Raw genomic sequence first — 55,437 nt, 5'->3', positions numbered from 1 at the left:
TTCCGCCATGCCCGGCATCAATCGCAATCACCTTGCCGGATAGTGGCAGGGTCCAATACGTCCAAGTCCGCGATGCAGGCACTTCCTGCGTTAACAGCAGCACTGTGAGCAGCACCGCGGCAACGCCCATTACGATCCGCACCGCGCCCCGGTACGTAATCCACACGACAAACCGCTTCCGAACTCCGCGCATGCAAAAAGCCACCCCTATCTCCATCCGATGATTCGTGCAGGAGTCTGTCCTGCGTTCATTATCATCCTATGGGACGAGGCGGCCACTTATGCGGATATCCTGTTATGAATTAGACCGGTTGGCTCGACATGCCTTCAATCAGAATTTTCGCGACTTCCGGACGCGAGAATTCAGGCGGCGGGCATACGCCATCGCGAAGCAAAGCGCGAACCTTCGTGCCGGAAAGCGTCAAATGATCAGCTTTGTCATGCGGGCAGGTTTTGCTGGAAGCCATGTTGCCGCATTTGGTACAGAAGAAGCTGTGCTCGAAGAACAGCGGCGTAATGCCCAGTTCATCGATTGGGAACGAACGAAGCAGGTCTTGCGCTTCATACGTACCGTAGTAGTCGCCTACGCCAGCATGGTCGCGGCCGACGATGAAATGCGTGCAGCCATAGTTTTTGCGGACCATCGCGTGGAAAATCGCCTCGCGCGGGCCTGCGTAACGCATAGCCGCCGGAAACACGCCAAGGAACGTACGATCTGCCGGGTAGTAATTCTCCAGCAGCGCGATATAGCTCTTCATCCGAACATTCGCAGGTACGTCGTCGGATTTCGTTTCGCCGACAAGCGGATTCAGGAAGAGCGCATCTACGATTTCCATCGCGCATTTTTGAATATATTCGTGCGCTCGGTGAACCGGATTACGGGTTTGAAAACCAACGATCGTTTTCCAGCCCTTCTCCGCGAAAATCCGACGCGTTTCGGAAGGATCAAAGTAGAATTCGTTGAACTTCTCAGGCTCGGGGCGGTTCAACACCGTGATGGTTCCGCCTACATACGTAGATGGACGGCTGAAAAGCTTAGCTACGCCAGGATGTTCCATGTCGTCCGTTTTAAATACATTAACCGCTTCATGCTTCTGATCCACGCTGTAGATACTCTCAATGTCGATTACGGCGTAGACAATGCCATCTTCGCCGATGAGCGCTGCACGTTGTCCAGCAGCCAACTCGGAAGCTTTCGCTTCTTCTACGGCCAGCGTGATCGGGATGCTCCATACCGTACCGTCAGCAAGGCGCATGCGTTCAACAACGGAACGATAGTCAGCCTCGTTCAAGAAGCCGGTCAGCGGCGAGAACGCACCTACACCGATCAAGTCCAAATCCGAAATCGTCCAGTTGTTTACGATGATGGATGACAGTTTTGCCGCTTCGGCAAGAAGCGCGTCACGCTCTGCTCCAGTCGCGACACGATTAATCAGTACGCCGCCATGCGGCTTGATGCTGCTCATTGTATGCAAGTGCCTCCTAAGGTTTTTACGATTGATTCTACTGTAAGCCTCTGTAGTGCGTGGATGACGCTTCGTAGTCCTAGATATCGGTTATTTATGCAAGCCGCATTCCGTCTTCTCTTGACCGGACCAACGTCCAGCGCGAGGATCCTCGCCAGGCATTACCTGGCGCGTGCAATATTCGCACCCGATGCTTGGATAGTGGTTATCATGCAGCGGATTGTAGTATACATTGTTCTCGCGGATGTAGTTCCAGACATCTTCGGAAGACCAGTCGGCGATCGGGTTGAATTTAACCAATCCGAACTTCGTATCGTATTCGATCTTCTTCGCGTTCGCGCGTGTAGGTGCTTGATCGCGGCGAATACCGGTAATCCAAGCTTCGTACTTGGATAAGATTTGCGTCAGCGGCTGCACTTTACGGATGTTGCAGCATTCGTTGGCATTGGTTTTCCAAAGCTCATCGCCATATTGAGCAGCCTGCTCTTCTGGCGTAATCGCAGGTTTCACTTCAACGAATTCCAAACCGTAGATCTCAGCCATCTTATCGCGTGTTTCGTATGTTTCTTTAAAGTGAAAGTCCGTATCCAAGTAGAAGATATCGGTCTTCGGGCTGATTTTTTGCAGCATATCGACAATCACGACATCTTCTGCGCCAAAACTGCATGCGAATGTAATATTCGGGAATGTTTCAACGGCGAATTTCAAAATATCCTGCGGTGTTGCGGTTTCCAGATCAACCGCCTTTTGCGCGATAAGCGCTTCTTTTTCAAAAAGGTTCATGGGTTAGTCCCTCCGTTTACGAAATCCAAGTAAATTAATCTACATTAAATTATACGTCCAACAGGCATAATGTTCAATGACTGAAATACGGCAAAATCATAAAAAAATGCCCTCCCTGCGTAACAGAGAAGGCATTTGCTGTGTAAATTAACGTTTCGAGAATTGTGGCGCGCGACGAGCGGCTTTCAAGCCGTACTTCTTACGCTCTTTCATACGTGGGTCACGCGTCAGGAAGCCAGCGCGTTTCAAAGATGGACGGAATTCTGGATCTGCTTTAAGCAGCGCACGGGAGATACCGTGACGAATCGCACCCGCTTGGCCGGAGATACCGCCGCCATGTGCAATAACCAGAACATCGTATTTGCTTGTCGTTTCAGTCAAAGCAAGTGGTTGTTTAACGATCAGCTTGAGTGTTTCAAGACCGAAGTACTCATTCAGATCACGTTTGTTAATAATGATTCGTCCTTCACCCGGCACGAGACGTACACGTGCTACAGAGTGTTTACGACGACCGGTTCCATAGTATTGAACTTGTGCCATGAAACTGTCCTCCCTCTATTTACCCGCGAAGTTCGTAAACTTCTGGATTTTGTGCTTGATGTGGATGTTCTGCGCCGGCGTACACTTTCAATTTCATCTTCATTTTGTCGCCCAGACGATTCTTAGGCAGCATGCCGTAGATCGCTTGCTCCAAAACTTGTTCTGGTTTGTTCTTGATCATGTCTTGTGCAGGAGTCACTTTCAGACCGCCTGAGTACATGGAGTGACGGTAGTACATTTTGTTTTGAAGCTTTTTACCCGTCAGGTGAATTTTCTCTGCGTTGATGATTACGACGAAATCGCCAGTATCAACGTGCGGAGTAAATTGCGGTTTATGTTTGCCGCGGATGATGCTTGCAGCTTCGCTCGCAAGACGGCCAAGCGTTTTGCCTTCTGCGTCAATGACGTACCATTTGCGTTCGACTTCATTTGGCTTAGCCATGTAGGTAATGCGCATGGATGATCCTCCTTCTTCATTAAAACAATCGATCTCATTTATAACATTTCGTACCGTAGTATCGGTTAGTTGCGTTCGTTAGCACTGCTGTAGGTGGCCATTCTTAGTCGGGGCTGTGGGAGAGCCACTAAGAAAGCACAAGTTATATTCTACTACATAGGCCTAGCATGTGCAAGCTATTTATTGTGACGACAAGAATTAAAAAAGCTGGTGAAACCCTTTTATTCCTCATACTCCACTTCCCATAACATTAACCCATGAGCCATTGCCGTAGGACCTGCTGCCGACCTCTCCCGAGCCTCGAGAATTCGCTTGAAATCCGCGGCAGTCAGTTTACCTTCGCCTACCCAGAGCAGCGTGCCTACTATGATCCTCACCATATTATACAGAAACCCATTACCGGTAATAAAAATATCCAGCTTGCCATCGCTTGCCTCAATTCGCGCGTCTAGAATGGTTCGCACATGCGTCGTTTTCGTAGATCGTTTTGAAGCAAAGGATGAAAAGTCATGCGTTCCCCTTACATGGGCAATCGCTTCCTTCATCTCCTCCAATAGCAGCGGCATGGGATAGTGCAATCGATATTTGCGTTCAAACACGTCCCCGAATTTGCTCGTATCGATTCCGTACCGGTAGGTTTTGCGTTTGGCACTGTATGACGAATGAAATTGCGAGGGCATCTCATCCGCCTGTAGAACGACAATGTCGTCCGGCAGTCTGGAATTCAGCGCTAACGCCCAACGATCCACAGGGATGGGAGAGGAGGTGTAGAAATTAAAGTACTGCCGCCTGGCGTGGACGCCAGCATCCGTACGGCCCGATGCCGTAATGTCTGCCTTCTCGCCCGTCAGAACGCCTATCGCATGCTCCAGCACATCCTGAACGGTATTCCCGATCGGCTGTGTTTGAAAGCCGTGATACGTCGTCCCATCGTAGCTGATCGCCATCCGAATATTCCGCACAGTCTGCCCCCTCCCATAAGGATGACTCGGGCAACAAAAAAAGGTGGCCGCAAGGTCCACCCTTCGTTTGCTACGCGCGATCTACCAGTTCCAAGTAAACCATAGGCGCCGCGTCACCGCGACGAGGACCCAGCTTCAAGATACGCGTATAGCCGCCCGGACGCTCCGAATAACGGGTAGCGAGCTCGGAGAACAGTTTTTGAATTGCATCCTGCTCACCTGCTGCAATGGACTCGCGGCGAACAAAAGCTGCCACTTGACGACGTGCATGCAGATCGCCACGCTTCGCAAGCGTGATCAGCTTCTCGGCGATAGGACGAAGCTCTTTTGCTTTCGCCTCTGTCGTTTGAATGCGCTCATACAGGAACAAGTCTGTGACGAGATCGCGGAACAGTGCTTTCCGGGAGCTAGCGTCACGGCTCAATTTAGAATATGCCATCGAAATTCCCCTCCTTAAAACAGTCTAACGACCTTAGTCTGTGCTGCGCTCTATTCTTCCATGCGAAGGCCAAGACCAAGTTCCTCGAGCTTCTCTTGAACTTCTTCCAAAGACTTGCGTCCGAGGTTCCGGACTTTCATCATGTCTTCTTCCGTTTTCGTGATCAGCTCTTGGACGGTATTGATTCCTGCACGTTTCAGACAGTTATAAGAACGTACCGAGAGGTCGAGCTCTTCGATCGTCATCTCGAGTACTTTCTCTTTCTTGTCTTCTTCTTTTTCAACCATGATCTCGGCATCTTTCGCTTCATCGGTCAGACCAACGAACAGATCCAGATGCTCAGTCAAAATTTTGGCGCCGAGGCTGACTGCCTCTTCCGGACGAATGCTTCCGTCGGTCCAAACTTCAAGTGTGAGTTTATCGTAGTTCGTCACTTGACCAACACGAGTGTTCTCAACCGTGTAGTTAACACGGGTAATCGGCGTGTAGATCGAGTCGACGGGGATCACGCCGATTGGCTGATCTTCCCGTTTGTTACGATCTGCTTGCACATAACCGCGTCCGCGGTTTGCAAATACCCGCATGTGGAGCCGTGCACCGGAGGCCAGCGTCGCGATATGAAGATCTGGGCTTAAAATCTCGACATCGCTGTCTGCGCGAATATCGCCAGCCGTAACGTTGCCATCACCTTCCGCATCAATCTCCAATACCTTCTCTTCGTCGGAATGGATTTTCAGCGAAAGGCCCTTGAGGTTCAGGATGATTTCAGTTACGTCTTCCATCACACCTGGAACCGTAGAGAACTCGTGAAGAACACCGTCGATTTGAACGGAAGTTACAGCTGCGCCAGGAAGCGAAGACAGCAGGATTCTCCGAAGAGAATTCCCCAATGTCGCACCATACCCGCGTTCAAGCGGTTCGACGACGAAACGTCCGTACGTGCCATCCTCGTTCAATTCTACGGATTCGATTTTCGGCTTTTCGATCTCAATCACTAATAGTACCCTCCCTCAAAACGTCGCTCCGTTACCATTATCGCGTTTGCAGTCAAACCCTGTAGTATGGCAAACCTTCACAACCATTATTCACAAGTTGCGTTCATTTGATACCACAAATATTGACTATACGCGACGACGTTTTGGCGGGCGGCATCCGTTGTGCGGAACCGGTGTTACGTCCTTAATGAGGTTAACTTCAAGACCAGCTGCTTGCAGGGAGCGGATCGCCGCTTCACGGCCTGCGCCTGGACCCTTAACCATCACTTCAACAGTTTTCATGCCGTGTTCCATAGCCGCTTTCGCTGCGGATTCAGCAGCCATTTGAGCTGCGTAAGGCGTGCTCTTACGGGAACCTTTAAAACCAAGGTTACCGGAGCTTGCCCAGGAAATCGCATTGCCGTGCGGATCAGTAATCGTAACAATCGTATTATTGAATGTCGAGCGAATATGCGCTACGCCGCTATCAATATTTTTACGGTCACGACGTTTCGTACGAACCACTTTTTTTGGTTTAGCCATTTCGGTTATCCTCCCTTCTTATTTCTTCTTGTTCGCTACAGTCCGACGAGGACCTTTACGCGTACGAGCATTTGTTTTCGTCCGTTGACCACGAACCGGAAGACCACGACGGTGACGAACACCGCGATAGCAGCCGATCTCGATCAGACGTTTGATGTTAAGGGAAATTTCGCGGCGAAGGTCGCCTTCCACTTTAACCGTTTTGTCGATAGTTTCACGCAGTTGGCTGACTTCGTCTTCCGTCAGATCACGAACACGGGTACTTTCGCTAATACCTGTTGTGCTCAAGATTTTATTAGCAGTTGTTCTGCCAATACCGAAGATGTACGTCAGAGCGATGACAACGCGTTTATCACGCGGTAAGTCTACACCAGCAATACGAGCCATGTACTGATATCCCTCCTTTATCCTTGTTTTTGTTTATGTTTCGGATTTTCGCAAATAACCATAACATTGCCTTTGCGGCGAATGACTTTACATTTTTCGCAAATCGGCTTGACCGAAGGTCTAACCTTCATTGTGATTACCTCCCGATTTCTTTCGTCGGCAGGCCGCCAGCGGCCTACTTCCGATAGGTAATGCGTCCTCTAGACAAATCATATGGCGATAACTGAATGACCACTTTATCTCCCGTCAGAATACGGATGAAATGCATTCTGAGCTTTCCCGAAACGTGGGCGAGAATCTGATGTCCGTTCTCCAGTTCCACCTTGAACATGGCGTTAGGTAGTGGTTCGATGACCGTACCTTCGACTTCAATGACGTCTTCTTTGGCCATAGTCATTCTCCTTTCCCTTGCACAGCCTTCTGAATGGCATAACGCAATTTGGCGTTTGTTACACGGCCGGTTTCCTGTACGCTGTCAATCACCTCGTGACTGACGACCGGCTGCATCAGTAGATGCAGTACGTTCTTCTTCTTCGATTGATCGAAGCGACGTTTGTCACCGTCGGCTACTAGTACAAAGCGTTCGTCCAACACCTGAACGATTACGGCATATGAGCCTTCGTCTTTGCCTCGCAGCACTTTTACGACACGGCCAATCTCCGGCTTATACTCCAAGCTTTCTCAACCTGCCTGCTCCCTGGATTGGGTTAGAATTTCACAACCGTCTGCCGTAACAGCAACCGTATGCTCGAAATGGGCGCACAACGATTGGTCTTCGGTGACGACTGTCCAATTGTCCGCCAGTGTACGCACGTACCTCTCTCCGATATTGACCATCGGTTCGATGGCCAGCACCATTCCTGGTTTCAAACGAGGTCCGCGGTCAGGCAATCCGTAGTTCGGAATTTGCGGTTCTTCATGGAGATCCGTTCCGATCCCATGGCCGCAGTAATCGCGAACGACAGAAAAGCCGGCAGTTTCGATCACTTGTTGGATCGCGTACGAGATCGTAAACAAACGAACGTCCGGTTTCACGAGTGCGAGTCCTGCATAAAGCGATTGTTCTGTAATGTCGAGCAGCCGCTGTGCCTCTTCGCTAATATCGCCAACGCCGTAGGTCCACGCCGAATCGCCGTGATACCCTTTGTACTGCGCGCCGATATCAATGCTGATGATGTCTCCATCGTTCAGCTTGCGTGAGCCCGGAATACCGTGTACCAGCTCATTGTTCACAGAAGCGCAAATGCTGGCAGGAAACTGATTGTACCCTTTAAAAGAAGGTAATGCGTCCTGGCTGCGAATGTACGTTTCAGCGATTTCGTCCAATTCCTTGGTCGTCACGCCCGGGCGAATCACCGTTTTCAGCAAACGATGCGTATCCGCTACAATTCGTCCAGCTTCTCTCATATATTGCAATTCCGCTTCGGACTTGCATACGATCATTCCGCAGTTCCCCGCAAGCAGTTTACGATGTCCGCCGTAACTTCGTCGATTTCTTTCTCGCCGTCTACTTCCCGCAGTACAGCTTTGCTTGCGTAATAATCAAGCAATGGAGCCGTTTTGGAGATGTATTCGTCGAGACGCGTGCCTACTTTCGCTTCCGTATCGTCTGACCGCTGATACAGCTCGCCGCCGCATTTATCACAAACGCCTTCTTGCTTCGGCGGGTTGAACATGACATGGTATGTGGAGCCGCACGATTTGCAAATGCGGCGACCGGTCAGACGCGCAAGCAGCAGGCCACGGTCAACTTTCAAGTTCACGACATGATCGATACTGCGTCCCATTTCAGCCAACATTCCGTCCAGTGCCTCTGCTTGCTGCAGCGTACGCGGGAAACCATCAAGCAAGAAGCCGCCGTTACAATCCTCAAGCTGCAGGCGCTCGCGAACAATCCCGTTCGTGATTTCATCCGGAACCAAGAGACCTTGATCCACAAACTCTTTAGCCTTTTGTCCAAGCGGAGTGCCTTGCTTCATTGCCAAACGGAAAGCGTCGCCTGTCGAGATGTGGGGTACTTTGAAAGTATCCACGATCCGTTCGGCCTGCGTGCCTTTGCCGGCTCCTGGAGGGCCCATGAATAAGATGTTCATTAGCGTGTTCCTCGCTTTAAACATAATAGGCTCGGCCGGGTTCCGTCACCTCGCTTGATGCGCGGAATCCCGCATGCGAACCTATTGTTATTTATTAATAAACCCTTTGTAGTGGCGTTTGATCAGCTGCGTCTCGATTTGCTTCATCGTATCCAGCGCAACGCCGATAACGATGAGCAGCGATGTACCGCCCAGCTTCACGTCTCGAGGCAGATCAGCAAGCGTTCCGAAGAACACCGGCAAGATTGAGATGAGTGAGAGGAAGATCGCCCCGCTCAATGTAATCCGCGACATGACGCGAGTAATGTAAGAAGAAGTCGGTTTGCCTGGGCGCACGCCCGGGATGTACCCGCCGTTTTTCTTCATTTGATCGGCCATCTGCACCGGATTGATTTGCACGAACGTGTAGAAGAACGTAAACGCGATAATCAAGATGACGTACAACACCATGCCTAGAGGCTTGTCGTAGTACAAATGGTTTTGAACCCATTTAGCCCACTCGTGGTCCGCCCAGAAATTCGCGATTGTAATCGGGAACATCAGAAGCGATACCGCGAAAATGACCGGGATAACGCCTGCTCCGTTTACTTTCAGCGGAATATGAGTCGATTGACCGCCGTACATTTTCCGACCAACTACGCGTTTCGCGTATTGGACCGGAATTTTGCGAATCCCTTGCTGGACGAAGATGACGCCCACGATGATCGCTGCTACCGCGATGACGATTGCCACCACTTTCACGATCGCAAGGAAAAGCGCATCGCCCGCATCCACGAACTCTTGCGAGTAGATGGAACGAACATGTGCCGGAAGCCTTGCCACGATACCGGCGAAGATCAAGACCGAGATCCCGTTACCGATGCCTCTCTCCGTAATTTGCTCACCGAGCCACATTAGGAAGGCAGTTCCCGCAGTCAAGATTATCGCAATCATAATATAATCCGTAACTGTTGCATCAGGAATCATATTGTACGAATAGTTGCGGTTAAACCCGATCGCGGTACCAAAACCTTGGACAAGTCCAAGAATAATTGTACCGTAACGAGTAATCTGCGCAAGTTTACGTTTTCCATTCTCGCCTTCCTTCGCCCATTCGGCGAATTTAGGGATAACGTCCATCGACAAAAGCTGTACGATGATGGATGCGGTGATGTAAGGCATGATCCCGATCGCGAAGATCGAGAACTGGAACAACGCCCCACCCGAAAACGTATTTAGCAAACCGAACAATTCAGATCCGGCTTGGTCCGTCTGCGTAAAGACATCCTTATTTACTCCCGGAACCGGGATAAAGGAGCCGATACGGTAAACCAACAAGATGAACAACGTGAACAGGATCCGCTTGCGAAGATCTTCCACTTTCCAAATGTTAGACACGGCCTTGAACAATTAGATCACCTCGGTTTTACCGCCGGCAGCCTGGATTTTCTCTACCGCAGATTGAGAGAACTTGCTTGCTTTTACCGTAAGTTGAACTGTGATATCGCCATTACCCAGCACTTTAATGCCGCTTTGCGGGTTTTTAACGATACCTTGCTCAAGCAGCAATTCAGGCGTTACTTCTGTACCTGCTGCAAAGCCGTTCAACTCATCGATGTTCACAATCGCATACTCTTTACGGAACGGATTATTGAAGCCGCGTTTAGGCAAGCGACGGTACAATGGGTTCTGACCGCCCTCGAATCCAGGGCGAACACCGCCGCCGGAACGAGCATTTTGACCTTTATGACCGCGACCCGAAGTCTTGCCGTTGCCGCTACCGATACCACGGCCAACGCGGAATCCCTCTTTACGAGAGCCCGGAGCTGGTTTGAGATCATGCAATTTCATCGTCGTTGCACCTCCTTAAAGTTTTGCATTGCTTTCTGCGAGAGCTTGCTTAGGTAAGCAAAACTCTTCAGGAAGCATTGATAAAGCTAGCCTTGATTGGCGTTCTATGCTTGTACTTCTTCAACTTTTACCAAGTGGCTGACACTATTGACCATGCCGCGGATAGCCGGGCTGTCGCTGTGGACAACCGATTGACGAATTTTGCGAAGACCAAGCGTTGCAACAGTCGCACGCTGCTTCTCGTTGCGACCGATCAGGCTGCGAACGAGGGTGATTTGCAATTTTGCCATCGTATTCTCCTCCTTAGCCCAAAAGCTCTTTCACGGTTTTTCCACGAAGTTTAGCAACGTCCTCGGCACGTTTCAGACGGGAGAGTCCTTCAAGTGTCGCGTTAACCATGTTCATGGAGTTGGAAGAACCAAGCGATTTGGTCAGAATGTCGCCTACACCAGCGAGTTCGAGAACGGCACGAACCGGGCCGCCTGCGATAACACCAGTACCTTCGGAAGCTGGTTTCAACAGAACGCGGCCAGCGCCGAAATGACCAAGTACTTGATGTGGAATTGTCGTTTTTACGAGTGGAATGTGGATCAGGTTTTTCTTAGCGTCTTCAATACCTTTGCGGATCGCATCAGGTACTTCGCCAGCTTTACCGATCCCTGCGCCAACGTATCCTTTGCCGTCGCCTACAACTACCAGCGCGCTAAAGCTAAAACGGCGTCCGCCTTTTACTACTTTCGCTACGCGGTTGATTTGAACTACCTTCTCGGTAAGTTCCAACGCATTTGGATCAATACGCAAGTCGATTTACCTCCTTCATAAGTATTATCGATTAGAATTCAAGACCTGCTTCGCGCGCTGCATCAGCCAGCGCTTGAATTCTGCCATGGTACAAGTAGCCTCCGCGATCGAATACGATCGATTCGACGCCTTTTGCTTTCGCGCGGGATGCGATCAATTCACCGATTTTGCGAGCTGCCTCGATGTTGCCGCCATTGCTCACTTGTTCTGCGATTTCTTTGTCAAGCGTAGAAGCTTGAGCTACAGTAACGCCTTGAACATCATCAATCAATTGAGCATAGATGTGTTTGGAGGAACGGAATACAGACAGACGCGGACGCAGCGTAGTTCCGTTCACTTTCTTACGAACACGCAGGTGACGTTTGAGACGTGCTTTGTTTTTATCGCCTTTTGTAATCATTCGTTGTACACTCCTTTCTACTTTCTTATGATCCCTATTCGTTCAAGCAGCCTTAAACGCCTGCTTATTTCTTCTTACCAGCTTTACCTTCTTTACGAAGGATACGCTCGCCTTCATACTTAATACCTTTGCCTTTATACGGCTCAGGCTCGCGTACGGAGCGGATCTTCGCAGCAGTTTCACCAACGAGTTCTTTGTCGATGCCTTTTACGATGATTTTCGTATTCGTAGGAACTTCGAATTCGATGCCGCCAGCAGGCGTGATTTCAACTGGATGCGAGTATCCTACGTTAAGTACGATTTTCTCGCCAGTCTTATTTGCACGGTAACCAACGCCTACAAGCTCAAGGTTTTTCACAAAACCTTCAGTTACACCACTAACCATGTTAGCGATGACGCTGCGAGTTGTACCGTGAAGAGAACGATGCAGTTTATTGTCAGAAGGACGCTCGATTGTGATGACGCTGTCCGCTACTACCACTTTCATATCCTTGTGGAGCTCGCGGCTCAGAGTACCTTTAGGTCCTTTAACTGTGATGAAGCTGTTGTCCAAGTCGATGTTTACGCCACCGGGCACTTGGATCGGTTTACGGCCAATACGAGACATTGTTACACCTCCAATCGTTGTGACGGTTAATTACCAGACGTAGCAGACTACTTCGCCGCCGGATTTCTGTTGGCGAGCTTCTTTGTCAGTCATAATGCCTTGCGATGTGGAAATGATAGCCATTCCCAAGCCACCAAGTACGCGGGGCACTTCAGTGCTTTTCGTGTAAACGCGCAGACCCGGTTTGCTGATGCGTTTCAGCCCCGTAATAACACGCTCTTGGTTCGGGCCGTATTTCAAGAAAATACGGATAATCCCTTGTTTGTTGTCTTCGATATACTCAGCATCACGAATGAAGCCCTCGCGTTTCAAAATTTCAGCGATTTGCTTCTTTACTTTCGAAGCAGGCATTTCTACCGTCTCGTGACGCACAACGTTTGCGTTGCGAATGCGTGTAAGCATATCTGCGATCGGATCAGACATAACCATTGTGTAAACCTCCTTCCCGAACTAGGCTGATTACCAGCTTGCTTTTTTAACGCCAGGAATCTGGCCTTTGTATGCTAATTCACGGAAACAAATCCGGCAAATTTTAAACTTTTGCAAAACGGAATGCGGACGGCCGCAACGTTCGCAGCGTGTATAAGCCTGCACTTTGAATTTAGGAGCACGTTGCTGCTTAACCTTCATCGAAGTTTTTGCCACTTGGTATTACACCTCCTGTGGATTACTTCGTAAACGGCATGCCCAATTGGGTCAGCAGTTCACGAGCTTCTTCGTCCGATTTTGCCGTCGTGACGATGACGACGTCCATACCGCGCACTTTATCTACCTTATCATACTCGATCTCCGGGAAGATCAGCTGCTCTTTCAAGCCGAGAGTGTAGTTACCGCGACCGTCGAACGCTTTGTTCGATACGCCGCGGAAGTCGCGTACGCGCGGGAGAGTGACATTGAACAGTTTATCAAGGAAGTAGTACATACGCTCGCCGCGCAGTGTTACTTTAACCCCGATAGGCATATTCTCGCGAAGTTTGAAACCAGCGATCGATTTTTTGGAGCGAGTTACAACCGGTTTTTGACCCGAGATCAGACGCATGTCTTCAACAGCCGTATCGAGCACTTTGGAGTTGGACACTGCTTCGCCGACACCCATGTTGATGACGACTTTCTCGATCTTAGGCACTTGCATAACCGTTGTATAGTTAAACTTCTGCATCAAAGCAGGTGTAATTTCATTCAGAAAACGATCTTTCATTCTTGCTGCCATGTAACGTGGACCTCCTTTCCGTATCGGTCAATTAATCGATTACCTCGCCGGATTTTTTAGCGATCCGGACTTTTTTACCGTTATCAAGCACTTTGTAGCCGATACGAGTTACTTTACCGCTCTTCGGATCGATGTGCATAACGTTGGATACGTGAATTGCCGCTTCTTGCTCGATGATGCCGCCTTGCGGATTAGCTTGCGAAGGACGGGTATGTTTTTTCACCATATTTACACCTTCGATTAGAACGCGGTTTTGACGTGGATACGCAGCGATGACGCGGCCTTTTTTGCCTTTGTCTTTGCCGGTGATGACCATTACCGTGTCGTCTTTCTTCACGTGCAATTTATTGTTGTGGGATTCCAACACTTTTTTCAACCGTGGCATGAGTTACACCTCCTGCGTGCTTGCGCGGAATGCGCAAAGTTCTTATTAGATAACTTCCGGAGCAAGCGATACGATTTTCATGAAGTCGCGATCGCGAAGTTCGCGAGCAACTGGTCCGAAGATACGTGTGCCGCGCGGGCTTTTGTCTTCTTTAACGATAACAGCCGCATTCTCGTCAAACGCGATGTAAGAACCGTCTTTACGGCGAACCGCACGTTTCGTACGAACGATGACCGCTTTGACTACATCACCCTTTTTGACAACGCCACCGGGTGTTGCTTGTTTGACGGAGCAGACGATCAGATCGCCGATATGGCCTACGCGACGTCCAGTACCGCCCAAAACGCGGATACACATCAATTCTTTAGCGCCGGAGTTGTCCGCGACATGCAAACGTGTAAATGGTTGAATCATTTCAACGTCCTCCTTTCGGGAAAATGCTTAACGGGAAGCATTCTTACAAAATAACAGCAGCTTCAACGATTTCGACCAGGCGGAACCGTTTGTCTTTCGATAACGGGCGAGTTTCCATGACTTTGACGACATCGCCGATCTTAGCTTGGTTGTTCTCGTCATGAGCCTTAAATTTCTTTGTGTATTTAATCCGTTTGTGGTACAGATCGTGTTTTTTGTACGTTTCAATCGCTACAACGATTGTTTTGTCCATTTTATCACTCACGACTTTACCAACTTGAACTTTGCGGGCATTACGTTCGCTCATGTTCATCCTCCTTCCACACATTCGTTATTCGACACGGACGATCACAGACTAGCTGCTGATTCCGAGTTCTCTTTCACGAAGAACGGTTTTGGCACGAGCTATATCCTTGCGAACATCGCGGATACGAGTTGGGTTTTCCAGTTGGCCGGTAGCCAATTGAAAACGAAGGTTGAATAGCTCTTCTTTGAAGCCAGCGACTTTTTGTTCGAGTTCAACAGAGGTAAGGTTGCGGAATTCATTAGCTTTCATTTGCTTCACCACCCACTTCTTCGCGTTTCACGAACTTCGTTTTAACTGGCAATTTATGTGCCGCAAGACGCATTGCTTCACGTGCGATCTCTTCAGATACGCCAGCAAGCTCGAACATTATTTTGCCCGGTTTTACGACTGCAACCCACTTCTCAACGTTACCTTTACCGCTACCCATCCGAACTTCGAGTGGTTTTTGAGTAATAGGTTTTGCCGGGAAGATCTTGATCCATACTTTACCGCCACGTTTGATATAACGAGTCATCGCGATACGCGCTGCCTCGATCTGACGGTTAGTGACCCATGCAGGCTCGAGCGCTTGAAGACCGAATTCGCCGAAGGCTACATCCGTGCCGCCTTTAGCGCGACCTTTCATATGACCACGTTGTTGTTTACGGTGTTTTACACGTTTTGGGACCAACATGATTAGTTGCCTCCTTCCTGTGGAGCTTTCTTCTTAGTCGGAAGGATTTCGCCGCGATAGATCCATACTTTTACGCCGATACGGCCGTAAGTCGTATGAGCTTCCGCAGTTCCATAGTCAATATCTGCACGCAGCGTATGAAGAGGAACCGTACCTTCACTGTAGCCTTCCTGACGAGCAATCTCAGCGCCGCCCAAACGACCGCTAACGGCAGTTTTGATACCTTTCGCGCCAGAACGGATTGTACGTTGAATGGATTGTTTCATCGCGCGGCGGAACGAGATCCGACGCTCGAGTTGTTGAGCGATGCTTTCTGCTACGAGCACGGCATCAAGGTCCGGATGTTTGATCTCGGAGATGTTGATGTGTACTTTTTTGCCTTTGGCGATCTTGGAAAGTTCGGAACGCAGGTTTTCAACCTCAGAACCGCCTTTGCCGATAACCATACCAGGCTTAGCTGTATGAATAGTAACATTGACGCGGTTAGCTGCGCGTTCGATTTCGAACTTGGAAACAGCCGCATCTTTCAATTTGTTTTTGAGGTGCTCACGGATTTTAACATCTTCCATAAGCAAGTCGCCGAAGTCTTTGCCAGCGTACCATTTGGATTCCCAATCACGGATAACGCCGATACGAAGACCGACCGGGTTTACTTTTTGTCCCACACGTTGTCCCTCCTTATTTTTCGGATACCACCAATGTGATGTGGCTGGTTCTTTTATTAATCCGGCTAGCACGACCCATTGCGCGCGGACGGAAACGTTTCATTGTCGGACCTTGGTTAACGAACACTTGCGAAATCACAAGCTTGTTAACGTCCATTTGGAAGTTGTGCTCTGCATTTGCGATAGCAGAGTTCAGCAGCTTCTCAACGATTGGAGAAGCGGATTTTGGCGTGTGACGCAGAATCGCGATCGCTTCGCCAACTTGCTTTCCACGAATCAAATCCGCAACCAATTGCGCTTTGCGGGGAGCAATGCGTACGTGGTTAGCGAGTGCTTTTGCTTCTGGCATGGATGAACCTCCTCTCGAACTTTATCGTTAGCTATTCCAACGATTAACGACGACCCGTTTTCTTGTCATCATTACCGTGACCTTTGTACGAACGCGTTGGCGCGAACTCACCGAGTTTGTGTCCAACCATATCTTCCGTTACATAAACCGGTACATGCTTGCGACCGTCATAGACAGCGAAAGTGTGTCCGATGAATTGCGGGAAAATAGTCGAACGGCGAGACCATGTCTTAACGACCGTCTTCTTCTCAGCTGCATTAAGTACTTCAACTTTTTTCAGCAGGTAACCGTCGATAAACGGTCCTTTTTTCAAACTGCGACCCATGGATGATCCTCCCTTCACGCTAGCGTTACGCGACGCTGCGCGTCACGCAGTTGACGCCAAGGCGCCTATTATTTCGTGCGGCTGCGCACGATGTACTGGCTCGATGCTTTTTTCTTTTTGCGTGTTTTGAAGCCCAAAGTCGGTTTGCCCCATGGAGACATTGGGGATTTACGTCCGATTGGAGCACGGCCTTCACCACCACCGTGTGGGTGATCGTTAGGGTTCATGACGACGCCGCGGACTTCAGGGCGTTTACCCATCCAACGGGAACGGCCGGCTTTACCGATTTTCACGAGTTCGTGATCTTCGTTACCGACGGAACCGATTGTTGCACGGCAAGTTTTCAGGATACGACGAACTTCGCCGGACGTCAAGCGAATCGTAACGTATTGCTCTTCTTTACCAAGAAGTTGAGCATCCGTACCAGCTGCGCGAACCAATTGGCCGCCTTTACCTGGTTTCAGCTCGATGTTGTGGATAACTGTACCAACCGGGATGTTCTCAAGCGGCAAAGCATTGCCGATCTTGATGTCAGATGCCGGGCCGGATACGATCTTGTCCCCAACTTTAAGACCTTTAGGAGCGATGATGTAGGCTTTCTCGCCATCCACATAGTGGATAAGTGCGATGTTGGACGTACGGTTCGGATCGTATTCGATCGTCGCTACGTTACCTACGATACCGTCTTTATTACGTTTAAAGTCGATAATCCGGTATTTACGCTTATGGCCGCCACCATGATGACGAACCGTAATTTTACCTTGATTGTTACGACCGGCTTTTTTGAAAAGCGGCGCAAGAAGCGATTTCTCCGGCGTGCTTGCCGTGATCTCTTCAAAAGTCGAGACCGACATCGCACGACGTGCTGGAGAAGTCGGTTTATACTTCTTAATTGGCACTTCGATTCCCTCCTTACCGATATCTTGTTAATCATGTCAGCCTAAGGGCCGTATGTTAACTAAACTGTTTCGAAAAATTCTAGCTCGTTGCTGTCAGCGCTCAGTTGAACGATCGCTTTCTTCCACTCGGACGTGTATCCGCTGTGTTTTCCGTAACGCTTCGGTTTCGCCGGCATGCGCAGCGTGTTCACGCTCGTTACTTTCACTTTGAAGATGTTTTGGATCGCAAGTTTGATCTCAGTTTTGTTCGCACGAAGATCAACCTCGAATACATAACGTTTGTTCGCCATGAATTCGCTCGTTTGTTCCGTAATAATCGGGCGCTTGATAATATCACGAGGATTTTTCATTACGCAAGCACCTCCTGTACTTTTTCAACCGCTTCTTTAGTGATAATCAGCTGGTCGTATTTCATTACGTCGAGAACATTGATGCCATCGGCTGCAACGAACTTTACGTTAGGAAGGTTACGAGCAGAGAGTGCTACGTTATCTTCGTAGTTCGCTGTAACGATCAGTGCTTTACGAGCCACTTTCAGGTTATTCAGGATTGCAGCGAATTCTTTCGTCTTCGGTTGCGCGAACGCCAGTTGATCAAGAACGATAATATCGTTGTCGATTACCTTGGAAGACAGTGCAGATTTGATTGCCAAGCGACGAACTTTTTTAGGAAGTTTGAAGCTGTAGCTTCGTGGAGTTGGTCCGAAGACAGTACCGCCGCCTACCCATTGCGGGGCGCGAATGGAACCTTGACGCGCGCGTCCTGTACCTTTTTGTTTCCAAGGCTTACGACCGCCGCCACGTACTTCGGAGCGTCCTTTAGTTTTATGCGTGCCTCTGCGTTCAGAAGCTTGCTGAAGCAAAACTGCGCTATGCAGGACATGAACGTTCGGTTCAATTCCGAATACTGCTTCGGACAATTCAACCTCACCCACTTGCGAGCCGTTCACGCTAAAAAGTGCTACTTTCGGCATTTCATGTTCCTCCTTTCTTCAATGATTATTTCTTCACCGTGGATTTAACTTTTACAAAGCTGTTTTTAGGACCCGGAATGGAGCCTTTAACCAGCAATACGTTACGTTCTACGTCAACGCGTACGATCTCAAGGTTTTGAATCGTAACCGTTTCGCTGCCCATGTGACCTGGAAGGTGTTTACCTTTAGGTACGCGGTTCGCTTGGATGGAACCCATCGAACCTGGTCCGCGGTGGTAACGCGAGCCATGCGCCATTGGGCCGCGGCTTTGGTTCCAACGTTGAATCGTACCCGTGAAACCTTTACCTTTGGAAGTAGCAGTTACGTCAACGAATTCGCCAGCAGCGAACAGGTCAGCCTTGATCTCTTGGCCAACTTCATATTCCCCGTTATTTACGCCGCGGAATTCACGAATGTAGCGCTTAGGAGCCGTTTCGGCTTTTTTCGCGTGGCCGATTTCCGGCTTGTTTGCTCTGCTTTCTTTCTTATCAGAGAAACCTACTTGAATGGATACATAACCGTCGTTCTCTTGGTCTTTCTTCTGCAAGACAACACATGGACCCGCTTCGATAACCGTTACTGGAACGACGTTACCTTCGGCAGTGAACACTTGCGTCATACCTAGTTTTTTACCTAAGATACCTTTCATGTTGACACCTCATTCCCTTTCCAAGTTGAAATTATTACAGTTTGATTTCGATATCTACACCGGATGGCAGGTCAAGACGCATCAATGCATCAACCGTTTGCGGCGTTGGATTAACAATGTCGATCAAGCGCTTGTGCGTGCGCATTTCGAATTGTTCCCTAGAATCCTTGTACTTGTGTACCGCACGCAGAATGGTGATGATTTGCTTCTCAGTTGGAAGCGGAATCGGCCCAGACACGCCTGCACCGGAACGTTTCGCAGTTTCAACAATTTTCTCTGCGGATTGATCCAGAATTCTATGATCGTATGCTTTCAAGCGAATACGAATCTTTTGCTTAGCCATATAAGTCCCTCCTTCTATCGCCCAATTTAGTATCGGACATACTCCGCAAGAAAACCCGACACGCCCCTCATGGCAAAGGAGCCGTGTGTGTCGGCAACCTCTTACATCATCGCAACGTCACAGACCAACTTCACTATTATATCTAAATGGATAGGCGAATGCAACAAAAACCTTATGCTTTCAACGTTTTTCTTGTTTGGCATGTTCTTCTAATGCATTCAGCATTAACGCATGATCCAATTCTTTATCTTTGTTTCCAAAATTCCAATGCCCAAATCACTTCATCTATTATTAATGAAGAAACGCTTTCACTGCAAACCTCAAATATTAGAAAAAGCCCACACCGAAGTGTGGGCTCCTCATTCTGCAGCCTAAGCCGCAGTTTTAATTATTTTTGGATGGATGCTACCGCACCGGCACCAACTGTACGGCCGCCTTCGCGGATAGCGAAGCGAGTACCGTCTTCAAGTGCGATTGGAGCGATCAGTTCAACCGTAACCGTGATGTTATCGCCAGGCATAACCATCTCAGTGCCTTCTGGCAGGGAGATGATACCCGTAACGTCAGTTGTACGGAAGTAGAACTGTGGACGGTAACCCGTGAAAAAAGGTTTGTGACGTCCGCCCTCTTCTTTAGTCAGAACGTAGATTTGAGCCGTGAAGTTCGTGTGTGGTTTAACGGAACCTGGCTTTGCCAGAACTTGACCACGCTCGATATCTTTACGATCAACACCACGAAGCAATGCGCCGATGTTGTCACCAGCTTGCGCGGAATCAAGCAATTTACGGAACATCTCAACGCCTGTTACTACGCATTTGCGAGTTTCTTCAGCAATACCGATGATTTCGACTTCGTCGGATACTTTAACTACGCCACGCTCAACGCGTCCTGTAGCAACCGTACCACGGCCCGTGATTGTGAATACGTCCTCGACTGGCATAAGGAACGGCTTGTCAGTATCACGTTGTGGAGTTGGGATATAAGTATCAACTTGTTCGAACAGTTCAACGATTTTGTCAGCCCATGCACCATCAGGGTTTTGCAGCGCTTCACGAGCTGCACCGCGGATGATTGGAGTGTCGTCGCCTGGGAATTCATATTCGCTAAGAAGGTCGCGAACTTCCATCTCAACGAGTTCAAGCAACTCTTCGTCTTCAACCATGTCGCATTTGTTCAGGAATACGACGATGTAAGGTACGCCTACTTGACGGGAAAGCAGGATGTGTTCGCGCGTTTGCGGCATTGGACCGTCAGCTGCGGATACAACCAGGATAGCGCCGTCCATTTGTGCAGCGCCAGTGATCATGTTTTTAACATAGTCGGCATGGCCTGGGCAGTCAACGTGTGCGTAGTGACGGTTAGGCGTCTCGTACTCAACGTGTGCTGTGGAGATTGTGATACCGCGCTCGCGCTCTTCTGGCGCTTTGTCGATTTGGTCGAATGCTACAGCAGCACCACCGTATCTTTTGGAAAGAACAGTCGTGATTGCAGCAGTCAGCGTTGTTTTACCATGGTCGACGTGACCGATAGTACCGATGTTAACGTGCGGTTTATTACGTTCAAATTTAGCTTTAGCCATTGAACTCTTCCTCCTTAATATTGAGAAGATTATGTGATCGGCCGAATGGGAGCCGTTAGGTCTTCCATCATCCGGCCAACATGCAACTTATATCAAACAAGTTGTCTAAAGGACTGTTATTGAGCAGCGCCTTTGGATTTGGAGATGATCTCTTCCGAGATCGAACGAGGGACTTCTTCATAGTGCGAGAGCTCCATGGAGAATACGCCGCGTCCTTGCGTACCGGAACGAAGAGTCGTGGAGTAACCGAACATCTCAGCCAGAGGCACCTTAGCACGGACGATCAAAGCACCATGCTTCGTGTCCGAACCTTCGATACGACCGCGACGGGAGCTCAGCATACCCATCACATCGCCCATGTATTCTTCAGGAACGCTTACTTCTACTTTCATGATTGGCTCAAGCAAGATCGGATTACATTTATCCTTCGCTGCTTTAAGCGCCATCGATCCAGCAATTTTAAACGCCATCTCCGAGGAGTCGACATCATGGTAGGAACCGTCGACTACGACTGCTTTGATGTCGACGACCGGGAAGCCGGCAATGACACCATTTTTCATCGATTCTTCGATACCTGCTTGAATTGGAGCAATGAACTCACGCGGGATGGAACCACCCACGGTTTTGTTTTCAAATACAAAGCCCGCACCTGGTTCTTGCGGGGAGAATTCAACCCAGCAATGACCGAACTGACCACGACCGCCGGATTGGCGAACGAATTTGCCTTCGACCTTCGCAGCCGTTTTGAACGTCTCGCGGTAAGCAACTTGCGGCTTACCAACGTTCGTCTCGACTTTGAATTCACGAAGCATACGGTCAACTAGGATCTCAAGGTGAAGCTCGCCCATACCAGCGATAATCGTTTGGCCGGTCTCTTCGTCCGTGTGAGCACGGAACGTAGGATCTTCCTCGGACAGCTTTTGAAGAGCGATACCCATTTTGTCTTGGTCAGCTTTTGTCTTAGGCTCAACCGCAAGCTGGATAACCGGCTCAGGGAAGTTCATCGACTCAAGGATAACTGGGTTCTTCTCATCGCAAAGCGTATCGCCAGTAGTTGTATCTTTCAAACCTACTGCAGCCGCGATATCACCGGAGTAAACTTCGCTGATTTCTTGACGGCTGTTCGCATGCATTTGAAGGATACGACCAATACGTTCGCGTTTGCCTTTCGTTGCATTCACAACGTACGAACCGGAGCTAAGAACGCCGGAATATACGCGGAAGAACGTCAGCTTACCAACGTACGGGTCAGTCATGATTTTGAACGCCAATGCTGCGAAAGGCTGGTCGTCGGCAGATTTGCGGACCGTCTCTGTTCCATCTTCAAGGTGACCCTTGATATCCGGAACGTCGATTGGCGACGGCAAGTAGTCGACAACAGCGTCAAGCATCATTTGAACGCCTTTATTGCGGTACGAGGAACCAACGATTACCGGGAAGATCTTAACTTCGCAAACGCCTTTGCGAAGTGCCGATTTTAACTCAGCAACTGTGATTTCTTCGCCTTCGAGATATTTCATTGTGAGCTCTTCGTCAAGCTCAGCAACTTTCTCGATAAGTTCCAAGCGAACTTCTTCAACTTGATCCTTGTATTCTGCAGGGATTTCAATTTTCTCCGGATCTTTACCAAGATCGTCTTTGTATTTGTAAGCAACTCGCTCAATCAAGTCAATTACGCCTACGAAGTCGTTCTCTGCACCGATCGGCAATTGAATTGCCACTGCATTTGCGTTCAGACGCAAGCGCATGTCTCTAACAACGTTAAGGAAGTCTGCGCCGATAATGTCCATCTTATTGACGTATGCGATCCGCGGTACGCCGTAACGGTCAGCTTGACGCCATACCGTCTCGGATTGCGGTTCAACGCCCTCTTTCGCACTGAAAACACCAACGGCCCCGTCCAATACGCGCAGGGAACGTTCAACTTCTACCGTGAAGTCAACGTGCCCCGGGGTGTCGATAATATTGATGCGGTGTCCATCCCATTGAGCAGTCGTTGCAGCGGACGTAATCGTGATTCCGCGCTCCTGTTCCTGCTCCATCCAGTCCATCGTCGCTGCACCTTCGTGCACCTCGCCGATTTTGTGGGTACGGCCTGTGTAGAACAGAATCCGCTCCGTTGTGGTTGTTTTACCTGCGTCAATATGCGCCATGATCCCGATATTACGCGTATTTTTCAAGGAGAACTCTCTTGCCATAATTCAGTCTCCTTTCGATTATGCGAATCCTACCAACGATAGTGAGCGAATGCTTTATTCGCTTCAGCCATTTTGTGTGTATCTTCGCGTTTTTTCACGGATGAACCAGTGTTATTGGAAGCATCAATGATTTCAGCTGCCAAACGTTCTTCCATCGTTTTCTCGCCGCGGTTACGTGAATAGTTCACGAGCCAACGGAGACCAAGCGCCGTACGGCGTTCCGGTTTAACTTCGATCGGCACTTGATAGTTCGAACCGCCTACACGGCGTGCTTTAACTTCAAGTACTGGCATGATGTTCTTAATTGCTACTTCAAAAACTTCCATCGGGTCTTTGCCTGTACGTTCGTTGATGAGTTTGAAGGCATCATACAAAATCGTAGCGGCTACACCGCGCTTGCCGTCAACCATGATACGGTTGATCAAGCGAGTAACCAGCTTGCTGCTGTACATCGGATCTGGCAAAACATCGCGTTTTGTCACTGGACCTTTGCGTGGCATGTGGAAGTCCCCCTTTCTTCTAGTTTTACATTTTAGGATGAGGATAACCGTTCCCGGCTATGCCTGCATTATTTTTTAACTTTAGGACGTTTCGTTCCGTATTTGGAACGAGCTTGTTTACGGTTGTTTACGCCTGCAGTATCAAGCGCACCGCGAACGATGTGGTAACGAACACCCGGAAGATCTTTTACCCGGCCGCCGCGAACCAATACGACGCTATGCTCTTGAAGGTTATGACCGATACCGCCGATGTAAGCAGTTACCTCAACGCGGTTCGTCAAACGTACACGCGCATATTTCCGCAAAGCGGAGTTCGGTTTTTTCGGAGTCATCGTACCTACACGTGTGCAAACCCCGCGTTTTTGTGGCGAGCTGATGTTTGTTTCTTCACGTTTCAGTGCGTTGAAACCTCTTTGCAATGCTGGCGATTTCGATTTAACGACTTTCGCCTCACGGCCTTTACGGACCAGTTGGTTAATTGTTGGCATGTTGTGCATCCCCCTTCCTCACTTAGTAAAGCTTTCAAGACATATCGGCTTATTAAGCCCACAGATCCAGGCGGTTCATAAAGAAACAAACGAAAGTTTCTACCTTCCCTTCCGGTTCGGTAAAAACGACATGTTCTTATTCGATTTCCGGTACAACCGCTGCCATCGCCGCTCCAACTTCAATCCCGCAGGTTTCTCCGAGGCTCTTCATTGTTTCAGACCAGGTGATCGGTATTCCTGACAATTCGCAAAGCCGAACAATATTGTCCTTCAGCCGCGGATCTGCATCTTGCGCAACATAGACGAGACTAGCTTTGCGTTGCTCCACCATCTTCGTCGTCTGTTTACTACCTATAACGAATCGCATAATAACCTACCTTCCAAGTCAATCAAAACTGACAAGTGCAGAGGTTGTGCGATTAGGCACACTACGACATATTAGCACTTCCACTCGCATAATGTCAAGCTTCCACGCTTGTTTGAACCTTGAAAATATAGTAAACCGTCCGTCGGTTGCTCATTACAGAGCGGAGAGCGAATAGGTTTCTCCTTAAAAGGGGACCTGTTCGCTCTGCTCCCTCATGCAATGGTTTTATCGATTAAGATTCAATCGTAACCGTCTCGGCTTCGATCGATTGCTCTTCGGTCAACTCATCGTCCATGCCGGCGACATGTACGCTTCTATAGCGCTGCATGCCAGTGCCCGCAGGGATCAGCTTACCGATGATAACATTCTCTTTCAGACCGAGCAGCTGATCGACCTTGCCTTTGATCGCAGCATCCGTCAAGACGCGCGTCGTCTCTTGGAACGATGCAGCGGACAGGAAGGAATCCGTCTCGAGCGATGCTTTTGTAATACCGAGCAAGACCGGTTTGGCAACTGCCGGCTCTTTGCCAGACAGAATTGCTTCGCGGTTTGAAGCTTCGTACTCATGGATGTCGACGAATGCGCCTGGAAGAAGCGCAGTATCGCCGGCTTCGATGATACGAATCTTACGAAGCATCTGCTTCACCATAACCTCGATGTGCTTATCGTTGATTTCTACCCCTTGGTTCCGGTAAACGCGCTGAACTTCCTGCAAAATGTAGTTTTGCACGCCACGGATACCTTTGATACGGAGCATATCCTTCGGATCGATGGAACCATCCGTCAATTCATCGCCGGCTTCGATTTGCTTGCCTTTGACGACGCGGATACGCGAACCGAACGTAACGGCATACGTTTTGGATTCCGCTTCACCTTGCACTTCGATCTCACGGCGGTCCTTCGTCTCGCGAATGTCCTTAATAACGCCATCGATCTCGGAGATGATCGCTTGACCTTTCGGATTACGCGCTTCGAAGAGTTCTTGGATACGCGGCAAACCTTGCGTGATATCGTCTCCGGCTACGCCGCCGGTATGGAATGTACGCATGGTAAGCTGAGTTCCCGGTTCTCCGATCGATTGAGCAGCGATAATGCCGACTGCTTCGCCGATCTCGACGAATTTGCCCGTTGCCAAGTTACGTCCATAACAGATCTTGCACACGCCATGACGGGCGCGGCAGCTCAGTACGGAACGAATTTGGAGACGTTCAACGCCAGCCGCGATGATCTCTTCCGCTTTGTTGGAATCGATCAGCTGGTTGCGCTGAAGAATAACTTCGCCGGTTTGCGGATGGCGAACCGTTTCGAACGAGTAACGTCCTTCAATACGGTCATACAGGTCCTCGATAACCTCTTTACCGTCTTGAATTTTGCTGACCGAGAACCCTTTATCCGTACCGCAATCGTCTTCGCGAACGATAACGTCCTGCGCAACGTCGACAAGACGACGAGTAAGATAACCGGAGTCAGCTGTACGAAGGGCGGTATCGGCAAGACCTTTACGTGCACCGTGCGTCGAGATAAAGTACTCGAGGACGGTCAGACCTTCGCGGAAGTTCGACTTGATCGGCAACTCGATGATCCGGCCGGATGGGTTGGCCATCAGACCGCGCATGCCGCCGAGCTGCGTGATTTGAGATTTATTACCCCGTGCTTTGGAATCGACCATGAGCATGATGGAGTTGTAGCGATCCATCGATTTCATGAGGATTTCCGTAATTTGATCCTTCGTTTTGCTCCAGATCTCGATGACACGGTCATAGCGTTCTTCGTTCGTAATCAAACCACGACGGTATTGATTCGTAACGACTTTAACTTTATCTTCGGATTCTCTCAGGATTTCCTGTTTTTCCGGCGGCACGATAACGTCGGCAACAGCAACCGTGATACCTGCACGCGTGGAATACGTGAATCCGAGTTGTTTAATATGGTCAAGCATGATAGAGGTACGCGTCGTATGGTATTGACGGAAGCATTCCGCAATAATCAAGCCGAGGTACTCTTTACCTACGCCGCCGATTTGAGGCAGGCCGTTCAAGAATTGAACGAGATCTGCGCCCTTCTCATGAACGAAATATTTATCCGGCGTGCCTTGCAGCAAGTTCACCTTGGTAGGTTCGTTGATATAAGGGAAGTCGGCCGGGTAAATCTCGTTGAAGATCACTTTACCGACGGTTGTGCAGATCAACGACGCTTTCTGCTGCGCTTCCGTGAAGGAAGTTTTCTTCAGTACCTTAACAGGGACAAAGATCCGCGCATGCAGCGATACGATGCCGCGTTGATATGCCGATATCGCTTCGTTGACCGTTGCGAACACAGAACCGTTGCCTTTACCCTCTGCATTGTCCATCGTCAGGTAGAAGCTGCCGAGGACCATATCCTGAGAAGGCGTAACGACAGGCTTGCCGTCTTTCGGGTTCAAAATGTTGCCCGATGCAAGCATCAACAACCTGGCTTCAGCTTGCGCCTCGGCGGAAAGCGGTACGTGAACAGCCATTTGGTCACCGTCGAAGTCAGCGTTGTAAGCCGTACATACGAGCGGGTGAAGCTTGATGGCGCGGCCTTCGACCAAGATCGGTTCAAATGCCTGGATACCGAGTCTGTGAAGCGTAGGGGCACGGTTCAACAGAACCGGATGCTCCTTGATGACTTCTTCGAGCACATCCCATACTTCCGGGCTTACGCGCTCAACTTTACGTTTCGCGCTTTTAATGTTGTGAGCCAGGTTTTTGTTGACCAGCTCTTTCATTACGAACGGTTTAAAGAGCTCAAGCGCCATTTCTTTCGGCAAACCGCATTGGAACATTTTCAGGCTAGGACCGACGACGATAACGGAACGACCGGAATAGTCAACCCGTTTACCGAGCAAGTTCTGACGGAAACGTCCTTGTTTACCTTTCAGCATATGGCTGAGCGATTTAAGCGGACGGTTACCCGGACCCGTTACCGGGCGGCCGCGGCGGCCGTTATCGATCAAAGCATCAACCGCTTCTTGGAGCATCCGTTTCTCGTTCTGCACGATGATATCCGGAGCGCCCAGGTCAAGCAGACGCTTCAAACGATTGTTCCGGTTGATTACGCGACGGTACAAGTCATTCAAGTCGGACGTTGCGAAACGACCGCCATCCAGTTGAACCATCGGACGAAGCTCCGGAGGAATGACAGGCAGTACATCAAGAATCATCCATTCCGGCATATTGCCGGAGTTGCGGAAGGCTTCGATGACTTCAAGGCGCTTGATCGCACGGTTACGGCGTTGACCTTGCGCCGTGCGAAGATCTTCCTTCAATTGCTCGAGCTCGCGCTCCACGTCGATGTCCTGAAGCAGCTTCTTAACCGCTTCGGCACCCATGCCTGCATGGAATCCATACCCGTACTTCTCGCGGTAACTCCGATATTCCTTCTCGGACAGGAGCTGTTTCTTCTCCAGCGGCGTGTCACCTGGATCCGTTACAACATAAGATGCGAAGTAAATGATCTCTTCCAGGGAGCGCGGCGACATGTCCAGCGCGAGACCCATACGGCTCGGAATACCTTTGAAATACCAAATATGCGATACAGGAGCTGCAAGCTCGATGTGCCCCATACGCTCACGGCGCACCTTTGCACGCGTAACCTCGACGCCGCAGCGGTCACAAACGACGCCTTTATAACGAACGCGTTTATATTTGCCGCAATGGCATTCCCAGTCTTTCGTCGGTCCGAAGATCTTCTCGCAGAAGAGACCTTCTTTCTCCGGCTTAAGCGTCCTATAGTTAATCGTTTCCGGTTTCTTTACTTCTCCGCGGGACCACGATCGGATTTTATCCGGAGATGCCAATCCAATCTTCATATACTCGAAGTTGTTCACGTCCAACAAGGAGCAACCCTCCTTCGTCATGGTTCACTTGTCTATTGTTGCCTTAATGCCGTTCAGCCGGTTTGCGCCCGCGAAGGCGCTCCCCGGCTTGATTCGCCCGTGAAGACGAATCGGCATCGTGCTATTCTAAGCCGCGGAAACTGTTACTCCACGCCGACTTCCGTACCTTCAAGATTGAGGTTCAATTTGTCCGAGGCACCGTCGTCCTCGTCGTCCATTTCTTTCATTTCGATCTCTTCTTCGTTCTCGGACAGAATCTTAACGTCCATGCCCAAGCTTTGAAGCTCCTTGATCAAAACCTTGAACGATTCAGGAACGCCCGGTTCTGGCACGTTCTCACCTTTGACGATAGACTCATAGGTTTTGACACGACCGACGACATCATCGGACTTGACGGTCAAAATCTCCTGCAGCGTATAAGCAGCGCCGTAGGCCTCAAGCGCCCAAACCTCCATCTCCCCGAAACGCTGTCCGCCGAATTGAGCTTTACCGCCCAATGGCTGCTGCGTAACAAGCGAGTATGGACCTGTGGAACGAGCATGGATTTTATCGTCAACCATGTGCGCCAGTTTGATCATATACATGACACCGACGGTAACTTCCCGCTCGAACGGCTCGCCGGAGCGTCCATCGTACAAGATCGTTTTACCGTTACGCTGCATGCCCGCCTCTTCCATGGAGTCGAATACGTCGTACTCGCGCGCTCCATCGAATACCGGCGTTGCAGCATGGATGCCAAGACGCTTGCAGGCCATGCCCAAGTGAACCTCGAGCACTTGACCGATGTTCATCCGCGAAGGAACGCCCAGCGGGTTAAGAACAACCTCTACAGGCGTGCCATCCGGCAGGAACGGCATATCTTCCTCAGGAAGGATACGGGCAATAACACCTTTATTACCATGGCGTCCCGCCATCTTATCCCCTTCGGAGATTTTCCGTTTCTGAGCGATGTATGCACGTACCAATTGATTCACGCCAGGAGGCAGCTCATCGCCGTTCTCGCGGGTGAAGACCTTCACGTCCACGACGATACCGTCCGTACCATGCGGAACGCGGAGGCTTGTGTCACGTACTTCACGTGCTTTCTCGCCAAAGATCGCATGCAGCAAACGTTCCTCGGCCGTCAGTTCCGTAACGCCTTTCGGCGTTACCTTGCCGACGAGAATGTCGCCTGCGCTGATTTCGGCACCGACCCGGATAATACCGCGCTCATCCAAGTTACGCAGCGCTTCTTCGCCCACGTTCGGAATGTCCCGCGTGATTTCCTCCGGTCCGAGCTTCGTGTCACGCGCTTCCGATTCGTATTCTTCAATATGAATCGACGTGTACACGTCTTCTTTAACCAGCTTCTCGCTTAGTAGGATAGCATCCTCGTAGTTGTAGCCTTCCCATGTCATGAACGCAACGACGACATTACGGCCGAGGGCCAATTCGCCCATTTCCGTGGAAGGACCGTCAGCAAGGATGTCGCCTTTCTTCACGATATCGCCTTTATGGCAAATCGGACGTTGGTTAATGCACGTACCTTGGTTAGAACGCATAAACTTATGCAGCTTATGTTTGATCAGATCGCCGGTAACCGGTTTGCCGTCTACCATCTCAACGCGGCGCACCCAAATTTCATTGGCCGACACGCGCTCGACGATACCGTCATGTTTGGAGACAATACATACGCCGGAGTCTTTCGCAGACTTATGCTCCATGCCGGTACCGACAAGCGGCGACTTCGGAATAAGCAGCGGAACGGCTTGCCGCTGCATGTTGGATCCCATGAGCGCACGGTTGGAGTCATCGTTCTCGAGGAACGGAATGAGCGCCGTTGCGACGGATACAACTTGTTTCGGCGAAACGTCCATATAGTCTACGCGCTCTGTCGGCATCGTAAGAATATTGTCAGCTTGCTTGTTATATCGAACGATAACCGCGTCTTCCACGAACTTGCCCTCTTGGTCAAGCTTCGCGTTCGCTTGCGCGATAACGTAGTTATCTTCTTCATCTGCAGTCAGGTAGGCAATCTGTTCCGTTACGATCCCGACCTTCGGATCCACCCAACGATATGGCGCCTCGATGAACCCGTACTCGTTAATACGAGCGAACGTGGACAAGGAGTTGATCAAACCGATGTTCGGACCTTCCGGCGTTTCGATTGGACACATACGGCCGTAATGGGAATTATGAACGTCTCGAACCTCGAAGCCCGCGCGTTCACGCGTCAGACCGCCCGGTCCCAGTGCGGATAGACGACGCTTATGCGTAAGTTCCGCAAGCGGATTTGTCTGATCCATAAACTGCGACAATTGCGAGGATCCGAAGAACTCTTTGATCGACGCAATAACGGGACGTATGTTGATGAGCGCCTGAGGCGTAATGGCATTCGCGTCTTGAATGGACATCCGCTCGCGGACAACGCGCTCCATGCGGGACAAGCCGATACGGAACTGGTTCTGCAGCAACTCGCCAACCGAACGCAAACGACGGTTACCCAAGTGGTCGATATCGTCGGTACTTCCGATTCCATGAAGCAAGTCGATGAAGTAATTAATGGAAGCGATGATGTCCGCAGGCGTGATATGCTTAACCGCCTTGTCAATGACACCGTTCGCGATAATCTTAATGACCTTACTATCATCAAGCGGAGAGAATACGCTCAGCGTTTGAAGAGGTATACTATCTGCATCAAGCACGCCGTTCGCAACTTGGTATGTCTTGAAGCCGACATTGTTCTCCAAGTAAGGAATCAACTCATCCAGCAAACGACGATCGACGACTTGGCCGGCCTCAGCCAGGATTTCTCCTGTAGACGGGTCGAACAAGGTCTCAGCCAAACGCTGGTTGAAGAGACGGTTCTTGATATGCAGCTTTTTATTGATCTTGTAACGGCCGACATTCGCCAGATCATAGCGCTTTGGATCAAAGAAACGCGCAACGAGCAAGCTCTTCGCGTTATCCAGCGTCGGCGGTTCGCCCGGACGAAGTCTTTCGTAAATTTCGATAAGCGCTTTTTCAGTGGAATCCGTATTGTCTTTATCGAGCGTGTTCCGAATATACTCGTCATGCCCCAGCAAATCCAAAATTTCGGCATCTGTACCAAAACCGAGCGCACGCAGAAGAACCGTGACCGGAATTTTACGAGTGCGGTCAATACGGACATAAATAATGTCCTTCGCATCGGTTTCAAGCTCCAGCCATGCACCGCGGTTCGGAATCACCGTAGCCGTATAATTTTTCTTGCCGTTTTTGTCCACTTTCGTGCTAAAGTAAACGCTAGGCGAACGAACCAATTGGCTGACGATAACGCGTTCCGCGCCGTTGATGATGAACGTACCTGTCTCGGTCATCAGCGGGAAATCACCCATGAACACTTCTTGCTCTTTCACTTCACCGGTTTCCTTGTTGATAAGCCGAACTTTGACGCGTAGCGGAGCTGCATACGTCACGTCGCGTTCCTTCGACTCATCGACAGAATACTTAGGCTCGCCTAGTGAATAGTCGATGAACTCAAGCATCAAATTACCCGTAAAATCCTGAATCGGCGAGATGTCTTGGAAAAGCTCAAGCAAGTCCTTATCCAAAAACTTCTCGTACGATTTTTGTTGGATTTCAATCAGGTTCGGAACTTCGAGCACCTCGCGGATGCGGGCATAGCTTCTACGCGTGCGACGCCCATACTGAACAAGTTGTCCTGCCAACTTAACCTCACCCCTCATGTCTGCTTCACAGAAAGTGAACAATGACCTTGTATACACAAACATTGCTGTAACCAGAATGTGCAGCAGGCAAATTCTGATTCAAATAAAGAAAAGCCCTTATCGAAAATTCGAAAAAAGAGCGTGCTTCTGTCAGTCAACGTTCTACGCGGCACAACCGGTAAAAGTCTCATATCAAGTAATTTTGACCCAAAATGTAAACATTATACGTCAAATCCGCTTCTTTTATACGTTTAAAATAGCGCTTGACATTTTAGTCGACTAAAGAGAATGCGCCCATTTTAATGCTGACATTTTATAATGATACCACATCGGGGAAGTCGCGTCAATAAATGATTCTGTTTCCCTATTGCTCTTTGCGAGCCCTGAATATGCGGTATCCTTTTTCTTTCGTCACTTCCTCCACGAAGCCATAGACAGCTTCAAGCTTGGCCTCCGCTGACGGCGCCCCTTGCTTCTTCTGAATGACGACCCACATGGATCCTCCCGGCTTCAACAGGTGGAAGCCTTCCTCAAAGATTCGGTGCACGACCTCTTTACCAGCCCGGATTGGCGGATTCGTAATAATCACATCGAATAGCTGTCCTTGGATACTCTCATAAATATCGCTCTGTACGGCAGCCGCATTGCTCACGCCATTCAATATGGCATTCTCATTTGCCAGCGCAACGGCCCGCTCGTTGACATCGATCATTGTCACGTTCCCGGCCGGAGCAAGCTTCGCAGCTGTGATGCCAATGGGACCGTAGCCGCAGCCGACATCCAAAATGCGATCGCGTTCGCCAAGTTCAAGCGCATCAATCAACACGCGGCTTCCAAAATCTATGCCCGTCTTCGAAAAGACGCCTGCATCCGTCGTAAAACGCAGTTTATTCCCGCGAAGCACGGTTTCAAGCTGCTGACGATCATGCCTGGCTCCCGGCGTTTGCGTGTAATAATGGTCCGACATGCTTTCCCTCCTGTTTCCTGCCGGCATGCCCATTCATAAGGAAACCCCTTGAAGCGAACGCTTCAAGGGGTCTGCCTCTGATGAGCGGGTAATTACTTCACTTCTACGGAAGCGCCAGCTTCTTCGAGTTTAGCTTTAACAGCTTCAGCATCCTCTTTGGATACTTTTTCTTTGATTGCTTTAGGAGCGCCGTCAACAAGATCTTTCGCTTCTTTCAGGCCAAGACCTGTGATTTCGCGAACGACTTTGATAACGTTGATTTTGGAAGCACCAGCGTTGTTCAAGATAACGTCGAACTCGGATTGTTCTTCGACTACAGCTGCAGCTGCGCCGCCGCCGAATGCTACAGGCGCTGCAGCAGTTACGCCGAATTCTTCTTCGATTGCTTTAACCAGGTCGTTCAGTTCAAGAACGTTCATGCCTTTGATGGCTTCCAAGATTTGCTCTTTACTCATGAGATAAACCTCCAATAATTTGTTTTAGTTTGGTCGTGCCAATGATCCGGCAAGCCGGAATTAAAAGATTTCCTAAGCTTCTTGCTTCTCTGCAACAGCTTTAACCGCAAGGGCGAAGTTGCGCATAGGTGCTTGGAGCACGCTGAGGAGCATGGAGAGCAAACCTTCGCGGGATGGCAGGTCTGCCAGCGCTTTGATTTGATCCGCATTAAATACTTGACCTTCAACTACGCCGCCTTTAAGTTTCAAAGCGTCGTTCTTCTTAGCGAAGTCAGCCAGAATTTTGGCTGGAGCAACTGCGTCCTCTTTGCTGAATGCGATAGCCGTTGGGCCAGCAAGAACAGCATCCAATTCGCTCAGTTCTGCGTTTGCAGTCGCACGGCGAACGAGCGAGTTTTTCAAGACTTGAAACTCGACGTTAGCTTCGCGCAATTGTTTACGCAGTTCCGTTACTTGCGCAACGTTAAGACCACGGTAATCGGCTACGACCGTGCTGGAGCTCTCGCGAAGTTTCGCCGTGATTTCCGCAACTGCCTGCTCTTTACCTTCAATAATTTTTGCGTTTGCCAAAATGTACACCTCCCGTTATGTTGTCAACATCCCGATTGTTGCAGCGGAATCCTTCCCCGCGATGCATGAGAAAGGCCCCCGCAGACAGAGCGAAGGCCATGATGGTCCGTTACTCGCCCACCGCAAGGATGGGCGCACAAACACGTTTATCATAACACCTCGGTAGGGAATTAAGCCGGTGGCCGGCACCTACTGTCTTCGGTATGCATATTCGATTCTCAAATTCCCGTCTGATCTCTTAGCGGAACGAAGCAGCGTTCAAACGCGCGCCAGGTCCCATCGTGGAGGAAACGGAAATGCCTTTCAGGTAAACCCCTTTAGCCGCAGCAGGCTTTGCGCGGTTCAGAGCATCAATCAGCGTTTTCAAGTTTTCGTTCAGCTTCTCGGAGTCGAACGATACCTTACCGATTGGTGCATGGATTTGACCTGCTCTGTCAAGACGGTATTCAATCTTACCAGCCTTGATTTCTTGCACGGCTTTCGTAACGTCGAACGTTACAGTACCCGCCTTAGGGTTAGGCATAAGGCCTTTACCGCCGAGGATACGGCCGAGCTTACCAACTTCAGCCATCATGTCCGGAGTCGCGACGCAAACGTCGAACTCGAACCAGCCTTGTTGAATTTTAGCGATTACGTCAGCATCGCCGACATAATCCGCGCCAGCGGCTTCTGCTTCTTTGGCTTTGTCGCCCTTAGCAAAAACGAGAACGCGTTTCGTTTTACCAGTACCGTGCGGAAGTACAACGACGCCACGAACGGCTTGGTCTTGTTTCTTAGGATCTACGCCCAGACGCACAGCAACTTCAACCGTTTCGTCGAATTTCGCTGTAGCGGCTTTCTTAACAAGCTCGATCGCTTCGGCAGACTCGTAAGTCGCTTCTACGTCAATCAGCTTTACAGCTTCTTGGTATTTCTTGCCGTGTTTAGCCATTAGAAATTTCCTCCTTATGTGGTAGTAGCGGAAAATCCTCCAATCTATCCCCGGAGACCCTCCCACCCGATGGAACACTGCGCCCCACCGGTCAGACAACGCACTCTAGCGTGTCTATAAAGCATGTGTGCCAATCGACGATTAGTCCTCGATGACAACGCCCATGCTGCGTGCAGTACCTTCAACCATGCGCATTGCTGCTTCTACAGAAGCTGCGTTAAGGTCAGGCATTTTTTGTTCAGCGATCTCGCGAACGACGGAACGCTTAACCGTTGCGACTTTCTTCTTGTTAGGCTCGCCCGATCCCTTAGCGATCTTAGCAGCAACGCGAAGAAGTACAGCAGCCGGCGGCGTTTTCGTTTCGAATGTAAACGAGCGATCCTCGAATACGGTGATTACAACCGGAATGATAAGTCCCGCTTGATCAGCCGTACGAGCATTGAACTCTTTACAGAACGCCATGATGTTAACACCTGCTTGACCTAGCGCTGGACCGATCGGCGGAGCCGGATTCGCTTTACCCGCTGGAACTTGCAGTTTTACCAACTTGATGACCTTTTTTGCCATGATGAACACCTCCTTGCCGTAGTAATCACACGTCCGCAGCGCAGACCAGGTCTAGTTAGACCTTTTCCACTTGGCCGTAGTCCAGCTCAACTGGCGTCTCTCTGCCGAACATGTTGACATGAACCTTCAGCTTGCTTTTGTCGAGCAGAATTTCTTCCACCGTTCCGACAAAGTTAGCGAATGGCCCGACCTTAACGCGCACCGTTTCCTTCAAATCGAATTCGATTTTCGGTTTCGGTTCTTCCATGCCCATGTGTTTCAAAATTTGTTCCACTTCATCAGGCAAAAGCGGAGTTGGTTTTGAACCAGAGCCTGTCGAACCGACAAATCCGGTTACGCCTGGAGTGTTACGAACCACATACCAAGAATCGTCGGTTTGAACCATCTCGACGAGGACATAGCCGGGGTAAACTTTACGCATGACGGTCTTTTTCTTACCGTCCTTGTCTACCACTTCTTCCTCCATCGGGACGAGCACGCGGAAGATCTTGTCCTCCATGCCCATAGATTCAACACGCTTCTCGAGGTTCGCTTTCACTTTGTTCTCATAACCCGAGTAGGTGTGAACAACATACCATCTTTTTTCCATCATTTCCATAACAAGCCACCCTTGGCCCCTTCTTAAACAATCAGTTCGACCAATGCGGAAATTCCAATGTCAAGTACCCAGAAGTAAATTGTCATCGCTATGATCGTGAAGAAAACCACGAGCGAATAGCTAGTCAATTCTTTTCGGCTTGGCCAGCGGACTTTCTTCAATTCCGCGAAGCTGTCGGTGAAGAAGGAAAACGTCGACCCGAAGCTTTGCTTCAGTTTAGCTAAAAATGCCACGTCCACACCTCCAAAATGACCTATCTTGTTTCGCGATGAGGAGTATGCTCGTTACAATACTTGCAAAACTTCTTCATCTCAATACGGTCGGGGTGATTCCGTTTGTTCTTGCTGGAAGCATAGTTTCTTTGTTTGCAGTTTGTGCAAGCCAACGTAATAATTACCCGCATTGTTGACACCTCCCAAACTAAGCATGGATAAAGTTTGCTGCGCTGTATGTGAATCTAGCCTGATTGACCCATAATAAAAAAAGACCTATTTAGGGCTACCAAAACACTTTATCACAAGCACTAGGGAGTGTCAATGGAAAACCGTGCCGCAGCACCTCTCTATCAGCTAGGCAATTGTACGTTTTGGCTCGAGGCACAACAGCGCAAACAGGCGAAAATTTTCTCTTCGTCATCAACCAGTATCGTCACCAATCCGTGGTTTCAAACGCCGAAAACCCTTCCCATTAAAAAAGAGCCTTAACGGCTCTAATTAGACAAAGTTAAATTCCGATATCTCGAACTTCTAAATATCGCTCGAGCTTGCGCTTCACGCGCTGCAACGCATTATCGATCGACTTCACGTGGCGGTCCAAATCAACGGCGATTTCCTGGTAGGATTTTCCATCCAAATAAAGCATCAATACTTTGCGTTCCAAGTCGCTCAATATCTCAGACATCTTGTCTTCCAGGCCTACAAATTCCTCCTGGTTGATAATCAGCTCTTCCGGATCCGATACGCGGGTCCCGCAGATGACGTCCAGAAGCGTCCGGTCGGAATCTTCGTCGTAGATCGGCTTGTCCAGCGAGACGTATGAATTCAGCGGAATGTGCTTCTGGCGCGTAGCCGTCTTAATGGCCGTAATGATCTGCCTCGTGATGCACAGCTCAGCGAATGCCTTGAACGACGCCAGCTTCTCGCCTCTGAAATCCCGTATTGCTTTATAAAGCCCGATCATGCCCTCTTGCACAATATCTTCGCGATCGGCCCCGATGAGAAAATAGGAACGCGCTTTGGCACGGACAAAGTTCTTATATTTATTAATTAAATACTCCAACGCTTCGCCGTCGCCTTCGCGAACCAATTCGACCACGTCTTCGTCCGTTTTGCAGTCAAAGTCCAGCGTTTTCCAATCTCTGAGGTCGATGCTCACGAACAATCCCTCCGGCTCGAAAGGCATAAAAGCCCTTAACTTCAGCAGCTAAAACTATTTACCGGCCCGCAATGTCTTATCAACAGATCGTGTTCGCTAGAATATGGGATAATCTAGCAGCTATCACCGTTCAGAAACATAGACCCAGTATACAGTACGTAACCTTTAAACGTCAATGAGGATCACCGCAAAACAACACTAACTATATGGAATAAATGGGATTTCAAACCGTTAATTTTGGTTTATACGTCAAATAACCTCACTTGCGCATGGCATATGGATCCGGTCACTTTCCGCCCCTGCGCCACTTTTCTAATTTCAAGCGGACTTCCATGCTAAGATTGCCATCCAGCTCATTGCGGACTTGGCTCTTATGTTCAACCTTTTGTTCAATCGCTTTACGGTTCTGTTTGAGTTCGATGAGCAGCTCGCGGGCGGATAAGCGAAGCGCTCCCTTACCGAAGGTCACGTGCTGCTCGGCCATGTCGGACGTGGCGACATGAATGTTGCGGCTTCGCATGGCAAGCTCCGCGGCAAGCCGCTCGATGCAGGCGTCAGCCGTTTCCTTCTCCTTCGTAAAGACAACCGTCAAGCGGTGCTGTTTGAACGTGGATCCTGCGCCCGGCACTTGATGCGCGTCGAACACGACGACGACCATCAACCCCGTGAAGCCCTGGTAATCCGCAAGCATCTCGAGCAAACGGTCGCGCGCATCCTCCAACCCCTTGTCCCGCAAGGACGCAAGCTCCGGCCAAGCGCCGATCATATTGTAGCCGTCAACGAGCAGAACGTCATCGCGCCGCCGCACGGCTACTTGCCAATACGCTGCCGCAATACTTCATACATCAGCACGCCGGCAGCGACGGACGCGTTCAATGAATTCAATTGCCCGTGCATGGGGAGCTTGATGAGAAAATCGCATTTCTCGCGAATCAGTCTTCCGATCCCCTTCGCCTCGTTGCCAATGACGATCGCCAGCGGCATGTCGAACTTCATGCCGGATGCGAATACATCTCGCTCCGCGCCGACATCGGCGCCCGCTACCCAAACGCCCGCTTCCTTGAGCTTGTCGATCGTTTGGGCCATATTCGTAATCCGTGCTACGGGGACATACTCCACCGCGCCTGCGGATGTTTTGGTTACCGTTGCCGTCAGAGAAGCAGACCGGCGTTTCGGAATGATTACGCCATGTACACCAGTGCACTCCGCTGTCCTCAGGATGGATCCCAGATTATGCGGATCCTCGATCTCGTCCAACAGCAAAAAGAACGGGAGCTCACCGCTTTCCTTCGCGCGTGCCAACAATTCGTCGACTTCAAAATATCGATGAGCCGCCGCTTGCGCGACGATCCCTTGGTGAGCCATGCCATCCACCATTTGATCCAGCTTGCGCTTATCTACGATTTGGACGATGATACCCGCTTTCTTGGCTTCCAGCATCATAGGCTGCGCGTTCTTCTGCGCCTGCTCGGCCACCCAAATTTTATTGATCTCACGTCCGGAGCGCAGTGCTTCCATAACCGGATGCTTGCCTGCTATCCATTCCTGTGAGGACTCTTCTTCATGTTCGCTCATTATGATTCTCCTTCGTTTATGCCGGCCTCGACCGGCGTGTCATCCATTTCGCCGAAAGCGATGGCCATCAGCTCTCGCAGTCGACCGACCTGCTTCCCATAATATAAGTAACCGACGAGGCATTCCAGCGACGTCGCTTGTTTGTAATGCGCAGGATCTGCGTTTTTGGGCATCGTGCCCGACTTCGCGTTGCGTCCCCGCCGCACGACGTCCGCTTCCGCTTCACTCAGATGCGGACGCCATTTCTCGAGAATGAGAAACTGTGCTTTGGCCGATACGAATTGTGTCGCTTGTTTATGCAAGTGGTTCGGCTTATGGTTAGGCAGCGAAATCAAATACTGGCGCACGAGCACTTCATAGACGGCATCCCCGATATAAGCAAGTACGATGGGATTCATGAGATTGATCGGTTTGGTCGGCTCATGAAACCACAGATTCAGTTCGTCGGATCGGCCGCCCTTCACTTGCGTCTCCATCGAATACCCTGCGGCGTATCTTCCAGGACGATCCCTTTCTCGGCGAGCAGGTCCCGGATCTCGTCAGCCCGCTTCCAATTCTTGCTGCTTCTGGCTTCCGTACGTTCTACGATGAGCGCGTCGATCTCCTCATCCAACAGCGCTTCGTCGGCTGCCAGCAACCCGAGCACGCGGTCAAACATTTCAAATGCCGCAAGCAGGAGCTGCAGCGCCTCCGGGGATACCACTGGCCGCTGCAAATGCAGGTTCGCCTCGCTGACCAGTTCGAATACGGCGGTAATCGCATCCGGGGTATTGAAGTCGTCGTCCATTTTGGCATTGAATTGCGCTTTAATGTCTTCGATGCGTGCCTTCAGCGGGGCCAGTTCCTCTCCAGGCTCACTGACCGCGGCTTCCAGGCGATGTTTGATATTCGCGACGGAATTGGCGATGCGCTCGATGCTGTTCTCCGCCTGCGCGATCGTTTCGTCGCTGAAGTTCAGCGGGCTCCGGTAGTGAGCCGAAAGCATGAAGTACCGGATAACCGCCGGCTTGATGCGCGTCAGCATGTCCTGAACCGTGATTCCGTTGCCGAGGGATTTGGACATTTTCTCGTTGTTGATATTAATATACCCGTTGTGCATCCAATATGTAGCGAGCGGTTTGCCCGTTACCGATTCCGATTGCGCAATTTCGCACTCGTGATGAGGGAACTGAAGGTCATGCCCGCCGCCATGGATGTCGAGCGTCTCACCCAAATACTTGCGCGCCATTGCCGAGCATTCGATATGCCAGCCCGGACGCCCCGGTCCCCATGGACTCGCCCAGTTGATCTCTCCGGGCTTCGCCGCCTTCCACAACACGAAGTCCTGACCGTTCTCCTTACGCTCGTCGACGCCGATCCGAATACCTAGCTGCAGCTCCTCCAAGTTCTGATGGGAGAGCTTGCCGTAGTCAGGGAACATGCCCGTTCGGAAAAACACATCGCCGCCGTTCTCGTAGGCGTGGCCATTCGCAACCAGTTCTTCGATAAACGCGATGATCTCCGGAATATTCTCCGTCACGCGCGGATTCATCGTCGCTTTATGAATGCCCAGCCCTTCGATATTCTCGTTGAAAGCGGCAATGAACCGTTCAGCCACTTCCGGAACCGTCGTTCCCAGCTGTTCCGCTTTACGGATCAATTTGTCATCGACGTCGGTAAAGTTCACCACGTAGCGAACATCGTAGTCGAGCGATTCCAGGTAACGGCGCACGACATCGAAGAAAATCGCCGGACGCGCATTGCCGATATGAATATAGTCATAGACCGTCGGTCCGCAAACGTACATGTTTACTTTACCCGGTACAAGGGGCTTGAAATCTTCCTTCTCGCGCGTCAATGTATTATAAATTCGTAAGGTCATAGTCTTGGTTCTCCTCCAGCTACAGGCTGTTTATTTCTTTCCTTCGCCAACTCTTTCTCTTGCTCCAGCTCCGCCCGCAGATCCGATACTTCCTTCTGCATGGCCCGCAGCATTTCAATGACGGGATCGGGAAGCTGGGCATGATTGAGCCGATCGTTTACCCGTGCGCCATTACGCTTGACGATCCGACCCGGTATGCCGACCACTGTACTATTGGCAGGGACCTCGCGCAGCACGACGGAATTCGCGCCGATATTCACATTGTCTCCAACGGTGAAGGACCCTAGAACTTTCGCTCCCGAAGCAATGACGACGTTATTGCCGATCGTCGGATGCCGCTTGCCCTTCTCTTTGCCCGTGCCGCCCAGCGTAACGCCTTGATAAATGATGACATTGTCGCCGATTTCACACGTTTCCCCGATGACGATGCCCATTCCGTGGTCGATGAACAACCGATTTCCGATACGCGCGCCGGGATGAATTTCGATACCCGTGAAAAACCGGCTCAATTGCGAGATCATTCTGGCGAGCGTAAACCATTTGCGCTTGAATAATCGATGTGCGATCCGATGCGCCCAGATGGCATGAAGCCCCGAGTACGTGAACACGATCTCGAACATATTGCGCGCAGCGGGATCATTCTCGAGTACGGCCTGGATGTCGGATTTCATATTGCGCAGCATGGTCAAGTCCCCCTCTCTACAAACCAAGGTGAAGCGGCTCACCGCCGCCAACAGCGGCGCGGCAAGTTTTCATTCTGCCTGTGCCTAAACGGCCCCTCTTCGCACTGGACAGGCAAACAAAAAGCCCCCGCAGCCCATAAAAGGCTGCAGAGGCGTATTTTCAACGCGGTTCCACTCTGCTTCGCAGCGCATGCTTTCGCAGCGTACGATCTCATTCGTCCGTAACGAGGACGCGTTCGTCATCGCCCACCCTGCGCACGGCAGTTCGGAGATGCGGCTCCCAGGCGCAATGTCTATCTCCGGAAAGCGGCGACTTCCACCCGATCGAACGAACTCCCTCGTGCGGCTCCGTTCGAAAGGTCGCCATCTCTGTCATTTCCGATTGAAATAAACGATCCTGTTCTATGCCTTATAATTGTAGTCGAACTCATCGACGGTACGATTGGTACGGATTGAGTTAGTTCAAGTATAGCCCACAGTCCTAGAACTGACAAGTGGCCTGCCGCCCGTTCTGACGGATGAAGCCGGCTATCCCAAACGAGCCGACAGCCGTTCCTGCACCTTAACTTGGCCGAGCAAGACGATGGTCGCGTTGAGATCGGGACCGTGCGTCTGCCCTGTCAATGCGGCGCGAATCGGCATGAACAGCTGTTTGCCTTTGAAACCCGTGGCTTGCTGAACCGACTTGATCGCTGCTTTAATCCCATCAACCGTGAGATCTTCCATCGCTTTGACCTGCTCCAGAAAAGCCGCCAGCACTGCCGGGACCTGCTCTTCGGCAAGTACCGCAGCCGCTTCTTCTTCGTCCGCGGGCTCCGGGAGAAAGAACAGCTCCGTAAGCGGCACGATTTCCGAGGCGGAGCGAAGTTTGTCCTGATACAAAGCAACGAGATCGCTTACCCAGCCGTACTGACTATCGGACAATACGCCGGTCACGCGTCCCGCCGCTTCCAGATGCGGCAGACAGAGATCGACGACGCGGGAGATCTCCGTTTTCTTCATATATTCATTGTTCATCCAAGCCAGCTTGTTCGTATCGAATACGGCAGGGCTCCTGCTGAGGCGATTGGCCGTGAACGCACCGATCAATTCGTCGCGCGTGAAAATCTCCTGTTCGCCCTCGGGCGACCACCCGAGCAGCGCAATGAAATTGAACATCGCTTCGGGCAGATAACCCAGCTTGTCGTACTGCTCGATGAATTGAATGATGGATTCGTCGCGCTTGCTGAGCTTCTTGCGGTTCTCGTTCACGATCAGCGTCATATGGCCGAACACCGGCGGCTCCCAGCCAAACGCTTCGTAAATCATCAGCTGGCGCGGCGTATTGGAGATATGGTCTTCTCCGCGAAGCACGTGACTGATTGCCATCAAATGGTCATCCAACGCGACCGCGAAGTTATAGGTCGGGATACCGTCCTTCTTCACGATGACGAAATCGCCGATGCCATCCGACTCGAAGCTGATTTGTCCTTTAACCAAGTCATTGAACACGTATGTCTTGCCTTCCGGAACGCGGAAACGAACGCTCGGAATGCGGCCTTCCGCTTCGAACGCAGCCCGCTCCTCCGCCGTCAGATTGCGGTGCTTGCCGGAATAACGCGGCATTTCACCGCGCGCCGTCTGTTCTTCCCGCTCCTGCTCCAGCTCTTCCTCCGTGCAGTAGCATCGGTAAGCCAGACCGCGGTCCAGCAGCTCCTGCCAATAATCACGGTAAATGTCGAGCCGCTCCGTCTGACGATACGGTCCGTAGCCGCCGCCGATATCGACGCTCTCATCCCATGTGATGCCGAGCCATTTCAAATACGTCAGCTGGCTCTCTTCGCCGCCCGCGACGTTCCGTTTGACGTCGGTATCTTCGATGCGAATGATGAATTTCCCGCCCAAATTGCGGGCGAACAAGTAATTAAATAAGGCCGTTCTGGCGTTCCCGATGTGCAGATGCCCCGTCGGAGACGGCGCATAGCGCACTCTGATTGAATCGGACATGACCTGTCGACTCCTCCCGTCATCTCTTGTATTGCTGAATCATAGCACAACTTTTACGAGGCATACAACAGCCTGGGCGGCAATCCCTTCGCCGCGTCCGGCGAAGCCGAGCTGCTCTGTCGTCGTCGCTTTCACGTTTACCTGAGAGCTCTCTTCCGCCTCGAGGGCACCAGCGATGACATCGACCATTTGAGGAATATACGGCAGCATCTTCGGTCGCTGCGCGATGATCGTCGCATCCACATTGCCGAGCTTATATCCCCGCTCTTTAATAAGTCCCCATATATGCTGGAGCAGCTTCACGCTGTCCGCATCCTTGAAGGCCGGATCGGTATCCGGAAAATGCTTGCCGATATCGCCGAGGCCGAGCGCGCCCAAAACCGCATCGCTGATCGCATGCAGCAGCACGTCCGCGTCGGAATGCCCGAGCAGCCCCCGTTCGTACGGAATCGTCACGCCCCCGATAATACACGGGCGTCCCTCCACCAGTTGATGCACGTCGAATCCCTGTCCCACTCGAATCATACGTCCGTTCCTCTCTCCCGCTCCCGGGTCGCCAGCAGAAACTCCGCATACGGCAAGTCATCCGGTGTCGTTATTTTGATGTTCGTATAGTCTCCTTCGGCAACCGATACCGCGACGCCAAGCCGTTCGACCGCCATGGCATCGTCGGTTCCGACGAATCGGTCGGCCGCGGCCTTCTCCAACCCCTGCACCAGCAAAGAACGGCGAAAAGCCTGCGGCGTTTGAATCGCCCACAAGCTTCGCCGTTCGGGTGTCGCGGTAATGATGCCGTTATCGTTCACTTGCTTAATCGTATCTTTGACGGGCACGGCCAGCACGGCTGCGCCAGTCTCCATCGCTTTCGCCATGCATGCGCGTACCGCCTTGTGCGTCACGAAAGGCCTCACGCCGTCATGCACCATTACCCAATCAGCGACGCCGTCCAGCGCGCGCAGCCCCTGCTGGACGGAATGCTGCCGTTCGCTGCCGCCCGCCGTAACCGACTTGACTTTATGCAGCCCATAATCCGAGACAAGCGCCTCGCAGCGCTCCACATCCTGCGGTCCGACAACGAGGCACATGGCCGCTATCTCGCTCATGGCTTCGAATGTTTGCAAGGTATGTACGAGAATAGGCTTGTCCCGCAGCAGCAAATACTGTTTGCTTTCTACTGTTCCCATCCGCGTACCGCGTCCCGCCGCCACGATGACGACGCCCCATGTTGCCTCTTGATCTGCCATGCTTCAACCGCCCCGCGTCGTATACTTCGATTTTCCGCCAAACCATTGTCGGCAGCGGAGAATCATCCGTGTACTATCATACCGCTTTAGAGCGCTTTTTCCAACAGCTTCGGCTTGGCGAAGATCATCCGACCCGCCGACGTTTGCAGCACGCTCGTCACGAGCACTTCCATCGTCGTGCCGATGTAGTCCCTGCCGCCTTCCACCACGATCATCGTGCCATCGTCCAGATAGGCGACGCCTTGTCCGTGTTCTTTACCGTCCTTAATGACCTGAACGACAATCTCCTCGCCAGGCAGCACTACCGGTTTCACCGCATTCGCGAGATCGTTGATATTCAGCACCGATACGCCCTGCAGCTCGCAAACCTTGTTCAGGTTGAAATCGTTGGTGACGACTTTGCCGTGCAGCGCCTTGGCCAGCTTCACCAGCTTGCTGTCGACTTCGCCTTCTTCCATGTCACCTTCGTAGATCAATACTTTAACGTCCAGCTCTTTCTGGATTTTATTCAGAATATCCAAGCCTCTGCGGCCGCGATTACGCTTCAGCAGATCCGACGAATCCGCGATATGCTGCAGTTCTTCCAGTACGAACTCCGGAATGACGAGCGTTCCTTCGATAAACCCGGTTTTGCAAATATCAGCTATCCGGCCATCTATAATGACGCTCGTATCCAAAATTTTATGCTCTTCATAGCTGCTCTCTTCGTCCTGCTGTACCGACTTCGCGCTGCGTTCCGAGATTGCCGCGATTCCTTCTGCCAGCTCCGCTCGCTTATTCAGGCCGATTCTCATGCCCGCATAGCCCAAGAATACGGTCAGCGCCACCGGAATAACCATCCAAGCGCCTTCAAGCCCGGACATAGCCGGATAAAGTAGTGCCGAGAGCGCCAAGCCGCCCAGTAATCCCGCTCCGCCCGAAAGCAAATCACCAATCGGCATCGCGGAAGCGCGTTCCGTTCCCTGATCGATCCATTTGAGCAGAGGACCCGCAACCATCGATGCAATCGCAAATCCGCATACGGCTCCGATGCCCGCACTCATGTAGTAACTGCCTGAATGCTGCATAATGCCGCTCGTAGACGCCGTGAAGCTTAAGCCGCTGTTTACGGAGCCGAATAGTTGTGCCCCCATAACGCCGCCAAACAATAAGCCAATGCCTTGAATCATTCGTTTCATCATATAAATCCACCTCCATTACAATTATGTTCCAATTATTGTCACGTTAATCGCCTGGAGGACGGGATTCCATTAGAAATTATTAACTTGCGCCAATAGGGGGACAAAACACGCAAATCCGTTTTGAAATGAGGCGCGCCGAGGCTTATAATAAGAGCACAGCAACCCATTCCTGAAATGAGGTGGAACCGATGAATGCACCAACGTTGGAGCAATTCCAGCAGCAAGTATCCGAGTTGCTGCTGCGTCATCGCAGCTTACTGGACGTTCTGTCCAAATACGGGCAATCCGGCGCATCCGTTAACCGCGCCGTGGCCAAATCCGTCACCGAATGCGGGTGCATCGAACTCAATGCCCGCAAGCAGCAATACGAGGATGATTTTAATCTCGAGAAAGCCAAGACCAAGCTGCATCATCACATCAACGGCGAGCTTTGCGAGCATTGCAAGGAAGCCATCCAGAACGAATTGGGCCGCAACCTCTTCTATATGTCGGCCATGGCGAACCTGCTCGACATCAAGCTCGACGATGTCATTGAGCGCGAATCCGACAAATGCAGCACGCTTGGACTGTTTAATTTAACTTAACCGCTCGTCGAGGCACGGAGTTGCATCAGCTCCAGAAGGCGCAACGGAAACAACAAAGACCGCCCCGTTCCCTTGGTAAGGGAGCTAGGCGGTCTTTGTTATCCTGCGCGGTTTAAGCGCTATGTTCACCGGGAACCGCTTCTTCTTGAAGCTGATTCTCGAGCCGACGTTTCCGTTTTCTATTCGGGAGACGGCGATCAACGTTTTTTTTTAGGCCGTACAGCGCATAGAGCACAAGCGGCACGAAAATGATTTTGGATAAGTGATGCGGAAATAGAATTCCAAGAGCGACGACAACGACGACGATAATGGGTACTACCCAAATCGCGTTCTTCGGAATGCCCAGCTTCTTAAAGTTCGGGTAACGGATCGTGCTGACCATCAGGCATGAAAGCACCAGCGTGCTTGCCATCAGGACGGATAACGCGATATCTTTGTGGAACAGCGCCAGCGTAGCCAATACGCCGCCTGCTGCCGGTATGGGAAGACCGATAAAGTAACCCGGCATTCCGGAGACGACGTTGAATCTTGCCAGCCGCAGCGCTCCGCAGATCGGGAACAGCGCCGTGATGATCCATGCGGCCGCGGAGTTAAGCTCCTGGAATGCAACGCTGTACATGATAAATGCCGGGGCAACTCCAAAGGAGATGACATCCGACAAGGAATCCAACTCTTTGCCAAACTCGCTCTGCGCGTTAAGCGCCCGCGCGACCCGACCGTCTACGCCATCCATCAGCATGGCGATGATCACCATCATTGCGGCCAGCTCGGGCTTCGCATTGTCGGGAAAAACAAGAATAACGGCAATAATGCCGAGAAACAAATTCGCCACCGTAAAAAGACTCGGTATCGACTTCGTGATCATTTTGCTCCACCTCATCTTTACTATGCCCCAAAACCGCAGCTCGCAGTATTGGAGGGCAAACTTGAGAACGAAACTTCGGTTTGAAGCTCCATGTGCGACAAAGGTGTTAATTGTAAACTGTACCCAGCTTCCGTCTGCATTCCCTCATTGTATGGGATTTAAATTTGTCTGTCAATGAACATCTGCTCTTGGATCCGCTTCAGACCTTCCTTGATCGCACGTGCGCGAACCTCGCCGATACCGTCAACGGAGTCCAATTCCTCGATCGTCGCCATCAGCACATGCGGCAGCGTTCCGAACCGTTCGACCAAATTGGTGATAATCCCTGCAGGCAATCGCGGTATCCGACTGAGCAGTCGATAGCCGCGCGGCGCAACCATTTCCTCCGAGGCTGCACTAATGCCGCTATAGCCAAGCAGCTTAAGAATTTGCGGCAGTTCCAACAGCTCCTCGGACGTCAGCTTGCGGATGTTGGCCCGAATTTCGCGTACGCGCTCCTCGGAGGGATCTCGCACGTAATCCTTCAGCAGGAACCACGATTCCTCCTCCACGCCGCCGACCAACTCATCCATTTGCATGCTGATCAACCGGCCCTCCGTGCCAAGCTCGTTGACATAGCGCTTGATTTCCATTTTGACTCGGATGACCATTTCGACCCGCTTAATGACATGCGCCACTTCCTGGAGCGTAACCATCTCCTCGAATTCCAGCGCGGACAGGTTCGTAAACGATTGACCGAGGACCGACTTGTATTTCTCGAGCGTTTGAATCGCTTGATTCGCTTTCGTGAGAATAACGGCCATTTCTTTCAACGAGTACCGGAACTGCCCCTGGTATAACGTGATGACGTTGCGCCGCTGCGAGATGGATACGACGAGCTTGCCCGTCTGCTTGGCCACCCGTTCCGCCGTGCGATGCCGGATCCCCGTCTCGCTCGACGAAATCGAACTGTCCGGGATGAGCTGCGTATTGGCATATAAGATTCGTTTGCGATCCTCGCTCAAGATGATCGCGCCGTCCATTTTGGCAAGCTCGTATAAATAGTTCGGGGAGAAATCGCAATTGATGGAAAATCCCCCATCCACGACCTCCATGACCTCCGGACTGTAGCCGACGACGATAAGCGCTCCTGTCTTGGCCCGCAGCACGTTGTCCAGCCCTTCGCGAAACGCCATGCCGGGCGCGACCATCTGGAGCAGCTGATTGACCATTTCTGCCTGGTTCGACTCCTTCATGATCTTCCCCCTCTTTATCCGAATGCCTTGGACAGCGCTTCTGCGACCGTCTCAACGCCGATGATTTCAATCCCCGCTGGCGGGGTCCAGCCCTTCATGCTCTTCTTCGGCATGATGACGCGCTTGAAGCCGAGCTTATGTGCTTCCTTCACCCGTTGCTCCGCGCGTGAAACCGCGCGAACCTCGCCCGTTAACCCGATTTCCCCGAAAAACACGTCGTATGGCCTTGTTGGCGCATCCTTAAAGCTTGACGCAATGCTTACCGCGGCAGCCAAATCGACCGCCGGCTCATCCAGCCGTATACCGCCGGCGACGTTCAAGTAGACATCCTGCGTCTGCAGGAACATGCCCATTCGTTTCTCCAGCACCGCGACGATCAAGGTCATCCGGTTGTGGTCGATACCCGTTGCCATTCGCCGCGGCGAGGGGAAATTCGTCGTCGCTACCAGAGCCTGCATCTCGACAAGCACTGGCCTCGTTCCTTCCATGCTGGCCACGACAGTGGAGCCGGATACGCCCATCGGGCGCTCCGACAAGAACAGCTCGGATGGATTATTCACTTCCCGAAGTCCATCCTCCACCATTTCGAAGATGCCGATCTCGTTCGTGGAGCCAAATCGGTTCTTCACCGCTCTCAAAAGCCGGTACGTATGATGGCGTTCCCCTTCGAAGTACAGTACGCAATCCACCATATGCTCCAGCATACGCGGTCCCGCGATGGCGCCTTCTTTGGTGACATGGCCGACAAGCACGGTCGCGATGCCTTTGATTTTGGCGACACGCATGAAGTGCGCCGTACATTCCCTTACTTGGGAGACGCTTCCGGGCGCCGACTGCACCTGGGGATCGTAGACCGTCTGGATCGAGTCGATGACGAGGAAATCGGGATTGACCGATTCGATCGCGTCATTGATCTGCTCCATGTTCGTTTCGCACAGCACGTACAGGGTATCGGACAACGCACCCAGCCGATCGGCGCGCAGCCGCGTCTGACGGACGGATTCCTCACCGGAAATATACAGCACCGTCAGCTTCTTGGAAGCCAGCGCATGCGACGTCTGCAGAAGCAGCGTCGATTTGCCGATTCCAGGATCTCCGCCGACCAGAATGAGCGAGCCCGGAACGACGCCTCCGCCCAATACGCGGTTAAGCTCTTTATTCGTTGTTTCGATCCGCTTTTCCTGACCACTTTCTATATGTATGATCGGTCGCGGCTTTTCTTTCGTCTGAATGAGCGTCGAACCCATACCTTGCGTTTTGACGACCGTTTCTTTCTCTTCCACCATTGTATTCCACTGCCCGCATCCCGGGCATTTGCCCATCCATTTGGGCGATTCATTACCGCATTCCGTGCATGCGAACTTGGTTTTAAGTTTTGCCATGAGCGGCTCCTTATGCAAAAGACGTATCCTTCAAAGTTTACCATTTAAACCGGTGCGATTAAACCTTAAATTCCGTCAAAGCGCCGAATGCCGTCAACGGTTCATACGGATCAGCGAAGAAATCGGTTCAAGCTCGGCATATAAAAATACTCCTCACCCGCTGCTTGGACGCAGGGGATGAGGAGTATGCGATGCAACTTGCTTATTTCGTTGCCGGTTCTTCCGCCGGCGGAGCGCTGTCGACATGCGTAACCGTCAATTCGCCATCCTTCTCGTCGATGACGAGCGTATGCCCTTTGGAGATTTTACCCATGAGCAGATCCTCGGAGAGACGATCCTCGATATGCTTTTGGATCGCTCTGCGCAGCGGACGCGCGCCGTATTGCGGGTCGAAGCCTTCTTTGGCCAGGAACGCTTTCGCGGAATCCGTCAGCGTAAAGTCTACTTCTTGTTCGCGCAGACGCTTGCGAAGCTCCTCGGACATCAGCGTGACGATTTGAGAGATATGCTCCTGCTCCAACGAATGGAACACGATCGTTTCGTCGATCCGGTTCAGGAACTCCGGACGGAAGCTTTTCTTGAGCTCCGCCAGCACTTTTTCTTTCATGATGTTAAAGTCGCGGCCCGCATCCTGCGCGGCGGTGAAGCCGAGCGAGGAATTGCGCTTGATTTGATCGGCGCCGACGTTCGACGTCATAATGATCAGCGTGTTCCGGAAGTCGACGACCCGACCTTTGGAATCGGTCAACCGGCCGTCCTCAAGCACTTGAAGCAGGATGTTGAACACTTCCGGATGGGCCTTCTCGATTTCGTCGAGCAGCACGACCGAGTACGGTTTGCGGCGGACTTTCTCCGTCAACTGACCGCCCTCTTCGTAGCCGACATAGCCTGGAGGCGCGCCGACGAGTCTCGACGTGGAGTGTTTCTCCATGTACTCCGACATGTCGATGCGAATGACCGCGTTCTCGTCGCCGAACATCGCTTCCGCTAGTGCACGGGCAAGCTCCGTTTTACCGACCCCGGTAGGGCCGAGGAAAATAAACGAGCCCATCGGACGTTTCGGATCCTTCAAGCCTGCACGCGCTCTGCGGATCGCGCGGGATACCGATTTGACGGCTTCGCTTTGACCGATGACGCGGTCATGAAGGATTTCTTCCATTTTCAACAGACGCTGCGTTTCTTCTTCGGCAAGCTTGGATACCGGAATGCCGGTCCAGCTCGCTACGATTTGCGCAATGTCGTCAGGCGTTACCTCTGAGTCGGTACGGCCTTGTTTTTCTTTCCATTGGTTCTTCGTCACGTCGAGCTCTTCGCGGATCTTCTGTTCCGTATCGCGAAGCGCAGCCGCTTTCTCGAACTCTTGGCTTTGAACGGCGGAGTCCTTCTCCTTGCGGATATCCTCCAAACGGTTCTCCAGCTGTTTAAGATTAGGCGGTACCGTGTACGATTTCAAGCGTACTTTGGAGCTCGCCTCATCGATCAGGTCGATCGCTTTATCCGGGAGGAAGCGGTCCGTAATATACCGATCCGACAGCTTAACGGCTTGCTCGATGGCTTCGTCCGTGATTTTCACCCGGTGATGCGCTTCATAGCGGTCGCGAAGGCCGTGCAGGATTTGAATGGCTTCTTCCGGCGACGGCTGGTCGACCGTAATCGGCTGGAAGCGGCGCTCCAAAGCGGCGTCCTTCTCGATATATTTACGATATTCGTCCAGCGTCGTGGCGCCGATGCACTGCAGCTCGCCGCGGGCAAGCGCGGGCTTCAGAATGTTCGACGCATCGATCGCGCCTTCTGCGCCGCCTGCTCCGATCAGCGTATGAAGCTCATCGATGAACAACACGATATTTCCGGCTTGGCGAATTTCGTCCATGATTTTTTTCAAGCGATCCTCGAACTCGCCGCGATACTTCGTTCCAGCTACGACCGAGCCCATATCGAGCGTCATGACGCGTTTGTCGCGAAGCGTCTCCGGAATTTCGCCGGCGATGATTTTTTGAGCCAGGCCTTCGGCGATGGCCGTTTTACCGACCCCGGGCTCGCCGATAAGGACCGGATTGTTCTTGGTTCTGCGGCTAAGCACTTGAATAACGCGCTCGATTTCCTTGCTCCGGCCGATAACCGGATCCAGGTTGCCGTCTTTGGCATACGACGTTAAGTCGCGGGCTAGGCCATCCAGCGTCGGCGTGCTGACATTGGCAGGCGCACCGTGACTGCTGGATACGGCTTCGCTGCTACCGAGCAGCTGCAGCACTTGCTGACGCGCCTTATTCAGGCTGATGCCGAGATTATTGAGTACGCGTGCCGCAACGCCTTCGCCTTCGCGAATCAGACCGAGCAAAATATGCTCCGTGCCGACATACGTATGACCCAGCTTGCGCGCTTCGTCCATCGAGAGCTCGATGACCTTCTTCGCGCGCGGCGTGTACGCGATGTTAGTTGGTTGTTCCTGACCGCGTCCAATGAGCGACTCCACTTCGTCCTGAATCTTCTCCAAGCTAAGGCCAAGGCCGATCAAGGCTTTGGCTGCGATGCCTTCCCCTTCTCGGTTCAGGCCGAGCAAAATGTGCTCCGTACCGATATTATTGTGACCGAGACGAACCGCTTCTTCCTGCGCTAATGCGAGCACCTTCTGTGCCCGTTCGGTAAATCGTCCAAACATCATGTTCACACACCCCCATGATCAGATTCGCTGTGCTGCAACTGCTTACGTATAAGTTCCGCACGCCGGATATCCCGCTGTTCGGGCGACATTTTTTCGTTGAACACCTGCTGGAGAAAACCCGGCTGCGTTAATACCATCATTTCGTTCATGACCTGGGGCGATACGTCTCCAATGAGCCCGAGATCGATCCCCAATCGAACATCGGACAGGCGCTGAGCAGCCTCCTTGGAGTCCATGATCATCGCATGCGACAGAATCCCGTAAGATCGTTGTACGCGGTCCTCTAGCCGCACTTTGGAATCTTCGAGAAGACGCTGCCTTGCGGCTCGTTCATGCTCGATGATTTGGCGGGCTACGTTATGCAGATTCTCGATGATCTCGCCTTCGGACTGTCCAAGCGTAATTTGATTCGATATCTGAAACAAATTTCCGGTCGCCTCGCTGCCTTCCCCGTAAATCCCCCGCACCGCCAGCCCCACTTGCGTAATGGCCGACAAGATACGATTGATTTGCTGAGTAAGCACCAAACCCGGCAAATGCATCATCACCGATGAGCGGATACCCGTACCGACATTCGTCGGACAACTAGTCAAATAGCCTCTGCGTTCATCGAATGCATAATCGGTTTCTTCTTCGAAAATATCGTCAATGCGGCTAGCAAGCCCCCAGGCCTCCTTGATTTGAAAACCGGGATAAAGGCATTGAATCCGCAAATGATCCTCTTCATTCACCATAATGCTGACGGCTTCGTTCCCGCTTAGCATAACCGCTCCGCTGCGCGACTCATTGGCCAAGTTCGGACTGATGAGATGCTTCTCAACGAGTACTCTGCGTTCAAGTTCGCTAAGCTGCGACAATGCAATCGTCTCGAACGGACCATAGTCCTCCAGCTTCCCGGTGTCGGCGACGGCCGTAAGCTGCTTCATCACGTCTTGCGCCTGCTGATTCGTGGCCAGCATCGGAAACGGATGTCCCGTTAAATTGCGAGCGATGCGAATTCGGCTGCTGATTACGACATCGGCTTCAGGGCCATTGCCTTTCATCCAATCACTCAGCGCTTCCTCGACATAAGACCGCTTCGACACTCTGAATCACCTTCCTAACCGTGCTTTTCCTCGGCCTCGGCTACATTGCGTTCAAGCTCGCGAATCCGGTCTCTAATTTGGGCCGCATTCTCGAAATCCTCCTGCTCGATCCTCGTCTGCAAATCAAGTCTCAACGCTTCGATCTCACGCCTTAGCTGAATTTGCTCGCCGGCACGCTTCGGTACCTTACCGACATGCGACGTGCTGCCATGTACTCTCTTCAGAATCGGGTCCAACTTGTTTCCGAATTGCACGTAGCAATTACTGCAACCGAAGCGGCCCATCTTGCTGAATTGCGTATACGTCAGTCCGCAGTTCTCGCAGCGTATTTGTTGCTGCGGCTTCGCGCCTATGGCGTTCATCGCGCTTGCCTGTTCAAAATCCAGCAAGCCCGACAAGAGACTGTGAATGGAGAAACCGTTCGCGGTGCCGGGAATGCCTTCTCCCCGTTCACGTGCGCAAGCTTCGCAAATATGAAACTCCGTCTTTTCCCCGTTCACGATCTTCGTAAAATGAAGCGTAGCCGGCTTCTTCTCGCATTCCTGACAAAGCATTCCGCACTATCCCTCCTCTTGCAAGGCTGCGCAGCCTACTTCATGAGCAGCGTAACAAGCATTGCCCGAAGCAGCCGTGCACGAATTTCGTCGCGCAGCGGGAGCTTCACGACCAAGGAATCGCGGGAAACCGCCGCCCGAAGTAAATTTGCTTCCCTTCGGGAAATCAGTTTCCCTTCCTCCAGTTGATAAATAACCCCTTCCGCCGTATCCTGGTCCACTTGCTCGCCAATGGTTTGAACGAGATGTTCCTGAAGGGCGGACAGCGTCGGCAGTTCCACGCGTTGAATGCGGATATAACCTCCGCCTCCGCGTTTGCTTTCCACGAAATAGCCTTTCTCCAGTGTGAAGCGGGTACCGATTACGTAATTGATCTGGGAAGGCACGCAAGAGAAGCGATCCGCCAAATCATTACGCTGCAGCTCCACTGCGCCGCCGGGGCTTTCCTTTAGCATATGCTTGAGGTACTGCTCGATGAGATCGGAAATGTTGCGCATTTCGCCAACCTCCCTAAATTGCCCAAACCACTCTTACCATTAAATAATCTTAATCGTCAAAGTTTTTAGTCAAATTGACTTTGACTTTCTTTGACCTTAACTCCATTATACGCAAATTCCAAAAAAGGTCAAGCGGCTTGCGGCAAGCGATTTTTATGTTTCCCTTACCTTACTAGCTTGGGCGGATCCCGCCTATTTATACGCGGATGAGGCCGTATTCACAACATTCCGGTCAGACCTATGCATACCACTATATGATTAACCGCCTGAAAAAGATTTATAAACAACAAAAAACCGACTGCAAGTTGCAGTCGGTTCATCGTGCTTGGCAACGTCCTACTCTCCCAGGACCCTGCGGTCCAAGTACCATCGGCGCTGGAGGGCTTAACGGTCGTGTTCGGGATGGGTACGCGTGGTTCCCCTCCGC

At 51.3% G+C, this 55,437-nt stretch carries 70 protein-coding genes, 1 rRNA gene and 1 other annotated feature (1 of these 72 only partly in view); of the genes, 1 reads left to right on the top strand and 70 read right to left on the bottom strand.

Annotated features, from left to right (window positions below; all coding sequences use genetic code 11):
- The 62 genes from cwlD to GT003_RS30115 all read right to left on the bottom strand — a co-directional run.
- A protein-coding gene (gene cwlD / locus GT003_RS30420) for an N-acetylmuramoyl-L-alanine amidase CwlD (RefSeq protein WP_161705137.1) crosses the window boundary here: on the bottom strand, window positions 1-193 show its 5' end (the start). 605 nt of this gene lie to the left of the window's left edge; 193 of the gene's 798 nt are visible here — the first part of the coding sequence; it begins with the start codon at window positions 191-193; the stop codon falls past the left edge of the window.
- Between the two features lie 109 nt (window positions 194-302).
- Window positions 303-1,466: a sulfate adenylyltransferase gene (gene sat, locus GT003_RS30415; RefSeq protein WP_161705135.1), complete on the bottom strand. Its 1,164-nt coding sequence runs from the start codon at window positions 1,464-1,466 to the stop codon at window positions 303-305.
- A gap of 90 nt (window positions 1,467-1,556) precedes the next feature.
- Window positions 1,557-2,249, bottom strand: a complete 693-nt coding sequence (locus GT003_RS30410; RefSeq protein ID WP_161705133.1) for a phosphoadenylyl-sulfate reductase — start codon at window positions 2,247-2,249, stop codon at window positions 1,557-1,559.
- 147 nt (window positions 2,250-2,396) lie between these two features.
- Window positions 2,397-2,789, bottom strand: a complete 393-nt coding sequence (rpsI, locus tag GT003_RS30405; protein ID WP_161705131.1) for a 30S ribosomal protein S9 — start codon at window positions 2,787-2,789, stop codon at window positions 2,397-2,399.
- A 19-nt stretch (window positions 2,790-2,808) separates the two neighbouring features.
- Entirely contained in the window at window positions 2,809-3,246 is a 438-nt protein-coding gene (gene rplM / locus GT003_RS30400; protein ID WP_161705129.1) for a 50S ribosomal protein L13, read from the bottom strand.
- A 221-nt stretch (window positions 3,247-3,467) separates the two neighbouring features.
- Complete coding sequence (gene truA / locus GT003_RS30395) at window positions 3,468-4,208, bottom strand: tRNA pseudouridine(38-40) synthase TruA (RefSeq protein WP_161705127.1); 741 nt, start codon at window positions 4,206-4,208, stop codon at window positions 3,468-3,470.
- 70 nt (window positions 4,209-4,278) lie between these two features.
- Complete coding sequence (gene rplQ / locus GT003_RS30390; RefSeq protein WP_161705125.1) at window positions 4,279-4,647, bottom strand: 50S ribosomal protein L17; 369 nt, start codon at window positions 4,645-4,647, stop codon at window positions 4,279-4,281.
- A gap of 50 nt (window positions 4,648-4,697) precedes the next feature.
- The gene (locus tag GT003_RS30385; RefSeq protein ID WP_161705123.1) at window positions 4,698-5,642 is read right to left on the bottom strand and encodes a DNA-directed RNA polymerase subunit alpha; all 945 of its coding nucleotides are present in this window, start codon (window positions 5,640-5,642) and stop codon (window positions 4,698-4,700) included.
- Window positions 5,643-5,768: 126 nt separating this feature from the next.
- On the bottom strand, window positions 5,769-6,164 hold the full coding sequence (gene rpsK, locus GT003_RS30380; RefSeq protein WP_090649131.1) for a 30S ribosomal protein S11: 396 nt from the start codon (window positions 6,162-6,164) through the stop codon (window positions 5,769-5,771).
- An 18-nt stretch (window positions 6,165-6,182) separates the two neighbouring features.
- The gene (gene rpsM / locus GT003_RS30375; RefSeq protein ID WP_161705121.1) at window positions 6,183-6,551 is read right to left on the bottom strand and encodes a 30S ribosomal protein S13; all 369 of its coding nucleotides are present in this window, start codon (window positions 6,549-6,551) and stop codon (window positions 6,183-6,185) included.
- Between the two features lie 17 nt (window positions 6,552-6,568).
- Window positions 6,569-6,682 carry a 50S ribosomal protein L36 gene (rpmJ, locus tag GT003_RS30370; RefSeq protein ID WP_003333770.1) on the bottom strand — a complete coding sequence of 38 codons (114 nt, stop codon included), beginning with the start codon at window positions 6,680-6,682 and terminating at the stop codon, window positions 6,569-6,571.
- A gap of 44 nt (window positions 6,683-6,726) precedes the next feature.
- On the bottom strand, window positions 6,727-6,942 hold the full coding sequence (infA, locus tag GT003_RS30365; RefSeq protein ID WP_015847200.1) for a translation initiation factor IF-1: 216 nt from the start codon (window positions 6,940-6,942) through the stop codon (window positions 6,727-6,729).
- Between the two features lie 2 nt (window positions 6,943-6,944).
- Entirely contained in the window at window positions 6,945-7,226 is a 282-nt protein-coding gene (locus tag GT003_RS30360) for a KOW domain-containing RNA-binding protein (protein WP_161705119.1), read from the bottom strand.
- Between the two features lie 6 nt (window positions 7,227-7,232).
- On the bottom strand, window positions 7,233-7,994 hold the full coding sequence (gene map / locus GT003_RS30355; RefSeq protein ID WP_161705117.1) for a type I methionyl aminopeptidase: 762 nt from the start codon (window positions 7,992-7,994) through the stop codon (window positions 7,233-7,235).
- The gene (locus GT003_RS30350; protein WP_161705115.1) at window positions 7,991-8,644 is read right to left on the bottom strand and encodes an adenylate kinase; all 654 of its coding nucleotides are present in this window, start codon (window positions 8,642-8,644) and stop codon (window positions 7,991-7,993) included. The genes map and GT003_RS30350 overlap by 4 nt, the downstream gene beginning before the upstream one ends.
- Window positions 8,645-8,731: 87 nt before the next feature.
- A complete protein-coding gene (gene secY, locus GT003_RS30345) occupies window positions 8,732-10,033 on the bottom strand; it encodes a preprotein translocase subunit SecY (protein WP_161705113.1) in 1,302 nt (433 codons plus the stop codon).
- Window positions 10,034-10,474: a 50S ribosomal protein L15 gene (rplO, locus tag GT003_RS30340; protein ID WP_161705111.1), complete on the bottom strand. Its 441-nt coding sequence runs from the start codon at window positions 10,472-10,474 to the stop codon at window positions 10,034-10,036. It lies immediately after the preceding gene.
- A 104-nt stretch (window positions 10,475-10,578) separates the two neighbouring features.
- Complete coding sequence (gene rpmD, locus GT003_RS30335) at window positions 10,579-10,764, bottom strand: 50S ribosomal protein L30 (protein WP_161705109.1); 186 nt, start codon at window positions 10,762-10,764, stop codon at window positions 10,579-10,581.
- A 13-nt stretch (window positions 10,765-10,777) separates the two neighbouring features.
- Complete coding sequence (gene rpsE / locus GT003_RS30330) at window positions 10,778-11,275, bottom strand: 30S ribosomal protein S5 (protein ID WP_161705107.1); 498 nt, start codon at window positions 11,273-11,275, stop codon at window positions 10,778-10,780.
- A 31-nt stretch (window positions 11,276-11,306) separates the two neighbouring features.
- On the bottom strand, window positions 11,307-11,675 hold the full coding sequence (gene rplR, locus GT003_RS30325; protein WP_161705105.1) for a 50S ribosomal protein L18: 369 nt from the start codon (window positions 11,673-11,675) through the stop codon (window positions 11,307-11,309).
- 64 nt (window positions 11,676-11,739) lie between these two features.
- Window positions 11,740-12,282 (bottom strand): 50S ribosomal protein L6, encoded by a 543-nt coding sequence (gene rplF, locus GT003_RS30320; protein WP_161705103.1) that lies wholly within the window; start codon window positions 12,280-12,282, stop codon window positions 11,740-11,742.
- 30 nt (window positions 12,283-12,312) lie between these two features.
- Window positions 12,313-12,711 (bottom strand): 30S ribosomal protein S8, encoded by a 399-nt coding sequence (rpsH, locus tag GT003_RS30315; protein ID WP_161705101.1) that lies wholly within the window; start codon window positions 12,709-12,711, stop codon window positions 12,313-12,315.
- A gap of 30 nt (window positions 12,712-12,741) precedes the next feature.
- Window positions 12,742-12,927 carry a type Z 30S ribosomal protein S14 gene (locus tag GT003_RS30310; protein ID WP_090583249.1) on the bottom strand — a complete coding sequence of 62 codons (186 nt, stop codon included), beginning with the start codon at window positions 12,925-12,927 and terminating at the stop codon, window positions 12,742-12,744.
- Window positions 12,928-12,949: 22 nt separating this feature from the next.
- Window positions 12,950-13,492: a 50S ribosomal protein L5 gene (rplE, locus tag GT003_RS30305; protein ID WP_161705099.1), complete on the bottom strand. Its 543-nt coding sequence runs from the start codon at window positions 13,490-13,492 to the stop codon at window positions 12,950-12,952.
- A 31-nt stretch (window positions 13,493-13,523) separates the two neighbouring features.
- A complete protein-coding gene (rplX, locus tag GT003_RS30300) occupies window positions 13,524-13,877 on the bottom strand; it encodes a 50S ribosomal protein L24 (protein ID WP_211676334.1) in 354 nt (117 codons plus the stop codon).
- Window positions 13,878-13,922: 45 nt separating this feature from the next.
- Complete coding sequence (gene rplN / locus GT003_RS30295; RefSeq protein ID WP_161705097.1) at window positions 13,923-14,291, bottom strand: 50S ribosomal protein L14; 369 nt, start codon at window positions 14,289-14,291, stop codon at window positions 13,923-13,925.
- A 43-nt stretch (window positions 14,292-14,334) separates the two neighbouring features.
- Window positions 14,335-14,598, bottom strand: a complete 264-nt coding sequence (gene rpsQ, locus GT003_RS30290; protein WP_161705095.1) for a 30S ribosomal protein S17 — start codon at window positions 14,596-14,598, stop codon at window positions 14,335-14,337.
- 48 nt (window positions 14,599-14,646) lie between these two features.
- Entirely contained in the window at window positions 14,647-14,847 is a 201-nt protein-coding gene (rpmC, locus tag GT003_RS30285; protein ID WP_161705093.1) for a 50S ribosomal protein L29, read from the bottom strand.
- Complete coding sequence (gene rplP, locus GT003_RS30280) at window positions 14,837-15,271, bottom strand: 50S ribosomal protein L16 (RefSeq protein ID WP_161705091.1); 435 nt, start codon at window positions 15,269-15,271, stop codon at window positions 14,837-14,839. Before rplP ends, rpmC begins: the two co-directional genes overlap by 11 nt.
- A 2-nt stretch (window positions 15,272-15,273) precedes the next feature.
- Window positions 15,274-15,936: a 30S ribosomal protein S3 gene (gene rpsC, locus GT003_RS30275; RefSeq protein ID WP_161705089.1), complete on the bottom strand. Its 663-nt coding sequence runs from the start codon at window positions 15,934-15,936 to the stop codon at window positions 15,274-15,276.
- A gap of 13 nt (window positions 15,937-15,949) precedes the next feature.
- Window positions 15,950-16,285: a 50S ribosomal protein L22 gene (gene rplV, locus GT003_RS30270; protein WP_161705087.1), complete on the bottom strand. Its 336-nt coding sequence runs from the start codon at window positions 16,283-16,285 to the stop codon at window positions 15,950-15,952.
- Window positions 16,286-16,328: 43 nt separating this feature from the next.
- Window positions 16,329-16,610: a 30S ribosomal protein S19 gene (gene rpsS, locus GT003_RS30265; RefSeq protein ID WP_161705085.1), complete on the bottom strand. Its 282-nt coding sequence runs from the start codon at window positions 16,608-16,610 to the stop codon at window positions 16,329-16,331.
- Between the two features lie 68 nt (window positions 16,611-16,678).
- Window positions 16,679-17,509, bottom strand: a complete 831-nt coding sequence (gene rplB / locus GT003_RS30260) for a 50S ribosomal protein L2 (RefSeq protein WP_161705082.1) — start codon at window positions 17,507-17,509, stop codon at window positions 16,679-16,681.
- Between the two features lie 59 nt (window positions 17,510-17,568).
- On the bottom strand, window positions 17,569-17,859 hold the full coding sequence (rplW, locus tag GT003_RS30255) for a 50S ribosomal protein L23 (protein ID WP_161705080.1): 291 nt from the start codon (window positions 17,857-17,859) through the stop codon (window positions 17,569-17,571).
- The gene (gene rplD, locus GT003_RS30250; protein WP_161705078.1) at window positions 17,859-18,482 is read right to left on the bottom strand and encodes a 50S ribosomal protein L4; all 624 of its coding nucleotides are present in this window, start codon (window positions 18,480-18,482) and stop codon (window positions 17,859-17,861) included. The genes rplW and rplD overlap by 1 nt, the downstream gene beginning before the upstream one ends.
- Window positions 18,483-18,507: 25 nt before the next feature.
- Window positions 18,508-19,131: a 50S ribosomal protein L3 gene (gene rplC / locus GT003_RS30245; protein ID WP_161705076.1), complete on the bottom strand. Its 624-nt coding sequence runs from the start codon at window positions 19,129-19,131 to the stop codon at window positions 18,508-18,510.
- Window positions 19,132-19,165: 34 nt separating this feature from the next.
- On the bottom strand, window positions 19,166-19,474 hold the full coding sequence (rpsJ, locus tag GT003_RS30240) for a 30S ribosomal protein S10 (RefSeq protein WP_005544556.1): 309 nt from the start codon (window positions 19,472-19,474) through the stop codon (window positions 19,166-19,168).
- 388 nt (window positions 19,475-19,862) lie between these two features.
- A complete protein-coding gene (tuf, locus tag GT003_RS30235) occupies window positions 19,863-21,053 on the bottom strand; it encodes an elongation factor Tu (protein WP_116191465.1) in 1,191 nt (396 codons plus the stop codon).
- 116 nt (window positions 21,054-21,169) lie between these two features.
- Entirely contained in the window at window positions 21,170-23,251 is a 2,082-nt protein-coding gene (gene fusA, locus GT003_RS30230) for an elongation factor G (protein WP_161705074.1), read from the bottom strand.
- A gap of 29 nt (window positions 23,252-23,280) precedes the next feature.
- The gene (rpsG, locus tag GT003_RS30225; protein WP_161705072.1) at window positions 23,281-23,751 is read right to left on the bottom strand and encodes a 30S ribosomal protein S7; all 471 of its coding nucleotides are present in this window, start codon (window positions 23,749-23,751) and stop codon (window positions 23,281-23,283) included.
- Between the two features lie 68 nt (window positions 23,752-23,819).
- Entirely contained in the window at window positions 23,820-24,239 is a 420-nt protein-coding gene (rpsL, locus tag GT003_RS30220) for a 30S ribosomal protein S12 (protein ID WP_161705070.1), read from the bottom strand.
- Window positions 24,240-24,375: 136 nt separating this feature from the next.
- Window positions 24,376-24,606 (bottom strand): ribosomal L7Ae/L30e/S12e/Gadd45 family protein, encoded by a 231-nt coding sequence (locus GT003_RS30215; protein WP_161705069.1) that lies wholly within the window; start codon window positions 24,604-24,606, stop codon window positions 24,376-24,378.
- Between the two features lie 232 nt (window positions 24,607-24,838).
- Window positions 24,839-28,465 carry a DNA-directed RNA polymerase subunit beta' gene (gene rpoC / locus GT003_RS30210; RefSeq protein WP_161705067.1) on the bottom strand — a complete coding sequence of 1,209 codons (3,627 nt, stop codon included), beginning with the start codon at window positions 28,463-28,465 and terminating at the stop codon, window positions 24,839-24,841.
- A 143-nt stretch (window positions 28,466-28,608) separates the two neighbouring features.
- Window positions 28,609-32,172, bottom strand: a complete 3,564-nt coding sequence (gene rpoB, locus GT003_RS30205; RefSeq protein WP_161705065.1) for a DNA-directed RNA polymerase subunit beta — start codon at window positions 32,170-32,172, stop codon at window positions 28,609-28,611.
- A gap of 346 nt (window positions 32,173-32,518) precedes the next feature.
- The gene (locus GT003_RS30200; RefSeq protein ID WP_161705063.1) at window positions 32,519-33,121 is read right to left on the bottom strand and encodes a class I SAM-dependent methyltransferase; all 603 of its coding nucleotides are present in this window, start codon (window positions 33,119-33,121) and stop codon (window positions 32,519-32,521) included.
- Window positions 33,122-33,213: 92 nt separating this feature from the next.
- On the bottom strand, window positions 33,214-33,576 hold the full coding sequence (gene rplL / locus GT003_RS30195; protein ID WP_161705061.1) for a 50S ribosomal protein L7/L12: 363 nt from the start codon (window positions 33,574-33,576) through the stop codon (window positions 33,214-33,216).
- 72 nt (window positions 33,577-33,648) lie between these two features.
- A complete protein-coding gene (rplJ, locus tag GT003_RS30190) occupies window positions 33,649-34,146 on the bottom strand; it encodes a 50S ribosomal protein L10 (protein ID WP_161705059.1) in 498 nt (165 codons plus the stop codon).
- Window positions 34,147-34,205: 59 nt separating this feature from the next.
- Window positions 34,206-34,366: a sequence feature (ribosomal protein L10 leader region), on the bottom strand.
- A gap of 18 nt (window positions 34,367-34,384) precedes the next feature.
- Window positions 34,385-35,077, bottom strand: coding sequence for a 50S ribosomal protein L1 (gene rplA / locus GT003_RS30185; protein WP_161705057.1), 693 nt, complete (start codon window positions 35,075-35,077; stop codon window positions 34,385-34,387).
- A 141-nt stretch (window positions 35,078-35,218) separates the two neighbouring features.
- The gene (gene rplK, locus GT003_RS30180; protein WP_090583195.1) at window positions 35,219-35,644 is read right to left on the bottom strand and encodes a 50S ribosomal protein L11; all 426 of its coding nucleotides are present in this window, start codon (window positions 35,642-35,644) and stop codon (window positions 35,219-35,221) included.
- Window positions 35,645-35,699: 55 nt separating this feature from the next.
- Window positions 35,700-36,233, bottom strand: a complete 534-nt coding sequence (gene nusG, locus GT003_RS30175) for a transcription termination/antitermination protein NusG (RefSeq protein WP_161705150.1) — start codon at window positions 36,231-36,233, stop codon at window positions 35,700-35,702.
- 32 nt (window positions 36,234-36,265) lie between these two features.
- Complete coding sequence (secE, locus tag GT003_RS30170) at window positions 36,266-36,475, bottom strand: preprotein translocase subunit SecE (protein WP_161705055.1); 210 nt, start codon at window positions 36,473-36,475, stop codon at window positions 36,266-36,268.
- A gap of 20 nt (window positions 36,476-36,495) precedes the next feature.
- Complete coding sequence (rpmG, locus tag GT003_RS30165; protein WP_090583192.1) at window positions 36,496-36,645, bottom strand: 50S ribosomal protein L33; 150 nt, start codon at window positions 36,643-36,645, stop codon at window positions 36,496-36,498.
- Between the two features lie 320 nt (window positions 36,646-36,965).
- Complete coding sequence (gene sigH / locus GT003_RS30160; RefSeq protein WP_161705053.1) at window positions 36,966-37,616, bottom strand: RNA polymerase sporulation sigma factor SigH; 651 nt, start codon at window positions 37,614-37,616, stop codon at window positions 36,966-36,968.
- A gap of 286 nt (window positions 37,617-37,902) precedes the next feature.
- Complete coding sequence (locus tag GT003_RS30155) at window positions 37,903-38,424, bottom strand: NYN domain-containing protein (protein WP_161705051.1); 522 nt, start codon at window positions 38,422-38,424, stop codon at window positions 37,903-37,905.
- A gap of 2 nt (window positions 38,425-38,426) precedes the next feature.
- Window positions 38,427-39,191, bottom strand: a complete 765-nt coding sequence (gene rlmB / locus GT003_RS30150) for a 23S rRNA (guanosine(2251)-2'-O)-methyltransferase RlmB (protein WP_161705049.1) — start codon at window positions 39,189-39,191, stop codon at window positions 38,427-38,429.
- Entirely contained in the window at window positions 39,191-39,667 is a 477-nt protein-coding gene (locus tag GT003_RS30145; RefSeq protein ID WP_161705047.1) for a Mini-ribonuclease 3, read from the bottom strand. Before GT003_RS30145 ends, rlmB begins: the two co-directional genes overlap by 1 nt.
- The gene (gene cysS / locus GT003_RS30140; RefSeq protein WP_161705045.1) at window positions 39,652-41,052 is read right to left on the bottom strand and encodes a cysteine--tRNA ligase; all 1,401 of its coding nucleotides are present in this window, start codon (window positions 41,050-41,052) and stop codon (window positions 39,652-39,654) included. The genes GT003_RS30145 and cysS overlap by 16 nt, the downstream gene beginning before the upstream one ends.
- Entirely contained in the window at window positions 41,049-41,735 is a 687-nt protein-coding gene (gene cysE, locus GT003_RS30135) for a serine O-acetyltransferase (protein WP_161705043.1), read from the bottom strand. The genes cysS and cysE overlap by 4 nt, the downstream gene beginning before the upstream one ends.
- A 528-nt stretch (window positions 41,736-42,263) precedes the next feature.
- A complete protein-coding gene (gltX, locus tag GT003_RS30130) occupies window positions 42,264-43,721 on the bottom strand; it encodes a glutamate--tRNA ligase (protein WP_161705041.1) in 1,458 nt (485 codons plus the stop codon).
- A 39-nt stretch (window positions 43,722-43,760) separates the two neighbouring features.
- Window positions 43,761-44,246: a 2-C-methyl-D-erythritol 2,4-cyclodiphosphate synthase gene (gene ispF, locus GT003_RS30125; protein ID WP_161705039.1), complete on the bottom strand. Its 486-nt coding sequence runs from the start codon at window positions 44,244-44,246 to the stop codon at window positions 43,761-43,763.
- A complete protein-coding gene (gene ispD / locus GT003_RS30120; RefSeq protein WP_161705037.1) occupies window positions 44,243-44,965 on the bottom strand; it encodes a 2-C-methyl-D-erythritol 4-phosphate cytidylyltransferase in 723 nt (240 codons plus the stop codon). The genes ispF and ispD overlap by 4 nt, the downstream gene beginning before the upstream one ends.
- A gap of 86 nt (window positions 44,966-45,051) precedes the next feature.
- On the bottom strand, window positions 45,052-46,146 hold the full coding sequence (locus tag GT003_RS30115; RefSeq protein WP_161705035.1) for a PIN/TRAM domain-containing protein: 1,095 nt from the start codon (window positions 46,144-46,146) through the stop codon (window positions 45,052-45,054).
- 188 nt (window positions 46,147-46,334) lie between these two features.
- Between GT003_RS30115 and GT003_RS30110 the strand changes: the two genes are divergently transcribed.
- A complete protein-coding gene (locus GT003_RS30110) occupies window positions 46,335-46,730 on the top strand; it encodes a nucleoside triphosphate pyrophosphohydrolase family protein (RefSeq protein ID WP_161705033.1) in 396 nt (131 codons plus the stop codon).
- 112 nt (window positions 46,731-46,842) lie between these two features.
- Here GT003_RS30110 and pssA read toward each other — a convergent pair whose 3' ends face one another.
- The 8 genes from pssA to rrf form a co-directional block, all read right to left on the bottom strand.
- On the bottom strand, window positions 46,843-47,595 hold the full coding sequence (gene pssA / locus GT003_RS30105) for a CDP-diacylglycerol--serine O-phosphatidyltransferase (protein ID WP_161705031.1): 753 nt from the start codon (window positions 47,593-47,595) through the stop codon (window positions 46,843-46,845).
- Between the two features lie 158 nt (window positions 47,596-47,753).
- Entirely contained in the window at window positions 47,754-48,830 is a 1,077-nt protein-coding gene (gene disA / locus GT003_RS30100) for a DNA integrity scanning diadenylate cyclase DisA (protein WP_161705029.1), read from the bottom strand.
- A gap of 14 nt (window positions 48,831-48,844) precedes the next feature.
- Window positions 48,845-50,212, bottom strand: coding sequence for a DNA repair protein RadA (radA, locus tag GT003_RS30095; protein ID WP_161705027.1), 1,368 nt, complete (start codon window positions 50,210-50,212; stop codon window positions 48,845-48,847).
- 202 nt (window positions 50,213-50,414) lie between these two features.
- Entirely contained in the window at window positions 50,415-52,874 is a 2,460-nt protein-coding gene (locus tag GT003_RS30090; RefSeq protein WP_161705025.1) for an ATP-dependent Clp protease ATP-binding subunit, read from the bottom strand.
- 2 nt (window positions 52,875-52,876) lie between these two features.
- Window positions 52,877-53,917, bottom strand: coding sequence for a protein-arginine kinase McsB (mcsB, locus tag GT003_RS30085; RefSeq protein WP_170312394.1), 1,041 nt, complete (start codon window positions 53,915-53,917; stop codon window positions 52,877-52,879).
- A gap of 56 nt (window positions 53,918-53,973) precedes the next feature.
- A complete protein-coding gene (mcsA, locus tag GT003_RS30080) occupies window positions 53,974-54,513 on the bottom strand; it encodes a protein-arginine kinase activator protein McsA (protein WP_161705021.1) in 540 nt (179 codons plus the stop codon).
- A gap of 35 nt (window positions 54,514-54,548) precedes the next feature.
- Window positions 54,549-55,010 (bottom strand): CtsR family transcriptional regulator, encoded by a 462-nt coding sequence (locus tag GT003_RS30075; RefSeq protein ID WP_161705019.1) that lies wholly within the window; start codon window positions 55,008-55,010, stop codon window positions 54,549-54,551.
- 323 nt (window positions 55,011-55,333) lie between these two features.
- A 5S ribosomal RNA gene (gene rrf, locus GT003_RS30070) occupies window positions 55,334-55,437 on the bottom strand; the annotation flags it as partial.

This window comes from Paenibacillus sacheonensis (assembly GCF_009909195.1).
GTDB classification, from domain to species: Bacteria; Bacillota; Bacilli; order Paenibacillales; family Paenibacillaceae; genus Paenibacillus_Z; species Paenibacillus_Z sacheonensis.
Note: the sequence above shows the minus strand (reverse complement) of the source record. Positions and strands in the feature narration are given on the sequence as shown.

What these genes read in the sequence shown, in the direction of transcription:
- rplF (WP_161705103.1), bottom strand. Translation starts at nt 12,282, where the DNA reads ATGTCTCGTATTGGCCGTAAACCGATCCAAGTGCCCGGTGGCGTAAAC.
- rplN (WP_161705097.1), bottom strand. Translation starts at nt 14,291, where the DNA reads ATGATTCAACCATTTACACGTTTGCATGTCGCGGACAACTCCGGCGCT.
- rpoB (WP_161705065.1), bottom strand. Translation starts at nt 32,172, where the DNA reads ATGAGGGGTGAGGTTAAGTTGGCAGGACAACTTGTTCAGTATGGGCGT.
- GT003_RS30075 (WP_161705019.1), bottom strand. Translation starts at nt 55,010, where the DNA reads ATGCGCAACATTTCCGATCTCATCGAGCAGTACCTCAAGCATATGCTA.
- mcsB (WP_170312394.1), bottom strand. Translation starts at nt 53,917, where the DNA reads ATGAAAGGCAATGGCCCTGAAGCCGATGTCGTAATCAGCAGCCGAATT.
- nusG (WP_161705150.1), bottom strand. Translation starts at nt 36,233, where the DNA reads ATGGAAAAAAGATGGTATGTTGTTCACACCTACTCGGGTTATGAGAAC.
- radA (WP_161705027.1), bottom strand. Translation starts at nt 50,212, where the DNA reads ATGGCAAAACTTAAAACCAAGTTCGCATGCACGGAATGCGGTAATGAA.
- rpsM (WP_161705121.1), bottom strand. Translation starts at nt 6,551, where the DNA reads ATGGCTCGTATTGCTGGTGTAGACTTACCGCGTGATAAACGCGTTGTC.
- rplL (WP_161705061.1), bottom strand. Translation starts at nt 33,576, where the DNA reads ATGAGTAAAGAGCAAATCTTGGAAGCCATCAAAGGCATGAACGTTCTT.
- GT003_RS30110 (WP_161705033.1), top strand. Translation starts at nt 46,335, where the DNA reads ATGAATGCACCAACGTTGGAGCAATTCCAGCAGCAAGTATCCGAGTTG.
- rpsG (WP_161705072.1), bottom strand. Translation starts at nt 23,751, where the DNA reads ATGCCACGCAAAGGTCCAGTGACAAAACGCGATGTTTTGCCAGATCCG.
- rplD (WP_161705078.1), bottom strand. Translation starts at nt 18,482, where the DNA reads ATGCCGAAAGTAGCACTTTTTAGCGTGAACGGCTCGCAAGTGGGTGAG.
- GT003_RS30115 (WP_161705035.1), bottom strand. Translation starts at nt 46,146, where the DNA reads ATGATGAAACGAATGATTCAAGGCATTGGCTTATTGTTTGGCGGCGTT.
- rplE (WP_161705099.1), bottom strand. Translation starts at nt 13,492, where the DNA reads ATGGCAGCAAGAATGAAAGATCGTTTTCTGAATGAAATTACACCTGCT.
- tuf (WP_116191465.1), bottom strand. Translation starts at nt 21,053, where the DNA reads ATGGCTAAAGCTAAATTTGAACGTAATAAACCGCACGTTAACATCGGT.
- infA (WP_015847200.1), bottom strand. Translation starts at nt 6,942, where the DNA reads ATGGCCAAAGAAGACGTCATTGAAGTCGAAGGTACGGTCATCGAACCA.
- GT003_RS30215 (WP_161705069.1), bottom strand. Translation starts at nt 24,606, where the DNA reads ATGCGATTCGTTATAGGTAGTAAACAGACGACGAAGATGGTGGAGCAA.
- GT003_RS30410 (WP_161705133.1), bottom strand. Translation starts at nt 2,249, where the DNA reads ATGAACCTTTTTGAAAAAGAAGCGCTTATCGCGCAAAAGGCGGTTGAT.
- GT003_RS30200 (WP_161705063.1), bottom strand. Translation starts at nt 33,121, where the DNA reads ATGTCGGACCATTATTACACGCAAACGCCGGGAGCCAGGCATGATCGT.
- rplK (WP_090583195.1), bottom strand. Translation starts at nt 35,644, where the DNA reads ATGGCAAAAAAGGTCATCAAGTTGGTAAAACTGCAAGTTCCAGCGGGT.
- rpsQ (WP_161705095.1), bottom strand. Translation starts at nt 14,598, where the DNA reads ATGAGCGAACGTAATGCCCGCAAAGTTCAAGTTGGTAAAGTCGTGAGT.
- rplO (WP_161705111.1), bottom strand. Translation starts at nt 10,474, where the DNA reads ATGAAATTGCATGATCTCAAACCAGCTCCGGGCTCTCGTAAAGAGGGA.
- rpsK (WP_090649131.1), bottom strand. Translation starts at nt 6,164, where the DNA reads ATGGCTAAACCAAAAAAAGTGGTTCGTACGAAACGTCGTGACCGTAAA.
- rplV (WP_161705087.1), bottom strand. Translation starts at nt 16,285, where the DNA reads ATGCCAGAAGCAAAAGCACTCGCTAACCACGTACGCATTGCTCCCCGC.
- rplP (WP_161705091.1), bottom strand. Translation starts at nt 15,271, where the DNA reads ATGTTGGTCCCAAAACGTGTAAAACACCGTAAACAACAACGTGGTCAT.
- rplC (WP_161705076.1), bottom strand. Translation starts at nt 19,131, where the DNA reads ATGAAAGGTATCTTAGGTAAAAAACTAGGTATGACGCAAGTGTTCACT.
- cysS (WP_161705045.1), bottom strand. Translation starts at nt 41,052, where the DNA reads ATGACCTTACGAATTTATAATACATTGACGCGCGAGAAGGAAGATTTC.
- GT003_RS30350 (WP_161705115.1), bottom strand. Translation starts at nt 8,644, where the DNA reads ATGAACATCTTATTCATGGGCCCTCCAGGAGCCGGCAAAGGCACGCAG.
- ispF (WP_161705039.1), bottom strand. Translation starts at nt 44,246, where the DNA reads ATGATTCGAGTGGGACAGGGATTCGACGTGCATCAACTGGTGGAGGGA.
- pssA (WP_161705031.1), bottom strand. Translation starts at nt 47,595, where the DNA reads ATGATCACGAAGTCGATACCGAGTCTTTTTACGGTGGCGAATTTGTTT.
- rplR (WP_161705105.1), bottom strand. Translation starts at nt 11,675, where the DNA reads ATGATTACAAAAGGCGATAAAAACAAAGCACGTCTCAAACGTCACCTG.
- rplA (WP_161705057.1), bottom strand. Translation starts at nt 35,077, where the DNA reads ATGGCTAAACACGGCAAGAAATACCAAGAAGCTGTAAAGCTGATTGAC.
- map (WP_161705117.1), bottom strand. Translation starts at nt 7,994, where the DNA reads ATGATCGTATGCAAGTCCGAAGCGGAATTGCAATATATGAGAGAAGCT.
- rpmC (WP_161705093.1), bottom strand. Translation starts at nt 14,847, where the DNA reads ATGAAAGCTAATGAATTCCGCAACCTTACCTCTGTTGAACTCGAACAA.
- rpmG (WP_090583192.1), bottom strand. Translation starts at nt 36,645, where the DNA reads ATGCGGGTAATTATTACGTTGGCTTGCACAAACTGCAAACAAAGAAAC.
- ispD (WP_161705037.1), bottom strand. Translation starts at nt 44,965, where the DNA reads ATGGCAGATCAAGAGGCAACATGGGGCGTCGTCATCGTGGCGGCGGGA.
- fusA (WP_161705074.1), bottom strand. Translation starts at nt 23,251, where the DNA reads ATGGCAAGAGAGTTCTCCTTGAAAAATACGCGTAATATCGGGATCATG.
- rpsS (WP_161705085.1), bottom strand. Translation starts at nt 16,610, where the DNA reads ATGGGTCGCAGTTTGAAAAAAGGACCGTTTATCGACGGTTACCTGCTG.
- GT003_RS30145 (WP_161705047.1), bottom strand. Translation starts at nt 39,667, where the DNA reads ATGGAGACGCAAGTGAAGGGCGGCCGATCCGACGAACTGAATCTGTGG.
- rpsL (WP_161705070.1), bottom strand. Translation starts at nt 24,239, where the DNA reads ATGCCAACAATTAACCAACTGGTCCGTAAAGGCCGTGAGGCGAAAGTC.
- rpsJ (WP_005544556.1), bottom strand. Translation starts at nt 19,474, where the DNA reads ATGGCTAAGCAAAAGATTCGTATTCGCTTGAAAGCATACGATCATAGA.
- rplQ (WP_161705125.1), bottom strand. Translation starts at nt 4,647, where the DNA reads ATGGCATATTCTAAATTGAGCCGTGACGCTAGCTCCCGGAAAGCACTG.
- rpsI (WP_161705131.1), bottom strand. Translation starts at nt 2,789, where the DNA reads ATGGCACAAGTTCAATACTATGGAACCGGTCGTCGTAAACACTCTGTA.
- rplM (WP_161705129.1), bottom strand. Translation starts at nt 3,246, where the DNA reads ATGCGCATTACCTACATGGCTAAGCCAAATGAAGTCGAACGCAAATGG.
- gltX (WP_161705041.1), bottom strand. Translation starts at nt 43,721, where the DNA reads ATGTCCGATTCAATCAGAGTGCGCTATGCGCCGTCTCCGACGGGGCAT.
- rlmB (WP_161705049.1), bottom strand. Translation starts at nt 39,191, where the DNA reads ATGAGCGAACATGAAGAAGAGTCCTCACAGGAATGGATAGCAGGCAAG.
- rplW (WP_161705080.1), bottom strand. Translation starts at nt 17,859, where the DNA reads ATGAAAAATCCTCGTGATATTATCAAGCGCCCGATTATTACGGAACAA.
- cysE (WP_161705043.1), bottom strand. Translation starts at nt 41,735, where the DNA reads ATGCTGCGCAATATGAAATCCGACATCCAGGCCGTACTCGAGAATGAT.
- rpsH (WP_161705101.1), bottom strand. Translation starts at nt 12,711, where the DNA reads ATGGTTATGTCTGATCCGATCGCAGATATGCTTACACGCATTCGCAAC.
- rplX (WP_211676334.1), bottom strand. Translation starts at nt 13,877, where the DNA reads ATGCCACGGTTGAAAAAAGTGTTGGAATCCCACAACAATAAATTGCAC.
- mcsA (WP_161705021.1), bottom strand. Translation starts at nt 54,513, where the DNA reads ATGCTTTGTCAGGAATGCGAGAAGAAGCCGGCTACGCTTCATTTTACG.
- GT003_RS30090 (WP_161705025.1), bottom strand. Translation starts at nt 52,874, where the DNA reads ATGATGTTTGGACGATTTACCGAACGGGCACAGAAGGTGCTCGCATTA.
- sat (WP_161705135.1), bottom strand. Translation starts at nt 1,466, where the DNA reads ATGAGCAGCATCAAGCCGCATGGCGGCGTACTGATTAATCGTGTCGCG.
- rpmJ (WP_003333770.1), bottom strand. Translation starts at nt 6,682, where the DNA reads ATGAAGGTTAGACCTTCGGTCAAGCCGATTTGCGAAAAATGTAAAGTC.
- rpmD (WP_161705109.1), bottom strand. Translation starts at nt 10,764, where the DNA reads ATGGCAAAATTGCAAATCACCCTCGTTCGCAGCCTGATCGGTCGCAAC.
- disA (WP_161705029.1), bottom strand. Translation starts at nt 48,830, where the DNA reads ATGAAGGAGTCGAACCAGGCAGAAATGGTCAATCAGCTGCTCCAGATG.